We start from the raw sequence: 47,396 nt of genomic DNA, 5'->3' as shown, positions 1-47,396 counted from the left end.
GTATACTCCATATCTTTTCCCTGATTTTGAATATACTTTTTGATCACATCTTGATTACTGTACAGTTCAACTGTATCTTGCATAAAAACCACTTGTCCGCAAATTTCCACCCCACAATATTTCTTCAACTTCTTTATGTTTGGCAAAGATCTCCCTTGCGGTGATACTTTTGATGATGGTCACAATTCTTGTGACTGAAAGTGTTGGCACACTTTGCACAAGAAAATGTACATGATCCAAATCATTCCCTATTTCTATAAAATCTATTTCATATCGATCACTGATCTCCAGACATACATCTATCAGGATAATATCTACTGCCTCATCAAAAACTTTCTTTCGATATTTTGCAGGAAAAATACCAAGTGGTACAATAACAGTATCTTATTATGGCTTTTGTATATATGTTGGTCTTTTTCTTTCATCCATCACATTATATCACATGGTTACGACCCAAGGGTCGGGGAATTATTCCCGAAGGAGATTCAATCCACCTCTATGGTAATGTAATACCATTTTATCATAATATTAGTTGTAATACAATACGATTATTGGGAAAATATGTTATAGATAACAAACTATTAAGAGACTAATTAAGCTCAAAAGACCTCGTATATTAGCCAGGTGCAACGATAAGCCGGGTTCTGTCATTGGGTAGTTATTTATCTAGGCCTGTTGTTGCCAACAGGCTCGAGCGAAGTATGAGTGCCGATTGAACGGCTTGTGAGACTTGTACCATATACTTCTTGCTGCGGACAGGGTTTACCTGGCTGAGCGTGTTACCACGCTCACCGGTGGGCTCTTGCCCCACCCTTTCACCCTTACCGGACCGAGGTCCGGCGGTTTACTTTCTGTTGCACTTGCCCTCAGATTACTCTGGCCATCCGTTAGATGGAGTCCTGTCTCACTTGCAGCCCGGACTTTCCTCTCGTGACATACATGTCACCAGCAACTACCTGTTACACCTTGAGCGGATTATAGCATATTTTATCACTAAAAAATAGACAATCCCGTCTTTGTTGTAAATTTTTCCAATGCCAGTGTCCCTGCATGGGAATTACCATATCTGTTCAATGCCGGGGACCATACGGCAATAGACATCTTCCCCGGTACGATAGCCGCTATACCGCCTCCTACTCCACTTTTGGCAGGCAGCCCCACATGATAAGCGAATTCACCACTGGCATCATAATGTCCACAGGTAAGCATTACAGCATTGATACGTTTGGTTTGGGAAGGGGTAATAAATTGTTTTTGGGAAACAGGATCGGTACCTCCAAATGCCAGGAACAACATAGCACGTGAAAGTTCTTCCGTATTCATGGTAATGGAACAGTGTTTAAAATAGGTAAATACTGTTCCCAGTACATCATTCTCAAAATTTCCGAAACTTTTCATCAGCCTTGCCAATGCCAGATTTCTGTCACCATGCTCCATTTCGGAATTTGCAACAAGAGGATCAAAGGAAAGCTTGGGATTATTCGATATTTCCCTTACAAAATTCATGATCACTTCCAGTGTCATATATTCGTCTCTGTAATAGCTTATCAAAGCATCCGTAATGGCAATAGCCCCGGCGTTAATAAAAGGATTTCGGGGAATGCCGTTCTCATATTCGAGCTGCACCAGAGAGTTGAAAGGATTTCCTGACGGTTCCACTCCTACTCTTTTGTAGAGTTCACGGGAATAAACATCAAGTGCCAGTGTAAAGGTAAAAACTTTGGAAATACTCTGAATCGAAAACTGTTTACCGCTGTCACCTACGGAAAACACTTGTCCATTATCCAACGTCACCGTCATAGCAAACTGGCCTTTCCCCACCTCTGCCAAAGCAGGAATATAGTCAGCCACTTTCCCTTTGTGCAGTTCAGGCTGCACTTCATCGTAGATTTCGTCCAATATAGCCTGGTAATTCATGATTCATACTTTTTTAGAATGATTATACTGTAAAAAGAGGAAGGTTAGAGAGAAGTAATTGTTAGTTGCAAAAATGAAATAAAGATTTCTTCTTGATTTTATGTGGATTTTGAGGTTGCAAGAAAGGAAAGAAGCATTCTAAAAACACCACAAAAAATGAAGTAAATATTTCTTCTTGGTTTGCTCTAGATGTGAGGGTTGTCGCGAGGGAGTGTACGTCAGTACATGACCGAACGAACTCCCTCGCAGGTGCAGTGAAACAAGAAGAAAGATTACTTCATTGCTTCGAGTGCGTATTTTTTTCCTAACTCATAGGCTTTTAGGTTCAGCTCGTGTACCTTTTTAGGTACTTTAGAAAGCATTGTATCGATAAGTATCTGCTCATCCAATGCCTGTGTAAATGTGTTCGCAATGGCAAGTGCGACCACTGATTGTGTAATCACATTCCCCACTTCTTCTTTAGCGATGGTAATAATAGGTATTTCAACAATATTCCATTTTTTTCTATCTTCTTCTGTCGGGTGAACCAGATTTGGCTCAACTACGATCGTTCCGCCTTCTTTAACACCGTTTTTAAAAAGTTTATAACTTGCTTCTGCAACTGAAAGCATAAAGTCTACCTGTCCGTCTATAGCATAGGGATAAAATATCTCTTTGTCATCCAATTGAATATCGACAACCGTTGGACCTCCACGTACCTGTGAGGTATATGTTGCCGTTTTGACTCCATACCCGCCTGCTTTGATCTTTGCAGCTGCAAAGATCTCACCGGCGAGAAGAACACCCTGACCACCGACACCGGTAAATCTCATTACTATTCTACTCATAGTCTGGCTCCTTATATCTTTTTCTTAAAGTCATCTTGGGTTATTTTACCTCTTAGACCTTGATGAACTTCTTGAATTTCTTTATACATATCACAATACTCATCTGCTTCGGTGTCTTGTTTCAAGATACCTGTAGGAAGTAGGTTAAGCTGCTCTTCCGGACTTAATGTATCATATTTCTTTTTAGAAATAGTGATACTGTCGATCCAGTCAAGGTTTTCCATGGCATTTGCCATTTTATTTTTTCTACCAAGGTTGATATGGCAGTTGGAAAGTGCTTCTACATACGCAAAACCTTTGTGTTTGAGTGCTTCTACGAAAAGTTTTTCGAGTTTCTTAGGTGCTGTAACATTTTCTCTACCAACAAATGAAGCGCCTGCGGCAATAGCAAGTTCACAACCATCGAATGTAGGGTCAATATTACCTGCCTTCTGAGAAACGGTCCACATACCTCTTGGGGTAGTTGGACTTGTTTGTGAGTTGGTCAGACCATAAATAAAGTTTTGAATAATAATCATAGTAATATCAATGTTTCTTCTGCAACCATGTATCGTATGGTTACCCCCGATCGCCAGGGCATCACCGTCACCGGCAACACACACAACATATTTGTCCGGATTGGCCAGTTTGATACCCGTTGCATATGCTACCGTTCTACCGTGGGTAGTGTGTACCGTATTGAAATCGACATAAGAAGAGAATCTTCCTGAACAGCCGATTCCAGATACAACGCACATTTCATCTTTGTCAATACCTAGTTTATCTACCGCTCTGATAAATGATTTAAGTATAACACCATCACCACATCCCCAACACCACAGTGTTGGCATTTTTTCAGTTCTTAAATACTGATCGTAATTAAATGCCATGACTAAAATACCTCCTTAACTTTTTCTATAATATCCGCTGGCGAGAATGGGCGGCCATTAACTTTTACCAATTTTTCTATATCGAGTCTTCCCATGGATCTTTGGATCTCTTCAAGATATTGACCCATATTCAATTCAACAGAAAGGACTTTATCAAACTTTTGTCCCAATTCATGCATTTTTGCTTCCGGACTCGGCCATAATGTAATAGGTCTGAACATACCGGCTTTCACACCCTGTTCTCTAAGCACATTTACTGCTTCTCTGATAGCAAGTGATGCCGAACCGTAACCAATAAGAAGAATATCTGCATCGTCAAGCATATACTCTTCATAGCTTTCCAGTTCATCTTCATGTTCTTCCACTTTTCTAAACAGTCTGTCGATCAGTTTTCTACATGTTTCTATTTCTTCAGTCGGGAAACCTGATGCATCATGATGCAATCCGGTAAAGTGGTATCGGTATCCGGTAAACATCGGATTGAGCACTGCCGGTTCATCCTGTGCCACACCATAGGGCTTGTATTCTTCTGCCGGTCCGTCAAATGTTTTTCTCAGTTTGATGTCTGCCTCTACTGCTTCTACGGTAGGAATAACTGCTTTGGCATGCATATGGCCAAGTGTTTCATCCAGCAATACAATAATAGGCTGCATAAATCTGTCTGCCAGGTTAAATGCTCTTACTGTTTCAGTATAACACTCTTCCAGGTTACCCGCGCATAATGTAATTGATTTGTAGTCACCATGACTTGGATTCTTTGCCTGAGCGACATCCCCCTGGGATACACGGGTAGGAAGACCTGTTGAAGGCCCCCCTCTCATAACGTTAATCACAACCAAAGGAACTTCAGCCATTTGAGCGAGTCCAAGGTTTTCCGCTTTAAGCGATATACCTGGTCCCGAAGTAGCAGTAAATGCTCTTATACCGCTCATACTTGCACCTATTGCTGCACAAATACCTGCGATTTCATCTTCCATTTGAATTGCTGTACCGCCTTTTTTGGGCAGTAAATCAGAACTGACATGCATAACCTCACTTGAGGGTGTCAGTGGATATCCGGCAAAAAACATACACCCGGCATCTACTGCTGCCATTGCTGACAGTTCATTTCCACTGGATATTACTTCTCTTGTTGCTGACATTAGTTAGCCTCCTTATAATCTGCGGGCAATCTCCACCCATTATTAATAATTGCTTCCTGTCTTGCTTTGGATGCATCAGTCAATTTTGCAAATTTAAACTCTTTTCTCTCTGCTACATAAATTGCGAAATCCGGACAAACAAGCTCGCACTCGTTACATCCTATACACGACTCAGGTGCGACGATACTGATCATTGCACCTAAAATTGAAGTTGGTTCCTGTTTCATTGAGAGGACACCTGCAGGACATGAATCCACACAGATATCACAGGCTTTACATCTATCGGTATTAACCCATACCGGAGTATTTTCCGGAGCTACCATTGCTGCCATATTTTCCCCTTTTTATTTTTGAAATATTAAGTGAGATTTACTATTCACTAAAATTAGGATAGCTTAGTTTTAATAATGTAACTATAAATAAGTGGTAATTATGTGGAGTATAAGAGGGGTTGTTACCATTTGAAGCAACCCAAAAAGCGTAATATTTAGAAAAATTTATAATAATTGGGAATAAGAAGAGAAGACCGGGGCAGGAACCCCGGAAAGAGACTGAAGGCGAATATTATTTTGACAATACTTCTTTGACAGCTTTGCCGATCTCAGCCGGAGAAACAACCACTTTTACACCAGCCGCCTCCAGTGCTTCCATCTTTTCTTTTGCCGTACCTGCACTTCCCGATACGATCGCACCGGCATGCCCCATTGTTTTACCTTTTGGCGCGGTCTGCCCTGCAATAAAGGCAACCACCGGCTTGGTGATCTGCTCTTTGATCAGTTTTGCCGCCTGAATTTCAAGATCCCCGCCGATCTCACCGATCATTACGATACACTCAGTATCGGGGTCCGCTTCAAACATGGGAAGGATCTGCTTATAGGAAAGTCCTATGATCGGATCCCCGCCAATACCTACAGCTGTAGTAATACCATACCCTACATTACAAACCTGGTTTGCACCTTCATAGGTCAAAGTTCCGGACTTGGAGATAAGTCCGACATTTCCTTTTTTAAAGATCATACCCGGCATGATCCCTATCTTGCATTCTTCCGCTGTAATAATACCCGGACAGTTTGGTCCAATGGTCTTCATACCGTGTTTTGTCGCATAGGCTTTAGCCGCCTGCATATCTTTCACCGGAGCACCTTCTGTAATGATGACCGCAAGCTCAATCCCCGCTTCTGCCGCTTCCATTACAGCATCACCTACAAATGCAGGAGGAACAAAGATCATGGAAACTGTAGCACCTGTCGAAGCAACCGCTTCTGCAACCGTATTGAATACCGGCTTGCCCAAATGTACCTGGCCGCCTTTATTGGGTGTAACACCGCCTACGATATTCGTACCGTAGTCAATGCACTGTTCCGCATGGAAAGAACCTTCTTTACCTGTAAAGCCCTGAACGATTACTTTTGTATCTTTATTTACCAAAATTGACATTTATATCTCTCCTTTCGCCGCAGCGACTGCTTTTGCAGCGCCGTCACCCAGATCATCCGCTACGATCAGGTTTGCAATATGCGCATTTTTAAGAATTTCTGCTGCCTCTGGCGCATTCGTTCCGTCAAGACGTACCACAACCGGGACATTGACATCCGTGATCTTTGTTGCTTCAATAATACCGTTTGCAATACGGTCACAACGTACGATACCACCAAAAATATTGACAAAGATCGCTTTGACATTGGGGTTTTTCAGAATGATCTCAAAGCCTTTGGAGACAGTTTCAGCATTTGCCGAACCACCTACATCAAGGAAATTCGCAGGTGTTCCGCCCATGTGGTTGATCGTATCCATAGTACCCATAGCAAGGCCGGCACCGTTTACCATACAGCCGATCTCACCGTCAAGTGCTACATAGGAAAGACCGTACTTCGCTGCTTCAACTTCATCAGGGTCTTCTTCACTCAAATCTCTCATAGCTGCAATTTCCGGCTGTCTGTAGAGTGCAGAGTTGTCAAAGCCCATTTTTCCGTCAAGCGCCAGGAATTCACCTGAACCCGTTCTTACAAGCGGGTTGATCTCGATCATCTCTGCATCTTTATCCATATAGAGTTTATACAGTTTTTGTGCAAAGGTAATAATATTTTTCTGTTCACCCTTGTCAGTGATACCAAGACCGAATGCCAGTTCACGCCCGTGGAATCCCTGGAAACCGATCGTCGGGTCTACAGGAACGGTAATGATCTTTTCCGGTGTTTTTTCCGCCACATCCTCAATGTTCATTCCGCCTTCCGTAGACGCCATGATCAAAGGCATTTCCAGTTTTCTGTCCAGAATGACAGAAAGGTAGAACTCATCTTTGATATCCGCACCGTCTTCAATATACAGTTTCTGAACCAGCTTTCCTTCAGGGCCTGTCTGATGCGTTACCAGTGTCATCCCAAGGATTTCATCTGCCAATTCTCTTACTTCATCCAGTGATTTTGCAAGCTTGACACCACCGCCAAGCCCACGTCCTCCTGCATGAATCTGGGCTTTCACGACCCAGATAGGTCCACCCAGTTCTTTTGCTGCCTCAACAGCTGCATCAACAGTTTCAGCCATTATACCTTTTGGTGTGGGAACACCATATTCAGCAAAGATCTGTTTTGCCTGATATTCATGTACGTTCACATAGTCTCCTTTTTTTACAATAAGTTCCTTTATTATACGCCCATTAGTGATAATATTTTATTAATTGAATTATTATGAGAGGTGATTTTAGAAAAGTGTTAAATTTTTACACAGTTTGAAGAGAAAAAATGGAAAAAAGGCAGCGAAATGCTACCTTTTGTAAAGTATATAGAACTTAAGCCTTATGCGATTCGGCATTTAGTGCCTCACTTGCATTGGCTTTTAAGCCTTATACGATTCGGCATTTAGTGCCTCACTTGCATTGGCTTTTAAGCCTTAGGAGCGATCATATCCTGTGGCTGTACATAACGGTCGAATTCCTCAGGCGTAAGAAAACCGAGTGCAACTGCTTCTTCTTTGAGCGTTGTACCGTTGGCATGTGCTGTTTTAGCGATTTTGGCTGCATTCTCATACCCGATATACGGGTTGAGCGCTGTAACAAGCATCAACGAATCGTTTAGGAATTTCTCAATATTCTCTTCGATCGGCTGGATACCTACGGCACAATTGACATCGAAACTTCTCATTGAGTCAGCCAGCAGTCTGACTGACTGAAGAATATTATATGCAATGACCGGTTTGAACACGTTCAGTTCAAAGTTACCCTGAGAAGCCGCAATACCTACAGCGGCATCGTTACCCATCACCTGCACTGCTACCATAGTGATCGCTTCGGCCTGTGTCGGATTTACTTTTCCGGGCATAATGGATGAGCCCGGTTCATTCGCAGGGATCTCGATCTCACCAAGGCCGCAGCGTGGTCCCGAAGCAAGCCAGCGAACATCATTGGCTATTTTCATCAGGTTGGCTGCGAGTGCCTTTAATGCACCGGAAAGTACCACTTCTGCATCATGTCCGGTCAATGCATGGAATTTGTTCGGCTGAGAAACAAATCCGTAATTTTCTGCCATGAAACTGTTAAGTTTCGCCGAAACTTTTTGGGAAAACTCAGGATGCGAATTCAATCCTGTTCCTACAGCCGTACCTCCGATAGCAAGCTGTCTGCAGTATACCAGAGCATCTTCTATCTGTTTGAGGTTCGTTTCGAGCATCGCAACATAACCGCTGATCTCCTGGCCGAGTGTCAGGGGTGTCGCATCCTGAAGGTGTGTACGTCCGATCTTTACAATATCTGCAAATGCTTCAGATTTTGCTTCGAGCGTTCCTTTAAGCTGTTTGAGCGCAGGAATGAGATTGTCCGTTACGGCAACCACTTCGGCAATACGCATACCTGTCGGATAGGTATCGTTGGAGCTTTGTCCTTTGTTGACATCGTCATTGGGATGTACCAGATGCTCTTTGGTAAAATCAGCACCCATAAGCTCTGTCGCTTTGTTGGCTACGACTTCATTCATATTCATATTTGACTGTGTCCCTGAGCCGGTCTGCCATACCACCAAAGGAAAGTTGTCGTCAAGTTCTCCGGAAAGCACAATATCACAGGCTTCAGTGATGGCTTTTGTTTTGGCATCATCCAAACGTCCAAGCTCATTGTTGACCAGAGCGCATGCTTTTTTCAGGTTTGCAAAGCCATAAACCACTTCAAGCGGCATTTTCTCGATCCCGATCTGAAAATTCTGTACAGAACGCTGTGTCTGTGCAGCCCAGTATTTATCTGCAGGAACCTGCATTTCACCCATTGTGTCTTTTTCTATTCTGTATTGCATTTTTTACTTTCTCCTTATTCAAAAAATTGATTTGATTTCAGTATATTGATTCCTTCCCGAATACCCTCTACCGAAATCTTGAATTTTGCCTGCGTTTCCTCATCGAGTTCTATCTCAATGATTTTCTCTGCACCGTTCTTTCCCAAGATCACCGGTACACCCACGCTTATGTCATTATAGCCATATTCACCTTGAAGCAGAACGGAAGAAGAGACAACGATCTTACTGTCGTTTAACAGTGCTTCCACCATATAGGCAATGGCGCGTCCCGGTGCATAGTAGCCTGAAGTACCAAGGTATTTGACGATTTCAGCACCGCCTGTCCGTGTACGCTCAACGATCTCAGCCATCTCTTCCCGGTTCAAAAGCTCATCAACCGGAACATCTCCTACCTGTACTTTTTGGGGAAGCGGGATCATATTCTGGCCATGGTCCCCTATCACCAGTGTTCCTATCTGTCCTGCACCGTACCCAAGTCTGTTGTAGATCTGGTATGCCATTCTTGCACCGTCAAGTGCACCTGCCAAACCAATGATGCGGCTGCGTTCCCATCCTGTCATTTTGTGGATCACATAGGTCATTACATCAAGCGGATTGGAAACACAGATGATCACTGCTTCAGGTGAATATTTCATCACATCTTCGACTACAGATTTCATGATCTTGGCATTGATCATCAGCAGATCTTCACGTGTCATCTCCCCTTTGCGGGGCACACCTGCCGTAATGACCACGATATCACACTCATTAACATCAGCCGGATTCTCTGCCGCAGTGATGATTGTACTGTTGGGGGCATAGTGGCTCGACTGTGCGATATCGATCGCTTTGCCTTTTGCCACCCCTTCTGCAATATCAAAAAGAACGATTTCATTGCACGTTCCCATCATACTTAAGCTGTATGCTGCCGTAGCACCTACAGCCCCGGCACCGATTATCCCTACTTTTCGTCTGTGCATCTATCTATTTCTCATCATCAAAAAAATTTGCCTTGTAAAGGGTGTCTACCATCTCTCTCACTGAAGCAACAGAATTCTTGAAACGCGTCTGCTGAAGCGGTTTGAGTGTCATATTGATCACCTGTTCTGCACCCCCGGCACCTATCATCACAGGTACACCGGAAACAATATCCGAATACCCATAGTCATCTTTCAGCATCACTGCACAGGAATGGATCTGATTGGTATCTTTCAAGATCGCTTCCACCATTACCGTCGTTGATTTTGCAGGCGCATAATAAGCAGACCCGTCGCCGAGAAGATTGACAATTTCTGCACCGCCGTTTCTTGTCTTTCTTACAATTTCACCAATTTCTTCAGAATCCAGAAGGTCTTCAATAGGCACACCTGCGACTGTGGTAAACTTCGGAAGCGGCACCATCGTATCTCCATGCCCTCCCATGACTGTTGCACGGATCTGTCCTGCACCGTATTCAAGTTTTTCATAAATAAAATGTGCCATTCTCGCTGCATCGAGAATACCTGCCATCCCAAGAACACGTTCTCTCGGGAAGCCGGTCTCTTTCAGTGCCACGTAAGTCATCACATCCAGAGGATTGGAAACCACGATCACGATCGAATCGGGAGCAAATTCTTTGATTTCCCGGGCATAGCACTTGACGATCTCTGCATTTTTAAAGAGAAGATCGTCTCTGCTCATACCCGGTGTTCTGGGTGCTCCCGCAGTAATGATGACCACATCGGAACCCGCCATATCTTCAGGGCCTTTGGCGGCCTTTACAATAGTGTGCTGTCTTGCTGCATTGGCAGCCTGGGACATGTCAAGCGATTTGCCTTTGGCTACATCATAGTTTCTGCCGCGAAGCACAACATGATGGCATGAACCGTTCATTGCCAGGATGAATGCGACCGTCGAACCGAAATTACCCGTTCCGATTACCGTTACTTTTTTTCCTTTTGCCATTGATTTCCTTTAATATGAGAATCATGGAACTATCTTCAAACAAAACATAATTCATAACTTGGATCATTATCAATAATGTTTTGCAATGCCTGTGAAGCGTAAAACCCCATGTTTACGTATAATAATACTGGAAAATTATTATAAAAGTGTTACACAGGGACATATTGCCCTGTGCGAAGTACTTACCTGTATCGATAAGTAATATCAGACCGCTCTGATTTTGCTTCTTTGTCTGTTAAATAGCGTCAATGATACTATTGAGTGTTTCAGACGGTCGCATAGCCGCTTCTGCCTTGGCATGATTTGGATGGTAGTAACCACCGATATCTTTTGCAGAACCTTCAGCCGCAAGCAGTTCGGCAAGGATCTTCTCTTCATTCTTTCTGAGTGCATCTGCCACAGGAGTGAATTTTGCAGCCAGTTCACTGTCTGCTGTCTGTGTTTCAAGTGCTTCTGCCCAGTAAAGTGCCACATAGTAATGTGATGCTTTATTGTCAGGCTCTCCCGCTTTTCTTGACGGTGCTTTGTTGTTGTCAAGGTAGCCCTGGTTCGCTTTGTCAAGTGCTTCGGTCAATGCACCGATCTTGCTGTCTTCAGACTTCCGGTATTCCATTCTGAGTGATTCTGCCAGGGCAAGGAATTCACCGAGGGAATCCCATCTGAGGTGTCCCTCTGCGAGGAACTGGTCTACGTGCTTAGGCGCAGAACCGCCCGCACCTGTTTCAAACAGACCGCCGCCAGCAAGCAGTGGAACGATCGAAAGCATTTTGGCAGAAGTGCCAAGTTCCAAAATAGGGAAAAGATCAGTCAGATAATCTCTCAATACATTTCCTGTCACCGAAATCGTATCTTTGCCTGCTCTTACTCTCTCAAGCGTATATGCCATCGCAGCCTGAGGATCCATAATCTTGATATCCAGACCGGTCGTATCATGTTCATTCAGATATGTATTCACTTTTTTGATCATATTTGCATCATGTGCTCTATTCTCGTCCAGCCAGAAAATTGCCGGGTCGCCTGTCAGTTTTGCTCTTTCAACCGCCAGTCTTACCCAGTCTTTGATCGGAATGTCTTTTGCACGTGACATTCTCCAGATATCTCCGGCTTCTACATTATTGCTCATCAACACATTGCCGTTTGCATCCACGACTTCTACCGTTCCTGCTTCAGCAATTTCAAATGTTGTCGGGTGAGAACCGTATTCTTCTGCTTTTTGTGCCATCAGACCGACATTTGACACACTTCCCATGGTTGTGACATCAAACTGACCGTTCTTCACACAGTCGTCTACACACTCTTTATAAAAAGTAGCGTAACATCTGTCAGGGATAACCGCAACACACTCTTCCGTATTGCCGTCTTTGTTCCACATTTTACCGCCGTCTCTTATCACTACCGGCATGGAAGCATCGATGATGATATCATTGGATGCATGAAGATTCGTAATACTGTTGTCGGAATCAACCATTGCAATGTTGGGGTTACCCTGCTCTACTACAGCTTTCAGGGCAGCCATGATTTCATCCTTTTTATCGGAGTTCTCAAGTTTTTTCTCAAGATCACCAAGACCGAGATTTGGATTGACACCAAGCTTTTCAAACTCATCGGCATACTTTTCAAATACGTCTTTGAAGAATACTTCTACCGCATGACCGAACATGATAGGATCCGATACTTTCATCATGGTCGCCTTGAGGTGAATCGACCAGAGCACACCGTTTGCTTTTGCATCTTCGATAGATTTTGCAAGGAATGCTCTAAGTGCTTTAGCGGACATGAATGTTGCATCAAGGATTTCTTTGTCCAGGGCATCAATCTCTGCAAGAAGTTTACCGTTAAGTTCGATCTTGACTTTTTGTGCACCTTCCATAATGACAGACTTTTCATTCCCGTAAAAATCGCCATGATCCATATGTGCTACATAGGTTTTTGAGTTTTCCGAGAATGGTCTGAGCTTATGGGGATGTTCCTGTGCGAATTTTTTCACTGCGGAAGCAGCACGTCTGTCGGAGTTTCCTTCTCTAAGGACAGGGTTTACGGCAGAACCGAGACATGTTGCATACTTTTCTCTTACTGCTTTTTCTTCAGCGGTCTGAGGTGCTTCAGGAAAATCAGGGAGTGTATAACCCTGCTCCTGAAGTTCTGCAATACACTCTTTGAGCTGTGGAATTGACGCTGAAATATTCGGAAGCTTTATAATGTTTGCTTCCGGTTTCTGTACCAGTTCCCCCAGTTTTGCCAACTCATTTTCCATTTTCTGATCATCATTCAGATACTCAGACATTGTAGCGATCACTCTTCCTGCAAGTGAGATATCGCTTGTTTTCACATCAACACCTGCGGCATTCGTAAATTTGCTTACGATCGGGAGAAGTGAATAGGTTGCCAAAGCCGGAGCTTCATCGATTTTTGACCAAATAATAGTTGGTTTAGACATGTATGTTCCTTAAATTAAGATTTATGTGGAAAGATTGTAGCACTGATTTAGTATGAAGGCAGATAAATTAAGTATTTTTAAAAACTTATGTTAGTTATTTGTTCCTATTTTACACAGAAAAGAATCTTCTCTCTTTTCTATGTGTAACATTTTTGTTATTTGTAGGCTCTTTTGACATCTTTTTCAATCTCTCCGGGAGCAGAAGCGATTTTCATAAAGTCAGACATACTCAAAAGAGGCAGAGACAGTGCAAGATAATATTTGGGATCAAGCATCACTGCTTTCTTCCCCTTGATCATCGATTCATAGGGAAGAATATCCGCATCACGTGCCGCATTGACTTTCAACAGGAACTTGTTGGTCCTGTTTCTCAGCTTATGCCCGACGATCATGTCACCGTTCGGCAGTTTGAGCGTATAGGCTACATATTTGACTGCATCTTTGCCTGTGACCTTTGCAGCCAGATTATCTCCTTTTGCTACAGTAATGGTATCGTTCAGGTACGGCATGCCGAACATAAACTGGTATTTGGGGAGATCGGCAAGTTCATACTGCTCTTTGACTTCGTACATATCGCCCAAAGCAGCCTGCAATGCTTCCAGTGTTTTAACGAATTGTCCATATTTGTATTTGTCCTGAAGGTAGGCTGCTCCGAAATAGGAGGGGTTCTGCACACGTATCTCATTTCCTTCGTTGACAAGCACATGCAGTGTGGCAAGAAAGGTATTGGTTTTCTGCAATTCCTCATTGGTAATCGTTACCACCGTTTTGCCTGCCAATATAGGTGTCACAGCCAGTACGGTGAATCCGTTGGCTTCAAGTTTTGCCTTGAGCGCATCTACGGTTTGGTACTTGGCCGCATAATAGGTTGAAAGTTTTTTGGGTGCCTTTGCGCCTATTTGCAGTTTGGCTCCTCTGAAAACCTTTTGAGGTACTGCTTTTACCGCAGCTGCCTGCGGTCTTGTTTCTACTGTGGTCTCACCTTTTTTCATCGCTTCTATCTGTGCTTCCAGTGCTTTGACCTTTGCCTTAAGCTGTCGGTTCTCTTCATCCAGGGACATCACTTCAGGCACCTTCGCACCCTGGGCTTCCAGTTCAAAACCAAGTTCTCTGAACGTCTCGATCACTTCAGCATCGATCGCTCTCATATAGTCGATGGTCTTCTGGTCTTTGAAGTTAAGTGCATTGATCCAGTTATCGACACTGGCATAGCCCACATGCAATTCATTTTTGCCTTTGGGGATATAGAAGTAGATCGAACACGGTGCGAACATACCTGCTTCAGGAATGCCTCTGTTGAAAATAGAATTGGAAAATTTAAAATGGCACAGCAGTGAAACCCAGTAGGCATCATATTTGTCAAAATCAAGATCCATATCACTATATTCAAATTTATAGTCCACAAACCCTGCAATGATAAAATCATGTTTGGAAAAAGCACCGTCATGCTTCATCACAAAATCTTCAATGAACTCTTCCATATCATCCGGCGCATCAAACTTCATGACCATCTTTGTCAAACCATGTTCGGGCAGTGGTTTGGAATGTACGAATTTCTTTGTCATGGTAGGCTGCATCTCTTTGACGACCAGGTCATCAAACCCTTGTACCATCGCTTTGAATTGATCTCTTGTCGCAGGATCCTTCTCTCCGATGATATTCAACATTGTATCCGGAGCAAGATGTCCGTACCAGGTATTGTTGTCTTCTTTGGTATCAAGCGTTTTATACACGAGGAAATTAAAAGGAGCATAGGCTCCGAAATCAGGATTTTTAAGTAAAAGAGGTCTCATTTTCTTTTTGTTCACAATATCGAAAAAAGAGATCATTTCTACATTTTTCTCTTTGAATTTATTCAAATAATGCACTTCTATATGTTTGTTTGCCGCAACCGTACTGAAGCCGATCGAACCGATCTTTTGGATCAGGGCATCGATCCGGGCTTCCTGATTCCCTTTTGAACCGTACAGTTCACCGGTCAGTTCCGTTTTGGCTTCATTGGAATGTACATCGGCCTGCAGGTACCCGACAATCAGCAAAAATGACAATACAAATCTATACAGTTTCATTTTGATCCCTCTTCTTTAAATTTTCTAATACTATTCTATCAGATATAATTTAAGAAAAAATATACTTTTTGGCAAAAAGGATCAATTTGCCTTATTTTCAAAATAATTGCTTCTTTTGGTATACCTACTGTTCCAGTACCAAATTTTCTTCAAGATAAATACCGAGATCTTTTGCCTCTTCAAGCAGCATTTCACTGACTTTCCACTTTGACTCGATAATGACATCAGCAAGCTTGGATTTGATATGCAGTTCCAGCGGCCGTTTCCCCGGATAGCGTTCCACCAGACACATCAGCTCTTCCACTGTTTTGGCATCAGGCATAAGATTGAGTGCCAAAATCAGCGGCGGCTGTTCGGGTTCAGGTGTATGTTTTTCCTCTTTTTTGACTTTTACTTTTTCTTTTTTGGCATCTTTGAGAGATTCGATCTTGAGAATATTCATGCGGGTAAAATCACCGTCTTTGCTGACCTTGACTTTAAAAGCAATCGGCTTGGTCATGTCAAAATCTTCTTCAAGTTCTTTGAGCCTGTTCTCAAAAAGCATCAGTTCGATATTGCCGTGCAGGTCCATAATACTGGCAATACCGAACTTGTTTCCTTTCTTGGAAATCTTTTCAGTGATATTTTCAATCTTTCCTATGAAAAGCGCCTGCGAACCATCAGCGAGGTCATCAATTTCGGAACTGAGCGTATAGCTGATACCATCCAGCGTTTCACGGTATTTATCCAAAGGGTGTCCCGACACATAAAAACCGAGAGACTCTTTTTCCATTTCCAGTATCTCCATCGGCTCGAATTCTTCCATAGGCTGAAGTACCAATGCCACAGACGTCATTTCCGCTCCCTCGCCAAAGAGTGAACCCACTGCCATTTTCTTGGCTTCTCCCGCTTTCTTGGCCGTATCGATGATTTCTTCGATCTGCGAGAGCATTGCCTTTCGGCTGTAGCCAAAACTGTCCAGTGCACCGGCTTTAATAAGTGATTCTATAACCTTTTTGTTGACCTTGCTTGAGTCGATACGTGATACAAAATCGGAAAAATCTTTAAACTGTTCCCCTTCTCTTGCTTCAAGCATCGTATTGATCGCGATATCCCCTGCTCCTTTGATCGCACCCATACCGAACATGACCACTTCGTCACCGTCAATCTCGGTCGCTTCAAAAACCAGACCCGAACGGTTGATATCGGGTGGCAGAAGTTTGATGCCCATACGTTTGAGTTCATCGACATATTTAACAACTTTATCCGTATTGTTCTTTTCCAGAGTCAAAATAGCCGCCATGAATTCTGTCGGATAATAATACTTCAGATAAGAAGTATAGAAGGTTACCATCGCATAGGCGGCTGAGTGTGATTTATTGAATCCGTAACCGGCAAATTTCACGATCAGGTCAAAGAGGTTTTCCGCTTTGGCTTTGTCAAAACCTTTCTTGGCTGCCCCCTCTGCAAATTCACCTTTAAGCTTATCCATCTCTGCTTTGATCTTTTTACCCATTGCTCTACGTACAAGGTCGGCTCCGCCAAGAGAAAAACCGCCGATCGTCTGCACGATCTGCATTACCTGCTCCTGATAGACAATAACCCCGTACGTTGGCTTGAGGATCGGTTCGAGTTCCGGGAAATCATAAGTAATTTCCGCCCGGCCGTGTTTTCTGTCGACAAAATCATCGAGCATACCCGACTCCATCGGGCCCGGACGATAGAGTGCAAGCATCGCAATAATGTCTTCAAATCCGTTGGGCTTGAGCTTTTTGGCCAGATCCTGCATACCTGCCGATTCAATTTGAAAAAGTCCCAGTGTTTCACCGGTTGAGATGTATTCGTAAACGTTGGGATCTTCAATATTCTCTTCGACAAAGTTAATACGCTTTCCATGCCGTTTTTCAACCAGCTGAAGCGCCTCTTCAATAACGGTCAGTGTCTTGAGTCCAAGGAAGTCAAACTTGATCAGGTCAACATCTTCCACATATTTTCCGCTGTACTGGGTTGCCAGTGTATCCATACCGGAAGGCTTGAAGAGCGGTGTTTTCTGCCAGAGCGGTTCATTCGAAATGACCACACCCGCGGCATGTGTTCCTGCATTCCTGTTCAGTCCTTCAAGCGCCAGAGCATATTCCCATGTCCTCTTGGCCGTAGGATCACTTTCGAGAAGTGCTTTGATCTTGGGTTCTTTTTCATAGGATGCTTTCAAATCAATACCAAGTTCGTCGGGAATAAGCTTTGCCATAGCATCCGCCTTGGCGTACGGCATATCAAGAACACGTGCCACATCACGGATGACTCCTTTGGCAAGCAGTTTACCGAAAGTAATGATCTGGGCAACGTTCACGCGGCCGTATTTCTCTATAACATAATCAAGTATCTCCTGACGGCGTGCCTGACAGAAATCCATATCAATATCGGGCATCGATACACGTTCCGGGTTCAGGAAACGTTCAAAAAGCAGTCCGTACGGCATAGGATCGATATCGGTGATCTCCAGCGAGTATGCCACCAGAGACCCGGCTGCCGACCCCCGTCCCGGACCTACCGGTATGCCCATATCTTTGGCTGCTTTGACAAAATCCCATACAATAAGCATATAGCCCGGGAATTTCATATTGTTGATAATATCTATCTCAACCTGAAGCCGCTCTCGATAGTCCTGATGTTTCTCTTCGGGAACGATCTTCAGGCGGCGTTCAAGTCCTCTGCGCGATTCTTCTATGAACAATGTAATATCGTTTTGAAGCGAATATTCTTTTTCCGGTTCGGGAAGGAGAAGGCCGATATCCGCAGCACGTTCTCTGGCAAATTTAAAATTCGGAGGTGTCGGGTTGCCAAGTTTGATCTCCAGGTTGCATTTTGCTGCAATCTCCTGTGTATTTTCCAAAGCCTCCGGAATATCGGCAAAAAGTTCTGCCATCTGTTCGGGAGACTTGACATAGAACTCATGAACCGAGTGGCGCAGACGGTTGGGATCATCATAGAGTTTGTTCATTGCAATACACATGAAAGCTTCATGTGCATCCGCATCCTGTGGATTAGTATAGTGGGTATCATTGGTCGCAATGATCTTAATGCCCGTTTCGCGGGAAATCTGAAGGATCTGTTTGTCGATGCGATGCTGATCACCAATACCGTGACGCATCAGCTCAAGGTAAAAATCATCGCCGAAAACTTCTTGGTATTTCAATGCGACACGTTTGGCCTCCTCATACCCTTTGGCACCGAACTTTAAATTACGCTCGGAGAGGTTGAGATGCCAGTTCACTTCCCCCTGTAGACAGGCAGAAGAGCAGACAAGCCCCTCTGCATGCTCTTTCAAAAGGTCCCAGTTGATACGCGGATAGTAATAGAAACCTTCAAGATAGGCTTTTGAAGAAAGGAACATAAGGTTTTTGTAGCCTGCTTCATTTTTGGCATACAGACAAAGGTGAAAACGCTGACGTACCGATTTGTCACCCAGTTCCGGCTGATTGTGGACATAGGCTTCCATACCAATGATCGGTTTGATCCCCTCTTTTCGCATCGTATTGTAAAAGTCGATGGTTCCGAACATATTGCCGTGATCTGTCATCGCCACAGAAGTCATACCAAGTGCTTTGACCTTCTGGGCAAGGGCTTTGATTTTGTTGGCACCGTCAAGCAGAGAATATTCTGTATGGAGGTGCAAATGGGTAAACTGCGGCTTTGATTTCGGTTCTTCTGACATGACTATTGACCTTCTGATTATTCTCGGAAATTTTTAATATAGCAGAGATTTGGTGAAACCGGGTTGAAACTTTCTATTCATAGTACCTCTCTATTTTTAAAATTGTTTTTAGCTATACTATACGCTGCATATACAAAGGCCGAAGAGGGAGAATCATAATGAATACAGAAAAGGTAATATCGGGGTTTTTCTTTATCCTCGCCATGACAATCAACTTCGGGTTTTTCTATGGAGACCCGTCCAACATCGAATACCACAGCGCCTATGAACTTTTCGCTGCCATTATTATCAACCTGATCGCCACGGTACTGAAACTGGGAGATAAAACTCAGCTGGGTTCGGTTTTGCTCGCGACCAGTCTTGTTGCCGATATTCAGCTGATCGCTTCGGCAAGCGTCTGGGCGATCGCCCTCTACATCGGACACGGACTGGACAATGAAAGTACACTGGCCGTTGTCTCCCTTTCCGGCGGTGCACTGCTTGCCAACATCGTATCTGTCCTCCTCTTCATTGGAGACACACTTAAATCCAAGCGGTAGCCTATGGAAGGAAATAACACCATCTGGATCATTATCCGCCGAATGCGGATGCCCTTTTTGGTGATCATCATTACATTTTCCGTCTCCATTCTCGGACTGACGCTGATCCCGGGGATGGATGACCAGGGCAAGCCTTACCACATGAGCTTCTTTGATGCATTTTATTTCGTCAGCTACATGGCTTCAACCATTGGTTTCGGAGAAGCACCCTATACCTTCACCTATCCCCAGCGTCTCTGGGTTTCGTTTTGCATCTACCTCACCGTTATCGGATGGTTTTACGGCATTGGAACCATTATTGCACTCATACAGGACCAAAAACTGGCACGTGAACTTTCCATTGCACGGTTCCGCAGTAAAATTTCGAAGATCAGTGAACCTTTTATCATCATCCTGGGATACAACAATGTCACACATAAGATCATAGAGTGGCTCAACAAGGCAGCAGTCAGGGTCGTCGTGGTAGACAAGAACAACGAAAAGATCAATGCACTGGAACTGGAAAATTTTATCCCTGAAGTTCCGGCACTTGCAGCAGATGTAACACAGCCGGAAGTACTCAAACTGGCCGGTATCCACAAAAAGAACTGCGAAGGAGTCATCTCTCTTTTTGACAATGACTTGAAAAATACCAAAATCGCACTGATGTGCCGTCTTCTCAATAAACATCTCAAGCTTGTTATCAAATCAACGACCCCCAGTCAAACAGAACACTTGCATAATCTTGGTATCCGCTATATTGAGGACCCTTTTCGTTTTGTTTCAAACCGTTTTTATCTGGCACTCACCTCACCGGATCTGTGGCTGCTGGAAATGTGGATATTTGGACACATTCTTAAAATCAGGGATCGCGAAATACTGCCAAAAGGCACCTATATTCTCTGCGGTTACGGTCGGATGGGGCAAGCACTGGGAGCTGCACTGGAAAAAGCGGATATCCCCTATACCTATATCGATCTCAAATCATCGGAATACAAAAGCAAAAAGGAGAGCGCCATATTCGGTGATGCGGAAGACCATGACGTGCTGCTTCAGGCAGGCATCAAGGATGCAGCAGGTATCATTGCCGCCACAAAAGATGATCTTATTAATCTGACCATTCTTTCCACAGCAAAAAAATTCAATAAACACATTTATACCATTGCGAGGGAAAACACCCTTGATGACCTCAGCATCTTCAAGTCGGCACGCATCAACCGTGTCTACATTCTTGAACAGATCCTTTCCGAATTTACCTATCTTTTTATTGCCCGTCCCCTCGCCTATAGATTTGTACGGCTGATCCACACGCAAAACGAGATGTGGGGGAAAACACTTGTGGAAAGGATGCAGAAAAAAATAGGAGACAATCCGGAGCATTTTGAGATCACGGTCAGTGAAGAACAAACCTACGCCCTCTATCATGAACTGAAAAGAGGCACAACGATCACGCTGGATATGCTGAAACGTTCACGGTCCGACTACCGAAAATCATTAAAATTGATCTTTCTGCTTGCGGTTGAAAACGATTCTGTCATATTGCTTCCCAAAGGAGAACTGGAACTCAAACCCGGCATGCAGTTCCTTATAGCCTCTACTTCTGAAGCCCAGAGTGATTTTGAATATATTAGCAACAATTACTATGAACTTTACTATGCCATGACAGGCAAAGAAAAGGAATTTGGTATACTGTGAAGTACGGCGATTGATATAACAGGCTGTTATTACCGCCTGTTTCCTCGTCTCCAAAAAATTTCCAACACTTAAAGCAGAAAAAAGTTTTCATTCCTCTCAGTCATCATAAACACCCGTATCCATGTCAAAATCATAGTCAGGCTTAATGACAGGTACACTCTTCAGGCTGTCTTTGTTTACTTCAGCCCCTTTGAAATCATACTCATCCCCCGAATAGAATCGTTGCTCTTTGGCATATTTTTTTTCAAGTTCCATCGCTTTTCGGACAGCTTCTTTTGTTCGGTTGTTTTCTCCCGAACTATTATTTTCATTCGCACATACTCTGACAGATAAACCGCACAACATTAGAATAATCAATATTTTTTTCATCAGGTTCCTTTCCTCTCTCTACAGGATAGAAAATACTATAACAAAAGGAAACTTAGACAAATATAAATTAAACTAATGATTTAGTAAATTTATACTTATAATTAAACGGGCTTCAGCAGTAGCTCAGCAGCATAGCATCTTTGACATTCTGCATACTTTCTTCACCGACGAGACGTTTTACGATAGCCAGACCGAAACAGACAGCCGTCCCCGGTCCCTGGGAAGTCATGATGTTTCCGTCCACTACCACTTTTTCATCTGCAACATAACCTGGCTGATCGATCTCTTTCTCCACTCCGGGATACGCCGTATAGCGTTCTCCGAGTACACCCGCTTTTTTTAACGCATACGGGGCGGCACACATTGCACCCACTGCTTTATTCTCTTTGAATTCTCTCAGCAGTTCCAGTATCCTTGCATTTTCGGCCAATGCCTGCGTACCTCCCCAGCCGCCAGGAAGGACGATCATATCAAAATCATCAGAAATAACGTTTTTAATGGACGTATCCGCCTGAATCGTAATACCGTGCGCTCCAAGTACAAGATTGCCTTGCATTTCATCTTCAAGATACGCCACACGCACATCAATACCGCCTCGGCGCATAACATCGATCAGCGCAACGGCTTCCACCTCTTCAAATCCTTCTGCCATAGGCAGCAATACACTTGCCATTTAGTTCTCCTTGCTTAAAATATGTGTTACGATACGATAACCGTGATTAAGAGCAATTGCAATACTCCCGCCGCTTTTAAATGCAATATCACCGGCGATATACATCCCATCAACACCGCTTTCGTAATTTTCATCAAACATAGGTTCTCCCGTCTCATCAAGCGGGATGTTGCAGCTTTTGAGAAAATCAACCGGCGTTGTTCCGCCTATGGCATAGATCACTCTGTCAAAAAGTTCCGGCCCGTCCGTGAAATTGACCTGGACCTGTCCGTGCATATTCTCCAAACCTTCAATGTCAACACCAAGCCTGACCCTGACAGCATCATTCTCACAATACTCACTTATCATTTCCTGATTGGTCGGATTGGGTCGGGTAAGCTCTTCTCTTCTGTAATTCAATACCACTTCATTCGTACTGCTCAAATCACAGGCATACTCCACAGCGGTATCACCGCCCCCTACAACAAGTATCTTTTCGCCGTTGCTGCATTTGTCCAGGTTAAAATTGACCTGCTGCCTGAGTGATGCAGGGATTTTATAGGAAGGTTTATTGGGTTTTCCCATGCGTCCGATGGAAACAATGATATTTTTAGCCAGATCCGTACCGCAGCCCGAAGTGACATGGAAAAGTCCGTCGATCTTCTCAACTTTTTCCACAGCGCAGTTAAAACGTGTATCGATCGATTCATCGTCAAGAAGCCTGTCAAAGTAGTCAAGCGTGCTCTCTTTGGTACCGTCTGTAAATTCGACATTGCCTTCAAGGTCCACTGCTTGCCCCTGCCAATCCTTATCAACACGTTTTTGATCTTTGTAAAATTTGCGTATCGTATGGGAATGATTATCCGTTTTTTCTATCATCAGTACTTTTTTAAGCCCCAGTACATTTGCTTCTACTGCGGACCCTATGCCTCCGGGTCCGCCGCCTATTATTATAAGATCATATACATTTTCCATCAGACGCTATCCTTCAAAGTATTTTTATAGAATAGTGTAGCATTTTTTCAGCGATAAATCTACAAAAAGGGTCTCTTTTTTTACGTACCTTCCGGGATGATTACTTTTGCATACATTCCGGGGAAGATATTTTTCTTTCCCTTGTCAAAAGAGACACGCATTTTGATCTTGTGTGTCATAGGGTTTGCATCGGGAATAATGGCCTTTATCTTCCCGATCGTATTGTACTTGATTGCAGGTATTTCCACTGCAAGCCGCTGGCCTTCGTGTATTTTTCCTATAATTCCCGCAGGAAGCGAAACATCGATTTCAAGATGTTCCGTATCAACGATCATTATGGTCAGCATACCGGGCATGACCATATCTCCCACTTTGATATTTTTTTGTACCACAACACCGTCTGCCGGTGCTTTCATTTTAAGATAATTAAACACTATAGCCATCTGTTTTACCTGTTCTGCCGCATGTTTAACCATAATTTTGGTAGATTCGAGCATTGCCTTGACTGTTTCAATCTGTCCTTCAAGATCGTCCATGCCAAACCCGGTCATGCCGTATTTCTTTTTGACATTCTCTTTCTTTTTATTGATCACACGCAAGCGGTCTTTCCAGTATTCCAAAGCGATCTGAGACTGTTCAAGCATCAGATTGGCCTGTGTCTTCATAATGTCAAATTCTGCTGATTCCATTTCATAAAGATCATCTTCGCGCTTGACCTTGTCTCCGAGTTTGACATACACCTTTTTGACATACCCCATATAGCGGCTTCCGATCATTTTCTGTCCGTCAGACACAATGGTACCGGTCAGAGAAATTCCGCCTGCATAGACTGTGCTTCCAAAAAGAAGTATGAACAGAATAGTATTTTTTAGTTTCAACATATAGTGTTTCTTTTCATTCTAAAGTTTTAAAATCCTCTTTGCCCAAGGAAATTCATAAGGCTATTTTACTGCTTTATGGTTAATCGTTATGCAGGATATTACCATTTTCTCAAACGGACATGGCATTTCATACACTGCTGCGCGATTCTGCTGTATTCCTGTAAAGCCTGAATCGCATCGCCGTCTGCAAAACGCTCTTCGAGTACTGTTGCTTTCTTTTTGATCTTCTTTTGAATTTTATGTGTCATTTTCAAATCATTGTTGAGCCATTTTTCATAAATATCTTTATTGTTCACTTCTGAATCGATCGGTCTTACATTGACGATCGTGTTTTTCAGCACTTTTGTCCCTGCTTTGACAATATCGACATTATTGTAAAAAAAGCCGGACTGTATATCCTGCATGGCTTGTGCCATCTTTTGCATGTCCGCTATTCTGTCCGCCTGTGTGTATCCTTCTGCCATGACAAGCACTGTTGTTGCTGCTGTCAGCATCGTAATGTGACGTAAAAACCTTTCCATTTATACATCTCCTTTATACTTTGGTATTTTGTTTTGACATTGTAACCAATTATCTTTAATAACACAGTTCCATTGATTATCATCATAAAATTTAATTACATTTTTTTATAATATTTAAGTTTTTATTTAAAGTTTAGGTGCTAAGATGGTGGAACCCAAAAAATCAATTAAAAGGAAACCAGATGAAAAAAATAGTAATTTCATGTGTAGCAGCGGCAGCACTTTTTACAAGTGTACATGCAGACTTCAGCTTTGGAGATATGTTCAAAGATATGAAAGAAGCAAGTATCAGTATGAGTAAAGATGCGAAAGACAGTGTCGAATCTATGAAAGACGGTGCGGTTGAAACCAGTAAAAGTGCAGAAAGAACGGTAACAAACGTCAGTGCCGACGCAAAAGACACAGGTGTTAAAGTATCTGACGACCTTAAAACAGCTCAGGTATCTACCAGCAAAGATGTCAGGGACGCAACAGTAGAAGTATCAGAAGATACAAAAGATTCCATTACCAATACAACGAAAGATCTTAAAGATTCTACCACTATCGCATCAAAAGACATGAAAGATTCTGCTGTCTCTGTCTCCAAAGACATCAATGATGCAACAAAAACTGTATCCAACGATTCAAGAGATTCTGTCAAAACAGTCTCCAATGACTCAAGAGATTCCGTAAAAGATGTTTCTGACAATGCCAATGATTCCACCAAAACAATTTCCAATGATTCACGAGATTCTGTAAAAGATGTTTCTGACAATGCCAATGACTCTACTAAAACAATTTCAAAAGAGACAAGAAAATCTGTAAAAGATGTTTCTGACAATGCCAATGACTCTACTAAAACAATCTCTGACAATGCCAACGACTCTACTAAGACAATTTCAAAAGAGTCAAGAAAATCTGTAAAAGAAGTAGCTGACGACAACGAAGCACACAAATAATCTTCCCGCATATTTTCCCCGAAAAGCTGCCGTAACTTTTGGTAGCTTTTCACTTCTATTGATCAAAAATCATTAATTTCATTAATTTTATCCATATACTTTATGCTATCCTATATTATTAATTACAAAAGGATATCCCTATGTCTGTTTTTAGAAAAGTGCTCCTTCTTGGCATCATACTCCTGATGCCCGCCACACTCTTTTCGGCTAATGAAAAAAGTGACAACTCGCTTGCTGTTATTTACACTGTCGACGGCAATATTCAGGACAAGTTCAACGCTCTGATGGAAGAAAAGATCAAAACAATCGGTTTTCATTTGACCGATCCCCACAAGAGGGTCAACGACCAGTACAAAAAGAAATACGGATCGACTGTACTTGATGTACTCAGCTTCATGCCTGTCGTCAATGACAAAATGATGCTCCCCCTGCTGAATATCGATCCGCGCATCGCCGGTTTCGGACCGTTCAATATGCTCATTGCCAAAAAGCTTGATGAGCCGTATACACAGGTAGGCCACCTCAGTCCCAAAGTCATGCTTGACATACTGGGTATCAAAAATGACAAAGTCCGAAAAACATTTACTGAAAGCTTCAAGCCGCTCAATGCAATGCTTGAAAAAGAGCTGGGCGGGAAAAAGCGTTATCTGCCTGTAAAAAAACTGCCAAAACAAACTATGCTCACATACGAATACGACTTTCAACCTGTCGATGATATCGAAGATTTCATGGATGAGATCCAGGACAAGTTTGAAACAGCATTCATCGATAAAAATTATCTGATAGCTGGATATCATAACTTCATGGAAGGCACACCGGATGCCAAGAAAATCCTAAAAGGGTACGATGCATTCTGGAGCTACTCCCTCTGCCACCTGGAATTTTCCTACAATATGTTCGACACAAAAGGGGCTCACCCCCTGGCAGGGCTGTTTGCGCCGTGTACCATGTATATGTTCATTCCCAAAGGAAGCAATAAACTTTTCGTCGGAATGTACAGGTTGCACAACTGGTCTGATACATTGGGTATTACAGACGAAAAAAGAGTCAAGCTTGTAGAAAAACTTGACACGGAGATCCCCGCACTGCTGAAACAGATCGGTATGAAGCCTATTCCAAACGTCAATCCTTTGACGCTGCTCAAAAAAACAACACCTGCAAAAACAACACCTGCCAAGACAGCAGAGACAACTCCTGCAGCAGTTTCCGCTTCCAAAACCGGGAAAAAATTTCTTGCTAAAATGTATGTGATAGAGGGTAAAGCAGAGAAACAGTACAATCAGCTGGTTGAAAAAGAGATCGAATCAGTCGGCTTCAACATGGCAGACCCGCATCACCGGGTCAATGACCAGTACAAAGCCAAATACGGCTCAACTGTCCTCGATGTACTAAGCTTCCTTCCCGCTGTCGATGACAGTGTCGTCATGCCGCTTTTCAATATCGATCCGCGCATCGCAGGTTTCTCACCTTTCAATATGCTCATCTATAAAAAGCTTACTGACAAAGTCACCCATGTAGGGCACTTGACACCTGAAGCCATGCTGGATATTCTCGGTATCAACAATGAAACGGTCAAAAGAAAATTTACCGCTTCTTTCGCCCCTCTGGATAAAAAGATTGAAACATTTTTCAAAGCTAAAGGACTCAAATACACCGTAAAACAGATACCATATGAAAATGCCACCAAAAAGAAAATGCTCAACTTCATTTATACTTTCAAAAGAGATGATGATACCGATATGGACGACTTTATCGAAGAGTTCCAGAACAAATTTGAACTTGCATTCATTGACAAACACTATCTTATAGCCGGATTCCATAACTTTATGGATAATGATGATGCAGAAGACGTTATTGGAGGTTTTGATGCCTTCTGGAGTTATTCACTCTGTCACCTGAGTTATTCATACAATGTATTTGATACAAAGGGTGCACGCCCGGATGCAGGCCTTTTTGCACCCTGTACCATGTATGTCTACATCAAAAAAGATTCCAACCAGATGGTCATAGGGATGCCGACACTTGCCAATGTCAAAAATACACTGCACATTACCAGCAAGAAACGGGTCGAATGGATAGACAAACTCGACAAAGAAATTCCGGAAATCCTCACTTCAATGGGTATGGTCGCCGTAGAAAATGTCAACCCGCTCAACGAAACACCCAAACCACTGGCTGTAACCGTCACGGCAAACAAAACCCAAACCAGAGAGCATGTTCCGGCAGCGAAAACAAAACCTGAAGCTGCCACCCCTGTGAAAAAAGGCACAGAAGCACCTGCAGCTCTTAAGAAAACCGGGGAAAAAGCTGCTGTACAGTCAAAGCAGGAAGGCGAAACAATTCAAATAGGCGGCGAAACAATTAAGATAACCATACCAAAGCCTCCTAAACCGGTTCAGCCTGTCAAAGTGGAAACATACAATAGCCAGGATATTGCCGACCGTTCCATCAAATTTTCAAAACGAATGCCTCCAAACTACATTCCGCCTGAACAAAGAGCGGCAAAACAAAAAGCGCAGAATACAGCAACCAATATCGGCGAAGTGATCCACGGAAGGGTTTCGGCTTACATCAGAGGCAAATTCATAGAGGTCAAAGAGGCTAAAAAACGTTTGAAAAAAGCAGGTTTTTCCATCCTTTCCGTCACACCGCTTGACAAAAAAGGAAAACTGGTTTCCATTGTCTTTACCGATAAAGAACTCACAAAGGAAGCAAGTAAAAAAAACCGCGGATTTGCAGCATCGCTTCGCCTGCTTGTCAATAAAAAAGATCATCATATCAGTATTACCAACCCTATCTATATGGCAAAAGCATTTCTCCAGGATAACTATAATGACAAAGCGGCAAAAGCGACACTTAAAAAGATCACAAGCAATTTCGATAATCTGTTGAACTCCAAAGACAAACTGAAATTCCAGCTTTTGCCGAAATACCAGTTCATGCACGGAATGCCTCAATACCAGGATATGGTCGTAGTTGCAAGAGGGAATAATCTTCTCAAAAAGATCAAGCATAATAAAAAAGTTGTCTTTGAACAAAAACTCGATAATGGGGCAACCCTCATCGGCGTCCTGCTGGGCAGACGCACGAACAAGTTCATCAGCCGTATCGGTACGAACAATGCCGCACTGCTGCCCTACCCCGTGCTCATAGAAAACGGCGAAGCCAAGATCATGGAACCCAAATATTACATCTCTGTTATGTATCCGCTGCTTCAAATGTCAGAGTTCATGACCATAGCTACTGTACCGGGTGCGATCATAAGAGATTGTGGGAAAGTGTTTAAATAAAAAAAGCGTTTAGTACCTAAGGGAATTTATCCCTTTGGTCAAAAAAATATGTTCAGTATGCATATCTGAAGGTGCGTGTATACGCACTCTGCACGCAGAAGCGTTCACAAAAGTATTACTTGGCTTTCTCCAGGTATTTGCCTTCTACTGTATCTACCTTGATCATTTCACCTTCAAGTACATGAAAAGGTACCTGAACCACTGCACCGCTCTCAAGTGTTGCAGGCTTCTTTCCACCCTGTGAATCGCCTTTGAAGTTCGGAGGTGTCTCTACAATTTTAAGTACCACGGTTTGAGGGATCTCTACCGAAATTGCCTGGCCGTTATGGAAAAGAATATCCGCTTCCATGCCATCTATCATAAAATCAAATGTCTCTTTGCCTACCTGCTCATGCGTCAGGCCGATCTGATCAAAAGTGGTTGTGTCCATAAATTGGAGAAATTCTCCGTCATCGTACAAATACTGCATTGTTTTCTGTTCAAGCTCAGGTACTTCAAATTTATCACCTGCATGTACCGTTTTTTCAATTACTTTTCCTGTTTTGAGGTTTTTGATCTTAATGCGTACAAATGCCGCACCTTTTCCGGGTTTGACATGCTGGAACTCCGTTACTTTATACGGGTTTCCGTCCAGTTCAAGTCTTACGCCTTTTTTAATGTCTCCCATTCCGATGGTTGCCATAGTCTGTCCTTCATAATAAGTTGGGTGATTATAGCAAATAGTTGGTAAAAAGATGATAGTGGGAAAGAGGGAAGATAAAAAGCTTGGGCAGGGACAGCCTAAGCTGTCCCGCCCTGTTCTCTATTTTGTGATAGAGATATCGTTTTTAAGATCACAATGGTCACTCAGGTCGAAATCCATCGCTTTGGCATTATGCATCAGCACCGGAACAAACAGCAGTGAGACGAAGACAGCCGCCACTGTACCGGAGATCAGTGCAACTCCCAGCCCGCCAAATACAGGGTCGGAAGCAAGCAGTGCAGAACCCAGTATGATCGCGACAGCGGTCAGGGCAATCGGCTTGGCTCTTGTCGCTGTTGCCACGGCAATAGCTTCGCGTTTCTCCATACCGTGGCACTCCATCAGTGATTTGGCAAAGTCTATCAGCAATAGGGAATTTCTCGACGAAATCCCCATCAGGGCAATAAAGCCGATCAGAGAGGTAGCAGTAAGGAAGAACGTTTCACTTGTAAAGAAATTGGCCACCCAGTGTCCGACGATCACCCCGATCAGAGAAAGGAATGATCCCAGCAGGATGATACCCGAAATCATAAAACTCTTGTAATAGATCACCAACAGAAGGAAAATAAGCAGCAATGCTGCAATAAATGCACCGCCTAAGTCCCTGAAGGTATCAAGTGTCACTTTCATTTCACCATCCCAGCGCAGCAGAAACTTTTCTCCTGTTTTTTTGTCAGTCAGATAAAGGTCAAACATGTACGTCGTAAATCCTGCCTTTTTGATAGTATAGTCTTTCGAAAAAGCTTTGATCATTTTTTCTCTTGCCGCAAGCAGAGGATAGACTTGGGAAACCATATCCGTCTCCGCTGTGACATTGATCATTCTTGAAAGATCCTTATGCATGATCATCGGACTTGATTTGGCTTTTCTGATCGTAACCACTTCACTGAGCGGCACCATCATACCCTTCATATTCATCAGGTTCAAAGACGAAAGTTTGCTTTGGAGAATACGCTCCGATTTTCCATTGAGAGCTTTACTCTTTTTCTGCAATATCAGGAATATCGGTATCTGGTCAGGTGCATTTTTGGAATTCTTGTGTGCAATGACCATTCCTTCAAAAGCCAGGTAGAGAATATTGTTCACCTGCTCGACACTCAAACCGCTCAAAGCGATTTTTTCTTCATCCGGTATGAGTTCGTACTTGTCATAAATGTCATCCATCATTACATCGATATCTACCAGCCCTTTTGTTTTGGCAAGTATATTGGCTGCCTGAACCGAGATCTTTCTCATTTTATCAATATCGTCACCATGAACTTCAAGTACGATAGATGCCAGTGTAGGAGGCCCCGCTGGCTGTTCTATGAACTGAATTTTGGTACCTTTTACAATAGGAAGACATTTCTTTTTCACAATAGGCCTGAGCCTTTGTGTCATTAAAAAAGAAGGTTCTTTTCGGGTATGCTTATCCGTAAGATTTACGGAAATTTCAGATACGTTTTCAGTATGCTTCATAGAAGCACCCTTCACCAGACCTGCATAATCGAGCGGTATTCCCTGCCCAAGGAACAGTTCAAGGTTCATCACCTGTTTTTCATTTTTGAGTATATCTATCACACACTGGCTGACTGCATTTGTCTGTTCAATGGAAGAGCCTGTCGGTGTTGTGACATAAACCGAATAGGTATTGTCACTTTTCCCCGGAAGCATTTTAGCCAGTACCATTTTGGTAGGGAACATCATCAAAGAGAGAAAAAATGCTATCGCGGTCAATACGATGACCAGTGTTTTTTTCTTTCTGCTGCCAAGGATACCGTAAATGAATTTTTCCAAACCTTTCATTACTTAACCTCCTTGTCTTTTTTATGTTTCGTATGGTGATGTTTGTGCTCAGGTTTTTTCAAGAGCTTCAAACTCAAATACGGGGTAAAAATATATGCCACGAAAAGCGAAGCAACAAGCGCTACGGGTACGTTGTAGGGGATAGGCTTCATGAATGACCCCATCATCCCGCCGACAAATGCCATCGGTACCATCGTCAGAATGATCGCAAGTGTTGCGATGTTCGTCGGTGCACCGATTTCGTCAGTGGCTTCGATCAGCAGTTCATCCATTTCTTTTTTCTCCACATCATGTGCATGCAGATGCCGGTGGATATTTTCGATAACGATAATCGCCGCATCCACCAGAAGCCCCAGTGAAAGCAGGAAGGCAAAAAGTGTAATACGGTTGATCGTCTGCCCGGTAAGCCAGGCAACAAAAAGTGTGATCGCAAGGATCGCCGGTACAGTAAATGTAACGATGATAGATTCTCTCCATCCCAGTGCGAAAACAAGCATCAAGGCAATAATGACAATCGTGATGATCAAGTGGTGCATCAGTTCGTTGACCGCTTCATCCGCACGTTTCCCGTAGTTTCTTGTTACAAGATAGCCGATACCCTCTTTGGCAAATTCCGCATTGTGTTCTTTAAGAAGTTCCAGTACATCATCTGCCACAAAAACGGCATTGGTACCGGCAAGTTTGGCTACGGTAAGTGTTACCTGATGACGTTCTGTACCCAGTTTGCTTTCCTTCATATCCTTTTTAAATCGGATCTTGGCTGTTTTAAAGTTCTGTATATCCACACCTTCCGTTACCGTAGCAACATCTCTGAGATAGATCGGAGATCCCATATACTGCGCTACAATGACAGACCCTACATCTTTCACACTCTCAATAGCATTTTTAACACCGAAAACAACCAGTTCATTTTTTTTCGTACGCCCTTTGACATCCGGCACATCTACTGCAATGGACTGAACCGCTTTCATGATCTGTCCCAGTGAAAGGTGATAGGCAGAAAGTCTGCTCATATCTACCTGGATATTGTACTGCGCCTTGCGCGCACCCACTACCGTTGTTTTGGCGACATTTTTTACTGCATTGATTTTCTGCTGTATCCTGCGCACGATATCGAAAAGCTGAACATCATCAACTTTACTGCCTTTTTTCGGATAAAATGCTACCGTCACAATAGGGATGTCGATGTCGATATCAAAGGGTTTTATCAGCGGCTGCATCACCCCTTTTGGCATCAGATCCATATTTTGCATGACTTTGTCATACAGTTTAAGGTTGGAATCCTCCCGGTTCTCGCCAATGTAGTACATGACATTCACGATCCCGACATTGTTCATTGCCATACCGTAGATATGCTCGATCCCTTTGACTTCCCTGAGTTTACGTTCCAGAGGATTGATAATGATATTTTCAATTTCTCTCGGTGTAGCTCCCGGCATCGGAACGATCACCGCACCGCCTGAAATGGCAATCTGCGGATCTTCTTCTCTCGGCATAATATTGAGGGCAAGGTATCCCATCAGCAAAAGGAAAATACCCAGTATGGGGGTTAAAGGATTGTGTAAAAAACCTTTCGCCAGTTTTCCCGCATAGTCTGTTACCTGATATTCGTTTTTTTCAGCCATCATACTTACCTGATTATGATTTTGGCATACATGCCCGGATAGACCGATTTGCCTTTATGGTCAAACTCTATTTTGATCTTGAACTTGTGGGTCATAGGATTGGAACTTGGGATGATAGACGATATCTTTCCGGTTGTTTTCAAAGCCAGTGAAGGAATTTCAACCTCTACCTTTTTCCCAAGATTGATATAGGGAAGATCTGTTTCAGCTACGGCCGCCAAAATTTTCAAATGGCTGAGATCGGTAAGAATGACTGCCGGCATACCGGGAATCGCCATTTCCCCCTCGTTGAGTTTTTTCGCAACGATCACTCCGGCATTCGGAGCAGTAATGCGCAAATACTTGTACTGGTTGAGGACTTCCTCTTTTTTCGCCAAAGCCTGTTTGACCTGTTCCTTGGATATTTTAACCATATCTCTCAGGTTCTTCGCTGCAAGTTCAAGTGTTTCGAGTTCATACTTGGAAACCATCTTTTTCGCATAAAGACGCTTGTGTCTTGCCAGATTCAACAATACATTGTTGTACTGGTTTTCATTCATCTGCAAGGCCAGTCGTGCCTGTGAAATGGCCAGCTCGACCTGGCGTTCTGCCGATTCGATATCTTTGGAATCGATCTCATACAGCAACTGTCCCTTTTTAACGATATCGCCTTCCGAAACAGCCATCTTTTTCACAAATCCCATATAGCGGCTTGTCATCATCTTTTGGTTGTCCGAAACGACTGACCCGCTCAGGTCAATCTCTACGGCCTGCAGCGTTGTTGTCAGCAATGCCACAGCCATCAGTGTTATTATCTTTTTCATACTTTTCCTCCTGCATTTACAATACTTTCCAGTTCAAATACTTTGGTATTCCTTTTATTGACGACTGTTAAAAGTTTCAAAAGTGATTCAAGCTCCTTGGACTGCTGGATCAGAACATCAGAGATTGAAGCCATGCCTTCTTCATACCGTGTACGATAGTTTGCATACACTCTTTTGGCATATTTCAACTGTTTGCTATAACTTTTGATATCGTCATCGGCACTTAAAATTTCTGTTTTGAGCTTTTTGGCTTTAAGGGCAATACCTTTTCGTGCCAATGCTACCTGGTCCCGGACCTGAAGACGTTTCAGCTTTGCTTTCTCCAGTTTCGCATCATCCTGTCCGCCGTTGAAAATATTCCATTTGGCCTGTACCCCCACCGTATAGGAATCCTTGCCTGTGAAATCGTTAAACAGTGTATTGTCTGCACTTCCATACTCTGCAAAACCACCGATAGTAGGCAAAAAACTTGCCTCTTTTGCCTTAACAGACATTTCTGATATCTGCAAGCCGAGCTTGGCTTTCTGTATGTCAATATTGTTTGATTCCAGTATAGCCTTTGTCACATGCGGCATAGGGGCTTTCGCATGTACTTTTTTGATGGAGCTGACATCTCTGTTCAGGAGAAAAGAGAGAAACTGATAGGCCAATTCCCTGTTGAGTCTCGCCTGGTTGTACATACTGTCAGATTCGGCTTCCCGTGCCTGTACTTCCAAAATATCCGTCTCTTTTGCATAACCTTCTTTTTCCATGTTCAATACAATCGTCTCAAGTTTTTTGATATTGTGTCGGATTTTGGAAAGATTGACGATATATCGTTCTACAAGAGAGATGTCATAAAAGGCTTTTTTTACTTCATAAATCTTTGTATTAATCAGTTTTTGCGTATCGTATTTGCTCATACGGTACATTGACTCCATAATATGTTTATATTCTGTCAGTTTTCCGCCGGTGTAGATAGGCAGCATATAGGAGAGTTTGGTCTGATAATTGTTCCGTGCTGCCGGATAGTTTAAATTTGACGGCGGCTGCGTATACATATCATGACATGCCTGCATATTGCCATTTTGACAGGCTCCGAAATTATTCATAAATTCTTCAGCACCGAAATCTCCGAATGTTGCTTCCCTGCTTTGCAGTTTAAACCCGAACACATTCCCTGCGTCATTGGAACGCATCCCGCTGAGACTGAGGTCAAGCTTACCGTAATTCATCCCTTCGGCCACTTTGACTTCTGTCTGCTTCATTTGCTCATTGAAGCGTGCAATTTTCACTTCAAGGTTGTCATGTTTCACCATTTGAAGGGCATTGTGAAGTGTCAGATTCTTGACACCTGCAACAAGGGGTAAAGAAAGAGACACAAGCAGTATCACTCTGTTTATCATCATAGTTGAACTCCTCAATATAATCGTTTATTATAGCACAAGATGTAGAGATATCCTGTATATTTTTGTAGAATTGGCACGAATTATAACAAGTTTAATTTAAACTAATGAATAAAAAGCATCATTTGCATCAAATAATTTGAATAAGCCGTATAAAAAGAGAGGAAGCGGTAGAAATAAATACAGGCGTTTGCCTGTATTTTTAGTCTTTAGAGTGATGCATAGCTTACACTGATGCATGCATCAAGTGCAGAGAGTGCATCGAGTACATTTTTTGAAACCTGCCCGTCAACACGTACAACGGCAAGTGCCTGCTGCTTGGTATCGCGTCCAAGTCTGAAATCGGAAATATTCAAACCGTTTTCAGCCAAAATTCTGCCTACATCACCAATGACACCCGGAGTATCTGTATTTCTGAAGAAGATCATTTTGCCTTTGGGTTCAACATCAAGAATGTAATCATCAATTTCGATAATACGCTGCACTGTATCGTCAAAAACGGTACCCGCAATAGAAATGGTACTGTCTGCTGTTGTCATTTTTACCGAAACCTTATTGGTAAATCCGCTGGTATTTGGCAAAACTTCATGACTCAGATCAATACCACGTTCTTTGGCTACAAACTCGGCATTGACATAGTTCACCTGATCTGCAATAGACTCGGTAAGCGCCCCTACCGTAGCAAATGTCTGCATAGAAGCCAGATAGTCAGATACCGGCCCTTTTGCCGTTACACGGATTGATTTAACCGCACTTTTAGTCACCTGCGCAGAAAGATGGCCCATCTTTTGGACCAGTTCAAGATACGGTCTGACAAAATCAGGCAGCTCATTCTCCTTGATAGGAAGATTCAGTGCATTGGGATAGGCAATGCCTTTTGCCGCAGCAATTGCATTTTCACACGCTTGAGTCGCAATGTTTTTCTGAGACTCTTTCGTATTGGCTCCAAGGTGCGGTGTTACCGTAATATTGTTCAGGTCAAGCAGCGGATTTTCTGTTGCCGGTTCCTTATTGAACACATCAATACCAGCCATAGCGATCTTGCCTGATTTCAAGCCTTCAAAAAGTGCTTCTTCATTGTAAAGTCCGCCCCGCGCACAGTTAATAAGGATCACACCGTCTTTCATTTTGCTGATCTCTTCTCTGCCTATCATACCGATGGTCTCTTCTGTTTTGGGAGTATGGATCGTAATAATGTCACAGCCAAGAATATCTTCAAAGTTTTTTGTATACCCGATATCAAGATCTGTTGCCTTGCTTGCATCAATATACGGGTCGTAGGCAAGAACTTCCATTTCAAATGCTTTGGCTCTTTTACCCACACGCGAACCGATATTGCCAAAACCGATGATACCGAGTTTCTTGTCTTTCAACTCCGTACCGTACCAGTCCTGTCTTCTCCAGACACGGTCCAGTTTGAGGTTGTTGTGTGCATACGGAAACTGTCTGACACAGGAAAGCATATGTGCCAGGGTCAGTTCAACCGCTGCAATGGTATTGGCAGTCGGTACATTCATCACAACGATTCCCTGCTTGCTTGCACCCTGAATATCCACATTGTCCACACCGACACCGGCACGTACTATCGCGGTGATCTTTTTAGCCGCAGCAAGAAATGCTGCATCTACATCTGTAGAAGAACGCGTAATGGCAACATCTGCAAGAGGAATAATTTCTGATACAAGTTTGTCTTTAGGTTCATCCGCTGCATTGATAAGTTCAATTTCGCTGTCATTTGCAAGAATATCCAAACCGCTTTGGTGAATATGGTCACAAACTACAATTGTTTTTTTTGACATATGAAAACCTTTTATTAGTGGATTTATGGCGAGTACGAAGTACTCTGAAGAAGGTATATGCCGTAAAGACATATACCGTTTTTGGTATTACTTTTTAAATTTATCGCCAAAAGCATCACCAAGGGTCATGCTGTCGTCCTGGTTAAGATTCAGCTGTTCCATCGCTTCTCTTTCTTCCTGACGCTCAAGTCTCTTGACTGAAACTCTGATCCTGTCATTGTTCTCGTCAATGAAAGAGATCACTCCTTTGATTTCCTGTCCCTTTTCGATCTCATCGAATTTAAGCGGATGCAGGTCTTCGGTTCTGATCAAGGCATCGACATTGTCTTCCAGAGCAATAAATACACCGAAGTCTTTTTTGTCTTTGACTGTACCGGCTACGATAGAACCGTTTTTGTGGTTCTGCGCAAATGCTTTGATCGGAGAATCTTCAAGTGCTTTTTTGCTCAAAGAGATCTTGCCGGCATCTTTGTCGATCTTGATGATCTTCACTTCAACTTCATCGCCGACAGCCAATTCGGATTTCGCATTTTTGCTTTTGTCCCATGAAATCTCCTGATTATGCAAAAGACCTTCCACTGCACCAACTTTAACAAATGCACCAAAATCTGTAATCGATGTTACCGTTCCTTTGACAACATCACCGACTCTGTATTGCTGAGTAAAGGCATCCATAGGTTTTGGAAGCAAACTCTTAAGACTTACCCTCAGTCTTCTTCCCTCTTTATCGATCTCTATCACTTCAACATTGATCTCTTCCCCATTTGCAAGGTAGTCCTTAGGGTGTTTGACATTCTTGTCCCAGGAAATTTCAGATACATGAAGGAATGCTTCAAGATCTTCTCCAAGGTCAACAAATACGCCATAAGGTTCAATATTTGAAACTGTTGCAGTGACTGTATCACCTACGCCGATAATAGAATCAATATCTGCCCAGGGATCAGGATTTGCATCTTTGATAGAAAGAGAAAGATGCCTCTTCTTTTTATCATAGTCAAGTGCAATGACATTGACTTCGTCACCTTCAGCAAAATACTTGGAAGGATTCACAGGGCCTTTATGGGATATCTGTGAATAATGCACGAGACCGTCCATTCCGCCTACATCTACGAACATACCGTAAGAAGTGATCTTTTTGATCGTACCGACTACCGGCTCTTTGTTTTCAAGCAGTGCACCAACGATCTCGTCTGTTTTTGCTTTGTCTCTTTCAATCAGCTCTTTTCTTGAAACGACGACAGAACCCTTGTCCTTATCTACTTTGACAATAACAGCCTTGACCTTCTTGCCTATCGGGTCAATCTTGGATGAAAGATAAGAGAGTGTACGAGGCATAAAGAATTCAAGCCCGTCCACTTCAACAACATATCCGCCTTTGTTCTTCTTGGTAACAACACCCTCGATGATATATTCCTGCTCTTCATCGTATTCGGAGATAAACTCGTTCAATGCCACTCTGCTGAGCGCTGCTTTGTAAGAGATTCGGCCTCTTCCCTGATTTACAACGTCAATGGTATCGCCGACATTGAACTTGATGTTGCCTTCTTCATCCCTGATCTCGTCAAGTGCCAGGTTTGCATCTCTTCCGCCACCGATATCCACAACTGCCAAATTGTCTTTCTCATCGATCTTAACGACCGTACCCGTAACCAAATCACTTCTTGATTCTGATTTTTTGAACGATTCCTCAAGCATCGCCTCAAAATCTACATCTTCTATTTCGATATCTTCGAACTTCATACCTATCCTTATGTGTACACAAATTTTGCGATATTATATCTAAATTTTTTATCAGAATGCTTATGAAGGGGAAATTGACAATGTTGGAATATCTATAGCCGTTTTACTGGTTTTTTTTCGATACAAGAGAAAAATAGGTAAGTCGGGGTACCCTGCCCCGACTTACAAAAATGTACATTCAATAATGTGAAATACTCTTCAGAACCTCAAAATAATCAGGAAAGGTCTTAGCCGTACATTCGGGTTCATTGATCGTTACCGAAACAGGATCAAGTGCCAGTAAAGAAAAGCACATTGCCATACGATGATCATCGTAGGTATCGATGGCGGCATGCTTGAGATGTACAGGGGGAGTAACAGTGAGATAATCTTCCCCTTCTTCCACTTCTGCACCAACCTTCCGAAGTTCAGTTGCCATGGCATGGAGCCTGTCTGTTTCTTTGACACGCCAGTTGTAAATATTGCGCAGTGTGGTCGTGCCTTTGGCAAAAAGTGCGGTGGTCGCAATGGTCATCGCCGCATCAGGAATGTGGTTAAAATCCATATCGACCGCATTGAGTTCTCCTCTGCTTACAGCGATAGAATCTTTTCCCCATTCCACTTTGGCACCCATTTTCTCAAGGACCTTGGCAAAGGCAACATCTCCCTGCACAGAATCCTTTCCAATACCTGTTACCTTGACCGTTCCGCCTTTAATAGCCGCAGCTGCCAGGAAATAGGAAGCGGACGAGGCATCCCCCTCTACCATGAAAGTTCTGGGTGCCCTGTATTTTTGTCCACCTTTAATATGAAAACACTCATACTTCTCATTGTTCACTTTCACACCGAACTGTTCCATAATATGCAAGGTAATGTCAATATAGGGTTTGGATACAAGTTCACCCACGATAGTGATCTGCATATCTTCCTGTGCCATCGGTGCCGCCATCAGCAGTGCTGTCAAGAACTGGCTGGAGATTGATCCGTCTATCTTGACCTCTCCGCCTTTGAGCCCGGCAGCTTCAATCTTTAATGGCGGGTATCCTTTATTTTCAAGGTAAGTGATCTGCGCCCCCGCTTCTCTGAGTGCCTCTACCAAGTGACCTATAGGTCTCTCTTTCATGCGCGGTTCACCAGTCAGCACGTAAGTACCGCTTCCCAGAGTCAAAGCCGCACATAAGGGACGCATAGCCGTTCCGGCATTTCCCAAAAAAAGTTCCAGCGGTTCCGGGGTAAAAAAAGGGCCGCCGTTCCCGACTATAGTACATGTTGTCATGTCTTCTGAAAGTGTGTATTCTACTCCCAAAAGTTTAAGTGCATGAAGCATATGACGGGTATCGTCACTTTTAAGCAGGTTGGTAATAGTGGTTGTACCTTCTGCCAGTGCCGCAATCAGCAACGCTCTGTTGGAAAGACTTTTGGAACCAGGAAGGTTGACTTCTCCCTCAATATATTTAACGGATTCAAGGGTAATACTGTTCATCATTTCTGCTTATTTTTTCAGTGATTCGATCTTGTCAATAACATTCTGGACGATCCAGTCGGGAGTCGATGCACCGGCAGAAATACCGCAAAGTTCTTTTCCCTCAAACCATTCCGCTTCAAGTTCTCTTTCATTCTCTATCAGGTAACTGTCGTCACAGTAACTTTTGCAGATAGAATGCAGCTGTTTGGTATTGGAAGAGTGTTTGCCCCCGATCACAATCATAATATCAGCATCTTTTGCCAGTTCGGCAGCAGCATCCTGGTTTTCAAAGGTCGCATTGCAGATGGTGTTGAATACACGTACCTCTTTATGGGTCAGAACCAGGGCATTGACAATTTTGAGAAAGTCTTCAGGCTTTCGGGTCGTCTGCGCCACTACCGCCACTTTTGACAGAATAGGCAGATTCTCAAGCTCATTCTCATGTTTGACAATGAAAGCATTTCGCACATCTTTGGCATAACTGACAACCCCTTTTATCTCAGGGTGATCCTTGTCTCCGAAAATAACGATACTGTAGCCTTTCTCGCTCATTTGAGCGACAATGTTCTGAGGTGTCGTTACATAGGGGCAGGTTGCATCAATGATTTGGTTTTCCTGCGCTCTAAGCTGTGAAAGTTCGTCTTTGGGAATCCCGTGTGTACGAATAACCACGGAATCCTCCGGTGTCACATCATCAAGTTTTTCCGCCAGGCCTATATTGAACCCTTCTTTGAGGCGCTTGATCTCATCTTTATTATGGATAAGCGGACCATAGGTCTTGCTTCCCTGATGCTCCTCTGCAATTTTAATGGCACGTTTTACACCAAAACAAAAACCGTAACTTGATGCAAGCTGTATTTTCATAATTATCTAAGCTCCGCATTGCATTGTGCTTCAACAGCAGACATAATTTTCTGCATAAGAGATTCAATATCGCTGTCTTCAAGCGTTTTTTCCATAGATTGGATCAAAAATCTGACTGTCAGGGATTTTTTGTCCCCCAGTTTTTCATCTTCATAAATATCGACAGGATAATACTCTTTAAGCAGCGGCAGGTCAAGTCCATTCAGTATTTTTGCCACTTCAAAATAGGAAAGCGATTTGTCTATGACTATACTCAGATCCTTGTAAACTCCCTGAAATTTGGAAATATCCGTTGCATTGATATGCTCAGGCAGCAAGACATCCATTGACAACTCTGCCATAAAGGTCACAGGTATTCCATAGGCCTCCTGCACGGTAGGATGCAGTTTGCTCATATACCCGCACACTTTTCCGTTCACAAGAATATCTGCCGACTGGTAGGGGTGGATCAGTGCATTGTCCTGACTGCACGGGAGCAGTTCAAACGTCCCGATGACACCTCCGATTTTTTTGGTAAATGCGGTAAAATCAACCAGTTTTGGTTTACCTGCATTGGCTACATGCTCCCCTTCAATCTGGCCGGAAAAAACAAAAGAGAGCACTTCCGACTGCTCTCTGTTTGGACCAAATACTGCACCGATCTCAAAAAGAGGGATCGATTTTTTACTGTAGCTGACATTCCGCTTGACCGCATTAAGCAGATTGATCAAAATAGTACTTCTCAACGTATCCAATTCTTCTGCGATCGGATTTGCCAGGTCAAGTGCTTTTTCAACGGTTGAAAAACCATATTTTTCCAGTACTGCCCTTTCGGTAAACACATAACTTACATTCTCATAGAAGCCGTTTCCTACAGCTCTGTTCTTAAATGATTTTTTGATTTTATATCGTTCAAATGTGTGGTTCAAGCGTCTTTTCTCTGCAAATACAAACGGCTTTGCTTCAATATTGTTGATCCCGACAATACGTACGACTTCTTCCGTTATATCCTGAATATTTTTCATATCATGCCTGAACAGCGGTACAGTCACTGCCACATGTTCATGATCCATAGAAGTGATCCCGAAACCAAGCTTTTGCAGTATCGTAACGATCCTGTTTAGTTCCACATTCATACCTATGATAGAAGAAACTTCGCTGGCAGACACAATAATCTTTTTTTTCTGACGGTCTACCTGCACATCCAGCGAACCTTCATAGCAGTTGATGTCGCTGTAAATATCCAACAGAGAAGCTAAAAACTGAAGACCGAATACAAGGTCGGGATTGGCCCCTCTCGATGTTTTGTAGTAAAGATCGTCTGTTTTCAATCCATTCGTGGCAACGGCTTCCACCAAAAGGTCCGGATCGATATAGCTCGCTTCAATCAAAAGCTTTTTTGTAGTGTCAACCGCAGCATACGCTTCAGCCTGATCAACACCGACTACACTCAGGATCTTATCATTCACAGTGACTTCAATGATTCCTTTCGCTTTTGCTTTCGGTATTACAATGATCTTTTCATTTTCTTTACACAGGGATGTACAATCATACGCACGTAAAATAACACCGGTAGTATGGATCGCATAAGCAAGCATTTTTGCCAAATTTCCTTCGGCTTCTACTTTGACCATTGCCAAACGAAGCTGCATCAGAAAAGTCGAACCGATCGTATCCATTGTTGCAAGCTTAAAACGCAGATCTGCATCCATTTCACCTTCAGTATGCAGTTCCGCATCCCTGGCAATCCCAAGCTTCATTTTTTCAGCCTGCTTGTATTCGAAAGCTTTCATCTCTATATTGAGTGCCGCACTCAGGTCACGTGCTACACCATAAATACTCAAACAGTCCCCACGGTTGGCTGTCAGTTCAAGTTCTATGACAGTATCAGCAACGACAGCATATTCACCCAGAGGTTTGCCCACTTCAAGTTCACCAATACTTTCATCGAGTATCATAATGCCTTTACCCGTTTCAGGCAGACCAAGCTCCGAAGAAGCACACACCATACCGGCACTCTTCACACCGCGAAGTTCCGCATTTTTGATCTCGAAATTCCCAGGCAGTACAGCACCTATGGTTGCAACAGCCACATACTCTGCATTTACGACATTCGCCGCACCGCAGACGATCTGCTCTATACGGTCCCCCACATCGATCTGACACACATTAAGTTTATCTGCATCAGGATGTTTCTCGCATGATATGATTTTTCCGATGAGCACATTTGGATCGATCTCAATCTGATCAATACTGTCAACTTCAAGCCCGATAGCGTTGAATGTCTCATACAGTCTGTCGTTACTCACCTGTGAAAGGTCTATAAATTCATTTAACCACGATCTTGTTACTATCATCTGAACTGCTCCAACAAACGAATATCTCCCTCAAACAGACTTCTTAAGTCCGGTATCTTGTGCATCAGCATTGCAAACCGCTCCACACCCAGTCCAAAAGCATAGCCGCTCACATCGTCATACTCCACGGATTTAAAGACATTGGGATCAACGATTCCGCATCCGAGTACTTCCAGCCAACCGGTATGGGAACAGACACGGCATCCCTTCCCCTCACAGAAAATACAGCTGATATCCACTTCGGCAGAAGGTTCGGTAAAGGGAAAGAAACTCGGTCTGAAACGTACATCCACATCCCCAAACATATACTGAAGAAAATCTGTCAGAATCGCTTTGAGATTTGCAAAGCTTACTTTGCCTTTTTCATCGACCACAAGCCCTTCCACCTGATGGAACATCGGTGTATGCGTCAAGTCATAGTCACGTCTGAAAACAGAACCCGGTGCGATCATCCTGATAGGAGGTTTGGTTTCAAGCATCGTTCTGATCTGTACCGGAGAAGTATGCGTTCTCAGCAGTCCGCCGTCTTTAAAGTAGAAAGTATCCTGCATATCTCTTGCCGGGTGATACTTCGGAAGGTTCAATGCTTCAAAATTATGAAAATCATCTTCCACCATCGGCCCGTCTTCCACAGAGAAATTCAAGGCAACAAAATAGTCGATGATTTTGTCCATGGTCTCCATTACCGGATGCAGCGCACCTTTTTGTGCCACTGTTCCATACAGTGAAACATCGATCGCTTCGCGCTTGAGCATCTTTTCGATTTCTTCAGCTTTCAATACTTCATAGCGTGCATCAAAAATGTTTTGCAATGCCGCTTTCTGCTCGTTGAGTCCCTGCGCAAATGCCTTTTTTTCCGGACCGGGCACATCTTTCATTTTGGCAAACTGTGCAGCAAGTACCCCTTTTTTTCCAAAGAGTTCAACCCTTACTTTTTCCAATGCTTCAAGCGAATCCGCCTGAATGATCTTCTCTTCTAAATTATCCATAAAACCTCGATCTAACGTGTTAAAATTAACGTGATTTTATCCAAATGTATCTAACAGTGGGATTTATTCTATTTTTAGTGTGCTATAATTGACCGAAATAAACCCGGATCATACGATAAAATGGCTGCATTCGGGATAAACATCAACAAAGAAGGATTATATATGTGTATATTTTGCAAGATAGTAAAAGGTGAAATACCAAACAACACCGTACATGAGAATGACCATTTTCTAGCGTTTCACGACCTCTACCCCAAAGCCCCCATCCATATACTCATCATCCCGAAACAGCATGTTGACTGCTTTCAGGATGTCTCGGCAGAAATGATGGCAGAAATGACTCCGTTCATGCAGGAAGTAGCCGTAAAAGTAGGTATAGACAAAACCGGATACAGACTCATAACCAACAACGGACATGATGGAGGACAAGAGATAAAACATCTTCATTTTCACTTGTTGGGCGGAGGAAAACTCATCTGGAGCCATCAGCACGAGGACCCGCATAAAAGTATTTAAATAGAATATTTTATGTAAAGCCGAAACGGCTTTACTTCCACTTTGTACATTTAAAATCCTGAGGGCGGTATACCCGGCATGCTCTTAGTGTACATATGGCAGAACCACTGCTCTTCATCCTTGCACATTGATTGCATCCGTCATACCATTCCATACAGTTTTCAGGAACAACCATACTGCTCTCTTTATTGGCAATAACCACGGACTGTTTTCCGTTATCAAAAGTCATTGTACCTATCTTCTTTGCAACTTTGTATGCAAGCATATAATATGCCATATCCGCCGTTCGCATGGACGGTGTTACACGCTTAATATGAATCAGGACAGTATTACCCTTTACACGTGGAGCTGATATATCAACGTTTATCGATCCTGAATTTTCATTCATACGGTATAAAAGAAGATTATATTTACTAAAATCTATCTGCGCATTGCGCAGCATGTCCAAAAATGTTTGTTTGTTATTCCATTCAGATTCTTTCTCCACGGCTGAAAGAAACCTGTTCATCTCTTTTTGTGTCGTAATAACCTTTGAGGGTAATGCGCTATAGCCATGTTCACGAAGAGGAATAGAAATACGTTCTATATTCCCCGTTATTGATGCAGCATGATTCACTGTATCGGCCTGGTTGCAGGCAGTAAAGAACATAAGTGCCAATAAAAAAATAATAAAAGATTTCATACATACTGCTTTTTAATGTATTATAGCTATTTTTGTTGACTAAGCCAATCTTTCAGACGCTCTACCTGCTCCAATGTCCTAACCGTAGCTGTACCACCTTCAGACTGACGGGCGTTCATGGAGGCACGATTATCCAGAAGTACTACTACTCCCTCCCCTATCCTCTCATCTATACTCTGTAGATCTTCCAATGAAAGCTCAGAAATATCTACCCCTTTCTTTTCGGCAAGATTTACCACATTTCCGGTAATGTGATAAGCATCACGGAACGGCAGTCCCTGCTCTTTGACAAGATAATCAGCAAGGTCCGTTGCGGAAAGATGTCCAATCATACATGCTCTTTCCATCGCCTCTTTGTTCACTGTCATATAGGCTATCATCTCCTGAAGTACTTGCAGACTAAGTATTGCTGTGCGTACAGAGTCGAAAACACCCTCTTTGTCTTCCTGCATGTCCTTGTTGTAGGCAAGCGGCAAGCCCTTCATTACAGTCAGAAGTGCAACAAGATTTCCGTTGACCCGTCCTGTCTTGCCACGTAGGAGTTCTGGGATGTCAGGATTTTTCTTTTGCGGCATGATAGAGCTGCCTGTTGCATGTCTGTCACTCAGTGTTACCCACTTAAACTCAGCTGCGGACCACAGGATAAGCTCTTCACTCAAACGGCTCATATGCATCATCATAGTAGAAATATTAAAGAGTATTTCCAGGGCAAAATCACGGTCACTCACCGTATCCAGACAGTTAAGTGTCGGCGCAGTAAACCCTAACTTATCAGAAGTGATCCGGCGAGAAATATTATGGGGTGTACCCGCCAAAGCGGCACAACCTATGGGAGAATAGTTATTACGCTTATAAGAGCTCATAAAACGCTCATAGTCGCGTTTGAACATACTTGAATAGGCCATCATATGGTAACCGAAATTGATAGGCTGCGCATGCTGCAGGTGTGTCATACCTGGCAACATTGTCTCGGCATTTTCTTCCGCTACTTTTAGCAGTGTTCTAATGTTTTCGAGCAAGAGTTCAGCTATCACTCTGGTATTGTTCTGCACATAAAGCCTGAAATCGAGCGCCACCTGATCATTACGGCTTCTTGCTGTATGCAGACGCTTGCCTGCATCCCCAACTTTTTCAGTAAGTCTGCCTTCGATCGCCATGTGGATATCTTCATCGTCCCCATCCAGTGTGAACAGACCGGATTCGATCTCTTCAAGTATCTCATTAAGCCCCGACACTATCTGAGCATAGTCCTCTTGTGAGATAATCCCCTGCTCGCTCAGCATATAGGCATGTGCCAATGAACCCGTAATATCCTCTCTATAGAGTACCTTGTCAAAAGGAAGTGAGTTGTTGAGATCCTGAAGAAGTTGGGAACTCTTCTCTGAAATTCTTGCAGAAGCGATTTTTTTAGACATAGCGATATCCTGTAAATAATAAATTAAGGTATTTTAGCGAAAAAGCGTTGAATACAGACAATAAAGTAACAATAAGTGATGATAAAAAGAAAAATGATTAAGAGTAAAAGTTGATTGAATAATTAAGAGTAAAAGGATTGGAGGTTATAAACTCAAAGTGGCAGCGACCTACATTCCCACAGACGTAGCCTGCAGTATTATCGGCGATGGGAGGCTTGACTTCCAGGTTCGGAATGGAGCTGGGTATGACCCTCCCTCTAGCCCCACCACTAAG

General features: G+C 43.1%; 36 protein-coding genes, 1 rRNA gene, 1 other RNA gene and 1 pseudogene. 5 read left to right on the top strand and 34 right to left on the bottom strand.

Going from position 1 to position 47,396, the window contains the following annotated elements; all coding sequences use genetic code 11:
- The 15 genes and pseudogenes from tnpA to dnaE all read right to left on the bottom strand — a co-directional run.
- Positions 1 to 425 (bottom strand): annotated as a pseudogene (gene tnpA / locus F8L24_RS06705) (IS200/IS605 family transposase); the annotation flags it as partial.
- 192 nt (positions 426 to 617) lie between these two features.
- Positions 618 to 968, bottom strand: an RNA gene (gene rnpB, locus F8L24_RS06700) — RNase P RNA component class A.
- Between the two features lie 25 nt (positions 969 to 993).
- Positions 994 to 1,917: a glutaminase gene (locus tag F8L24_RS06695; protein ID WP_294953520.1), complete on the bottom strand. Its 924-nt coding sequence runs from the start codon at positions 1,915 to 1,917 to the stop codon at positions 994 to 996.
- Positions 1,918 to 2,189: 272 nt separating this feature from the next.
- On the bottom strand, positions 2,190 to 2,744 hold the full coding sequence (locus tag F8L24_RS06690; RefSeq protein WP_294953517.1) for a 2-oxoacid:acceptor oxidoreductase family protein: 555 nt from the start codon (positions 2,742 to 2,744) through the stop codon (positions 2,190 to 2,192).
- Positions 2,745 to 2,755: 11 nt separating this feature from the next.
- Positions 2,756 to 3,613 (bottom strand): 2-oxoglutarate ferredoxin oxidoreductase subunit beta, encoded by an 858-nt coding sequence (locus F8L24_RS06685; protein ID WP_294953514.1) that lies wholly within the window; start codon positions 3,611 to 3,613, stop codon positions 2,756 to 2,758.
- A 2-nt stretch (positions 3,614 to 3,615) separates the two neighbouring features.
- Positions 3,616 to 4,755: a 2-oxoglutarate synthase subunit alpha gene (locus F8L24_RS06680; protein WP_294953511.1), complete on the bottom strand. Its 1,140-nt coding sequence runs from the start codon at positions 4,753 to 4,755 to the stop codon at positions 3,616 to 3,618.
- Positions 4,755 to 5,087 carry a 4Fe-4S dicluster domain-containing protein gene (locus tag F8L24_RS06675; protein ID WP_294953508.1) on the bottom strand — a complete coding sequence of 111 codons (333 nt, stop codon included), beginning with the start codon at positions 5,085 to 5,087 and terminating at the stop codon, positions 4,755 to 4,757. The genes F8L24_RS06680 and F8L24_RS06675 overlap by 1 nt, the downstream gene beginning before the upstream one ends.
- Before the next feature lie 232 nt (positions 5,088 to 5,319).
- A complete protein-coding gene (sucD, locus tag F8L24_RS06670) occupies positions 5,320 to 6,192 on the bottom strand; it encodes a succinate--CoA ligase subunit alpha (RefSeq protein WP_294953505.1) in 873 nt (290 codons plus the stop codon).
- Positions 6,193 to 7,368, bottom strand: coding sequence for an ADP-forming succinate--CoA ligase subunit beta (gene sucC / locus F8L24_RS06665; RefSeq protein WP_294953502.1), 1,176 nt, complete (start codon positions 7,366 to 7,368; stop codon positions 6,193 to 6,195). It abuts the gene before it with no gap.
- Positions 7,369 to 7,637: 269 nt separating this feature from the next.
- Positions 7,638 to 9,035 (bottom strand): class II fumarate hydratase, encoded by a 1,398-nt coding sequence (gene fumC / locus F8L24_RS06660; protein ID WP_294953500.1) that lies wholly within the window; start codon positions 9,033 to 9,035, stop codon positions 7,638 to 7,640.
- Between the two features lie 14 nt (positions 9,036 to 9,049).
- Positions 9,050 to 9,994: a malate dehydrogenase gene (locus F8L24_RS06655; RefSeq protein ID WP_294953497.1), complete on the bottom strand. Its 945-nt coding sequence runs from the start codon at positions 9,992 to 9,994 to the stop codon at positions 9,050 to 9,052.
- 4 nt (positions 9,995 to 9,998) lie between these two features.
- The gene (locus F8L24_RS06650) at positions 9,999 to 10,958 is read right to left on the bottom strand and encodes a malate dehydrogenase (protein ID WP_294953494.1); all 960 of its coding nucleotides are present in this window, start codon (positions 10,956 to 10,958) and stop codon (positions 9,999 to 10,001) included.
- A 235-nt stretch (positions 10,959 to 11,193) separates the two neighbouring features.
- On the bottom strand, positions 11,194 to 13,395 hold the full coding sequence (locus tag F8L24_RS06645; RefSeq protein ID WP_294953491.1) for an NADP-dependent isocitrate dehydrogenase: 2,202 nt from the start codon (positions 13,393 to 13,395) through the stop codon (positions 11,194 to 11,196).
- A 155-nt stretch (positions 13,396 to 13,550) separates the two neighbouring features.
- Positions 13,551 to 15,464 (bottom strand): hypothetical protein, encoded by a 1,914-nt coding sequence (locus F8L24_RS06640; RefSeq protein WP_294953488.1) that lies wholly within the window; start codon positions 15,462 to 15,464, stop codon positions 13,551 to 13,553.
- A gap of 124 nt (positions 15,465 to 15,588) precedes the next feature.
- Complete coding sequence (gene dnaE / locus F8L24_RS06635) at positions 15,589 to 19,158, bottom strand: DNA polymerase III subunit alpha (RefSeq protein WP_294953484.1); 3,570 nt, start codon at positions 19,156 to 19,158, stop codon at positions 15,589 to 15,591.
- A 158-nt stretch (positions 19,159 to 19,316) separates the two neighbouring features.
- Here dnaE and F8L24_RS06630 point away from each other — a divergent pair, with 158 nt between their 5' ends.
- Both F8L24_RS06630 and F8L24_RS06625 read left to right on the top strand, forming a co-directional pair.
- Positions 19,317 to 19,697, top strand: a complete 381-nt coding sequence (locus F8L24_RS06630; RefSeq protein WP_294953481.1) for a DUF6394 family protein — start codon at positions 19,317 to 19,319, stop codon at positions 19,695 to 19,697.
- A gap of 3 nt (positions 19,698 to 19,700) precedes the next feature.
- Positions 19,701 to 21,371 (top strand): NAD-binding protein, encoded by a 1,671-nt coding sequence (locus tag F8L24_RS06625; protein WP_294953478.1) that lies wholly within the window; start codon positions 19,701 to 19,703, stop codon positions 21,369 to 21,371.
- 96 nt (positions 21,372 to 21,467) lie between these two features.
- Here F8L24_RS06625 and F8L24_RS06620 read toward each other — a convergent pair whose 3' ends face one another.
- From F8L24_RS06620 to F8L24_RS06600, 5 genes are all read right to left on the bottom strand, one after another.
- Positions 21,468 to 21,740, bottom strand: coding sequence for a hypothetical protein (locus F8L24_RS06620; RefSeq protein ID WP_294953475.1), 273 nt, complete (start codon positions 21,738 to 21,740; stop codon positions 21,468 to 21,470).
- Between the two features lie 112 nt (positions 21,741 to 21,852).
- A complete protein-coding gene (locus tag F8L24_RS06615; RefSeq protein WP_294953472.1) occupies positions 21,853 to 22,413 on the bottom strand; it encodes a DJ-1 family glyoxalase III in 561 nt (186 codons plus the stop codon).
- The gene (locus F8L24_RS06610; protein WP_294953469.1) at positions 22,414 to 23,367 is read right to left on the bottom strand and encodes an NAD(P)-binding domain-containing protein; all 954 of its coding nucleotides are present in this window, start codon (positions 23,365 to 23,367) and stop codon (positions 22,414 to 22,416) included. It abuts the gene before it with no gap.
- Between the two features lie 80 nt (positions 23,368 to 23,447).
- Positions 23,448 to 24,248, bottom strand: a complete 801-nt coding sequence (locus F8L24_RS06605; protein ID WP_294953466.1) for an efflux RND transporter periplasmic adaptor subunit — start codon at positions 24,246 to 24,248, stop codon at positions 23,448 to 23,450.
- A 98-nt stretch (positions 24,249 to 24,346) separates the two neighbouring features.
- The gene (locus tag F8L24_RS06600; protein WP_294953463.1) at positions 24,347 to 24,769 is read right to left on the bottom strand and encodes a cytochrome C; all 423 of its coding nucleotides are present in this window, start codon (positions 24,767 to 24,769) and stop codon (positions 24,347 to 24,349) included.
- A 182-nt stretch (positions 24,770 to 24,951) separates the two neighbouring features.
- Here F8L24_RS06600 and F8L24_RS06595 point away from each other — a divergent pair, with 182 nt between their 5' ends.
- Both F8L24_RS06595 and F8L24_RS06590 read left to right on the top strand, forming a co-directional pair.
- A complete protein-coding gene (locus tag F8L24_RS06595) occupies positions 24,952 to 25,707 on the top strand; it encodes a hypothetical protein (RefSeq protein ID WP_294953460.1) in 756 nt (251 codons plus the stop codon).
- Positions 25,708 to 25,847: 140 nt separating this feature from the next.
- Positions 25,848 to 28,997, top strand: a complete 3,150-nt coding sequence (locus F8L24_RS06590) for a hypothetical protein (protein WP_294953457.1) — start codon at positions 25,848 to 25,850, stop codon at positions 28,995 to 28,997.
- 115 nt (positions 28,998 to 29,112) lie between these two features.
- Here F8L24_RS06590 and efp read toward each other — a convergent pair whose 3' ends face one another.
- The 11 genes from efp to pheS all read right to left on the bottom strand — a co-directional run bounded on the left by efp (position 29,113) and on the right by pheS (position 44,509).
- Positions 29,113 to 29,679: an elongation factor P gene (efp, locus tag F8L24_RS06585; protein WP_294953454.1), complete on the bottom strand. Its 567-nt coding sequence runs from the start codon at positions 29,677 to 29,679 to the stop codon at positions 29,113 to 29,115.
- 120 nt (positions 29,680 to 29,799) lie between these two features.
- Entirely contained in the window at positions 29,800 to 31,524 is a 1,725-nt protein-coding gene (locus tag F8L24_RS06580; RefSeq protein ID WP_294953451.1) for an efflux RND transporter permease subunit, read from the bottom strand.
- On the bottom strand, positions 31,524 to 33,149 hold the full coding sequence (locus tag F8L24_RS06575; protein ID WP_294953448.1) for an efflux RND transporter permease subunit: 1,626 nt from the start codon (positions 33,147 to 33,149) through the stop codon (positions 31,524 to 31,526). Before F8L24_RS06575 ends, F8L24_RS06580 begins: the two co-directional genes overlap by 1 nt.
- A gap of 5 nt (positions 33,150 to 33,154) precedes the next feature.
- On the bottom strand, positions 33,155 to 33,952 hold the full coding sequence (locus F8L24_RS06570) for an efflux RND transporter periplasmic adaptor subunit (RefSeq protein WP_294953446.1): 798 nt from the start codon (positions 33,950 to 33,952) through the stop codon (positions 33,155 to 33,157).
- Entirely contained in the window at positions 33,949 to 35,340 is a 1,392-nt protein-coding gene (locus tag F8L24_RS06565) for a TolC family protein (protein WP_294953443.1), read from the bottom strand. The genes F8L24_RS06570 and F8L24_RS06565 overlap by 4 nt, the downstream gene beginning before the upstream one ends.
- 206 nt (positions 35,341 to 35,546) lie before the next feature.
- Entirely contained in the window at positions 35,547 to 37,136 is a 1,590-nt protein-coding gene (gene serA, locus F8L24_RS06560) for a phosphoglycerate dehydrogenase (protein WP_294953441.1), read from the bottom strand.
- A gap of 87 nt (positions 37,137 to 37,223) precedes the next feature.
- Positions 37,224 to 38,876, bottom strand: coding sequence for a 30S ribosomal protein S1 (locus F8L24_RS06555; protein WP_294953438.1), 1,653 nt, complete (start codon positions 38,874 to 38,876; stop codon positions 37,224 to 37,226).
- Between the two features lie 178 nt (positions 38,877 to 39,054).
- Positions 39,055 to 40,338, bottom strand: a complete 1,284-nt coding sequence (gene aroA / locus F8L24_RS06550) for a 3-phosphoshikimate 1-carboxyvinyltransferase (protein ID WP_294953435.1) — start codon at positions 40,336 to 40,338, stop codon at positions 39,055 to 39,057.
- Between the two features lie 9 nt (positions 40,339 to 40,347).
- Positions 40,348 to 41,184 carry a 4-hydroxy-3-methylbut-2-enyl diphosphate reductase gene (locus F8L24_RS06545; RefSeq protein ID WP_294953433.1) on the bottom strand — a complete coding sequence of 279 codons (837 nt, stop codon included), beginning with the start codon at positions 41,182 to 41,184 and terminating at the stop codon, positions 40,348 to 40,350.
- 2 nt (positions 41,185 to 41,186) lie between these two features.
- Complete coding sequence (gene pheT / locus F8L24_RS06540) at positions 41,187 to 43,520, bottom strand: phenylalanine--tRNA ligase subunit beta (RefSeq protein ID WP_294953430.1); 2,334 nt, start codon at positions 43,518 to 43,520, stop codon at positions 41,187 to 41,189.
- Positions 43,517 to 44,509: a phenylalanine--tRNA ligase subunit alpha gene (pheS, locus tag F8L24_RS06535; RefSeq protein WP_294953428.1), complete on the bottom strand. Its 993-nt coding sequence runs from the start codon at positions 44,507 to 44,509 to the stop codon at positions 43,517 to 43,519. Before pheS ends, pheT begins: the two co-directional genes overlap by 4 nt.
- A 162-nt stretch (positions 44,510 to 44,671) precedes the next feature.
- On the opposite strand from pheS, the gene F8L24_RS06530 reads away from it, so the two are divergent.
- Positions 44,672 to 45,025: a histidine triad nucleotide-binding protein gene (locus F8L24_RS06530; RefSeq protein ID WP_294953426.1), complete on the top strand. Its 354-nt coding sequence runs from the start codon at positions 44,672 to 44,674 to the stop codon at positions 45,023 to 45,025.
- Positions 45,026 to 45,056: 31 nt separating this feature from the next.
- Here the strand turns inward: F8L24_RS06530 and F8L24_RS06525 are convergent, their stop codons facing one another.
- The 3 genes from F8L24_RS06525 to rrf all read right to left on the bottom strand — a co-directional run bounded on the left by F8L24_RS06525 (position 45,057) and on the right by rrf (position 47,393).
- Positions 45,057 to 45,707: a hypothetical protein gene (locus tag F8L24_RS06525; RefSeq protein WP_294953423.1), complete on the bottom strand. Its 651-nt coding sequence runs from the start codon at positions 45,705 to 45,707 to the stop codon at positions 45,057 to 45,059.
- Positions 45,708 to 45,733: 26 nt separating this feature from the next.
- The gene (gene argH / locus F8L24_RS06520; protein WP_294953421.1) at positions 45,734 to 47,122 is read right to left on the bottom strand and encodes an argininosuccinate lyase; all 1,389 of its coding nucleotides are present in this window, start codon (positions 47,120 to 47,122) and stop codon (positions 45,734 to 45,736) included.
- A 155-nt stretch (positions 47,123 to 47,277) separates the two neighbouring features.
- Positions 47,278 to 47,393 (bottom strand): 5S ribosomal RNA (gene rrf, locus F8L24_RS06515).
- Positions 47,394 to 47,396: the final 3 nt, after the last annotated feature.

This window comes from Sulfurovum sp. (assembly GCF_015493435.1).
Classification (GTDB): domain Bacteria; phylum Campylobacterota; class Campylobacteria; order Campylobacterales; family Sulfurovaceae; genus Sulfurovum.
The sequence above is the reverse complement of the archived record's forward strand: the minus strand, read 5'-3'. Positions and strand labels throughout refer to the sequence as shown.

Excerpts from the sequence above, each read along its gene's own strand:
- F8L24_RS06695 (WP_294953520.1), bottom strand. The coding sequence starts at position 1,917 with ATGAATTACCAGGCTATATTGGACGAAATCTACGATGAAGTGCAGCCT.
- F8L24_RS06690 (WP_294953517.1), bottom strand. The coding sequence starts at position 2,744 with ATGAGTAGAATAGTAATGAGATTTACCGGTGTCGGTGGTCAGGGTGTT.
- F8L24_RS06685 (WP_294953514.1), bottom strand. The coding sequence starts at position 3,613 with ATGGCATTTAATTACGATCAGTATTTAAGAACTGAAAAAATGCCAACA.
- F8L24_RS06680 (WP_294953511.1), bottom strand. The coding sequence starts at position 4,755 with ATGTCAGCAACAAGAGAAGTAATATCCAGTGGAAATGAACTGTCAGCA.
- F8L24_RS06675 (WP_294953508.1), bottom strand. The coding sequence starts at position 5,087 with ATGGCAGCAATGGTAGCTCCGGAAAATACTCCGGTATGGGTTAATACC.
- sucD (WP_294953505.1), bottom strand. The coding sequence starts at position 6,192 with ATGTCAATTTTGGTAAATAAAGATACAAAAGTAATCGTTCAGGGCTTT.
- fumC (WP_294953500.1), bottom strand. The coding sequence starts at position 9,035 with ATGCAATACAGAATAGAAAAAGACACAATGGGTGAAATGCAGGTTCCT.
- F8L24_RS06655 (WP_294953497.1), bottom strand. The coding sequence starts at position 9,994 with ATGCACAGACGAAAAGTAGGGATAATCGGTGCCGGGGCTGTAGGTGCT.
- F8L24_RS06650 (WP_294953494.1), bottom strand. The coding sequence starts at position 10,958 with ATGGCAAAAGGAAAAAAAGTAACGGTAATCGGAACGGGTAATTTCGGT.
- F8L24_RS06645 (WP_294953491.1), bottom strand. The coding sequence starts at position 13,395 with ATGTCTAAACCAACTATTATTTGGTCAAAAATCGATGAAGCTCCGGCT.
- F8L24_RS06640 (WP_294953488.1), bottom strand. The coding sequence starts at position 15,464 with ATGAAACTGTATAGATTTGTATTGTCATTTTTGCTGATTGTCGGGTAC.
- dnaE (WP_294953484.1), bottom strand. The coding sequence starts at position 19,158 with ATGTCAGAAGAACCGAAATCAAAGCCGCAGTTTACCCATTTGCACCTC.
- F8L24_RS06630 (WP_294953481.1), top strand. The coding sequence starts at position 19,317 with ATGAATACAGAAAAGGTAATATCGGGGTTTTTCTTTATCCTCGCCATG.
- F8L24_RS06625 (WP_294953478.1), top strand. The coding sequence starts at position 19,701 with ATGGAAGGAAATAACACCATCTGGATCATTATCCGCCGAATGCGGATG.
- F8L24_RS06620 (WP_294953475.1), bottom strand. The coding sequence starts at position 21,740 with ATGAAAAAAATATTGATTATTCTAATGTTGTGCGGTTTATCTGTCAGA.
- F8L24_RS06615 (WP_294953472.1), bottom strand. The coding sequence starts at position 22,413 with ATGGCAAGTGTATTGCTGCCTATGGCAGAAGGATTTGAAGAGGTGGAA.
- F8L24_RS06610 (WP_294953469.1), bottom strand. The coding sequence starts at position 23,367 with ATGGAAAATGTATATGATCTTATAATAATAGGCGGCGGACCCGGAGGC.
- F8L24_RS06605 (WP_294953466.1), bottom strand. The coding sequence starts at position 24,248 with ATGTTGAAACTAAAAAATACTATTCTGTTCATACTTCTTTTTGGAAGC.
- F8L24_RS06600 (WP_294953463.1), bottom strand. The coding sequence starts at position 24,769 with ATGGAAAGGTTTTTACGTCACATTACGATGCTGACAGCAGCAACAACA.
- F8L24_RS06595 (WP_294953460.1), top strand. The coding sequence starts at position 24,952 with ATGAAAAAAATAGTAATTTCATGTGTAGCAGCGGCAGCACTTTTTACA.
- F8L24_RS06590 (WP_294953457.1), top strand. The coding sequence starts at position 25,848 with ATGTCTGTTTTTAGAAAAGTGCTCCTTCTTGGCATCATACTCCTGATG.
- efp (WP_294953454.1), bottom strand. The coding sequence starts at position 29,679 with ATGGCAACCATCGGAATGGGAGACATTAAAAAAGGCGTAAGACTTGAA.
- F8L24_RS06580 (WP_294953451.1), bottom strand. The coding sequence starts at position 31,524 with ATGAAAGGTTTGGAAAAATTCATTTACGGTATCCTTGGCAGCAGAAAG.
- F8L24_RS06575 (WP_294953448.1), bottom strand. The coding sequence starts at position 33,149 with ATGGCTGAAAAAAACGAATATCAGGTAACAGACTATGCGGGAAAACTG.
- F8L24_RS06570 (WP_294953446.1), bottom strand. The coding sequence starts at position 33,952 with ATGAAAAAGATAATAACACTGATGGCTGTGGCATTGCTGACAACAACG.
- F8L24_RS06565 (WP_294953443.1), bottom strand. The coding sequence starts at position 35,340 with ATGATGATAAACAGAGTGATACTGCTTGTGTCTCTTTCTTTACCCCTT.
- serA (WP_294953441.1), bottom strand. The coding sequence starts at position 37,136 with ATGTCAAAAAAAACAATTGTAGTTTGTGACCATATTCACCAAAGCGGT.
- F8L24_RS06555 (WP_294953438.1), bottom strand. The coding sequence starts at position 38,876 with ATGAAGTTCGAAGATATCGAAATAGAAGATGTAGATTTTGAGGCGATG.
- aroA (WP_294953435.1), bottom strand. The coding sequence starts at position 40,338 with ATGAACAGTATTACCCTTGAATCCGTTAAATATATTGAGGGAGAAGTC.
- F8L24_RS06545 (WP_294953433.1), bottom strand. The coding sequence starts at position 41,184 with ATGAAAATACAGCTTGCATCAAGTTACGGTTTTTGTTTTGGTGTAAAA.
- pheT (WP_294953430.1), bottom strand. The coding sequence starts at position 43,520 with ATGATAGTAACAAGATCGTGGTTAAATGAATTTATAGACCTTTCACAG.
- pheS (WP_294953428.1), bottom strand. The coding sequence starts at position 44,509 with ATGGATAATTTAGAAGAGAAGATCATTCAGGCGGATTCGCTTGAAGCA.
- F8L24_RS06530 (WP_294953426.1), top strand. The coding sequence starts at position 44,672 with ATGTGTATATTTTGCAAGATAGTAAAAGGTGAAATACCAAACAACACC.
- F8L24_RS06525 (WP_294953423.1), bottom strand. The coding sequence starts at position 45,707 with ATGAAATCTTTTATTATTTTTTTATTGGCACTTATGTTCTTTACTGCC.
- argH (WP_294953421.1), bottom strand. The coding sequence starts at position 47,122 with ATGTCTAAAAAAATCGCTTCTGCAAGAATTTCAGAGAAGAGTTCCCAA.